We start from the raw sequence: 57248 nt of genomic DNA on the forward strand, positions 1-57248 counted from the left end.
GGTGTTATAAGGAGGGTGCAAAGTCTAAAACTTATTCAATAACCATTAAGAGTAACGACCATCTTTTCCAGAAGAAATTTCAGGAAACACCTTATTTTAAAGAAATGGCCAGACATCGCTATAAAATTGAAGCGAAGAATGCCGAACTAAAACAGAGACATGGCTTTGATGTCGCAAGGGCATCGGGTCTTTTCAACATGGAGTTACAGGCAGCCACAAGCATCTTCGTGGTCAATATGAAACGAATTATGACCTTAATAAATAAAAAATAACCGAGGAATTCGCTCAAATTGATGAGTGGTTCCTCGGTTTTCATTTTATTAAAAGTAAGAGAGTTACTTTTTCAGTGGGCTTGTAATTCCAAGGGTTTTGCTATTGTTTTATACACTTTATACACTTTATACACTTTATACATTAAAATAAAAACATATATAGGGATAATAGGAACCCCATTTTTGAAACATAATATAAGGAAATTTTTTTATTTCCGTGTTTTTCGTATAAAGTGTATAAAACCCTTGATATGACAACGTTTTTAAGTGTATAAAATTTTTGCCCTACTGTATAAAGTGTATAAAATTCTTATTTTCTTTTTCTTCTCTTTTTGTACTCTGGCCAATGGTTGTAATACCCGCGTTCATTCTTTGGCTTTTTCTGCTTTTCGGGTGTCTCCCTACCATTAGCGTAAACTATACTCGCAAACGGCGGTAGATCTTCTTTAGGATAAAAACCTTTATGGATCTGTTGCCCTGCAGGGATAACCTTCTGGCCAACTGCGAAACCTTCAGGCAAGTTGCTTTTGATTTCTCGATGTAAGCCCATTTCTGACCTATTTTCTTTAATACCATAGTATTCTAGGAAACCTTTCCAAACGTGATATACAAAACTATTAGGGATAAACTCACTTGTCAATTCATCAGTAAAAAACTTAGAAACAAAATCAATAACGGGGTTCATGTCCTTATGGTGTTCTTCAAGTATTTCAATAGACTTCGTAGGGTTAATGTCAGCGATTGGTGTTTCAATGGCCAACTTAACCAGGTACTCCAGAACTTCTTTGCGGTTAATGTAATCGTCTTTGATAGCCTTATTCGGTTTATCTTTGAATACTTTGGTAAAAGGTAAAATTCTAAATCGCCTATCAATAGCTGATTTATCCCCGTTCATTCTTGGTAAACCATTAGAAGATTGTACTACCGTCATATTAAGGCGTATGCTGTAAGGGCGTTTCCCTTTGTCCTCTATGGTCATTATGTCGCCTGTTGCTAAGCTAAACATATCTGAAGTGTCTCTAATTACTGCGTCCTTTTGGACATCATCACCGATTACAAGCGACTTCCCTAATAATATAGAGGTTGAAAATTGGCTTTTTGTTAAACCAGTGATTTTCAAACTGGCCACATTTTCCATACCAACTAAGTTTATAAGTAACTGCTGAAAAGTTCCTTTTCCTGTTCCACCTTCACCGAAAAGCCAAAAGATTTTTTGCAATGACTGCCCTGTGACGCTTGCTTTTATAATCTGGATAGCAAGGTTATAAAGCTCCTTGTCACCGTCAAACAACTCTAAAAGCCAAGCTGTCGGCTTCCAGCCGTTAATTATAGGCTCTTCTGCTCCAGGGCTATAACCTGTTTTTATCTTTCTTGTTGCTGTAATCTCTGGTGTAGTTTCTTCAAAAATGCCTGTCTTAGCATTGTATAGCTGTTTCCCAATTACAGTATAATTGCCTTGGATTTCCCTCATTTGGCTCTGTCTAGCTATTTTATAAAGTGTGTCAAATGCCTGTTTTTCCGTTGCGTTTGGATAAATGACAGAAATAAGATCTTGCAAAAATTCATTATCCTCTAACCAGATACCAAAATCAGGATTATAGAAATATAATGGGGCTTTTTGCCCTTGTGCCTCTGGCTTAATTCTAATAAATCGGACGTACTTTTTTAACATAATAGCAACTCCCAGCGGATTAGTTGGTAAGGCCTTACTGCTCTTTTCCTCGCCTTTCTGCTGGGCTAGTTCTTCATGCTGGGCCTCGGTCAACCTGCCTGCCTTTACATTTTCAAGGTGTTTGCTGTCTGTCATAACTTCTTCATAAGTTTGCTGATAAGCCTTGTCCTTGATTTCTTGACACTCTTTGATAAGTTGCCCCCTAACACCTTTGAAAGTCTTAAAGTGCTTATCCTCACTTTCACGCGCCTCTAAGATTTCACTTTCCAGGCTTTTTAATTTCTCCTTTTCTATGGTTCTACCCTCTCTTTCTGTATTCTGCCCGTGCTATGCTACTGAATGTACGGTCTAGTTCCTTCTCTGGTAGGGGGTTAGCCGTCACGCTATTAGCTATCTTTGTCAGCTCGTAGGCGGTCTCTAGATCACAATCAACCCACTTGTTAAAGAGTAAGCCTACAAATCGTGTCACTGCCACGTTACGCCCTCCCTCGTCTCCAAAGCCATTAAAAAGCGTGTCAATGATTCTCATGGTCATCGATCTCTGGCCACTCGTTCTGGGTGTGATTTTTCCAGTAGTTTCTTGCTTCGCTCTTGGTTCAACCTTGGGGACTGGATAATCTAGGCCATGCTCGACAATTTTCTGATATCCTGATGGTTCTCCAGTGGTTACTGGTAGGCCTTGGAGTTGTGACCAGGTTAGACTGGCCATGTCAAAGGGTAACCCTATCTTGTCAGCAATCTCCTTCACTACCTGCTTATAGGTTGCCTCATTCATCACGTTGTCAGGCTTCACCACAAGGCGAAAACGGGGCTTTTCTATGCTATGGTACAAGATGTAGGAGTAGCCAAACAAGGCGCTAGAAACGGCTTCTATGAAGTCCTCAGACGTTCCCTGTATATCGTCATAATCAAGAAAAATCAAATCCCGATAGATTAGACTGGAGTTGTTTCGCTTGTAACTGCCATTCTTTTCTGGTGTCACTTTCCCACTGATACAGTAAGGCGCTTGTGTACGTTTAAATTCTTCAATGTTTGCCCCTTCAGGGACTACCAAAGGCTTAAAGCGTTCAATGTACTGGAACGGCTCAATCTTATCAAATGGATAGACAAGATTACTCTGAAAACCTTTAGCCTCATAAATTGCCACATTATCGCCCCTTTCTACGTTTTTTCTTCAGCTTTTTAAGCCTTTGCTGCTCCTTTTGCTGGTCTAGGGTAGGCCTGCGCTCTTTGTAAAATTTAATATTGTGATAATGTCCTTTATTATCTGCCGGATGAATACTATACCTTGCCATTTTCCACCCCCATAAACTTCCAGATGTCAGATATTTTATAATAGATTTTCCTAGTGTCTTCTAGTGGGGGCTGGTATCGTCTTAGCCCAGCATCTTCCCACTTTTGAAGTGTCTTATATTTTACGTCTAACTCGTCCATGACTTCCTGGGCTGAGATTAACCCTGTCAATCGTGGTTTGACTGTATCACGCGCTTCCAGGTAATTCTCCACAAGCTCCAGAACGCCATGAGTTAGCTCATATTCGCTTTCTTTGCTGAGACTAAACATATTCATCAGCTCCCTTCAGTAGTTGCTTGTAGCTCTCTAAATCAGCATTTAAAAGGACAGTTAGACGCTTCTGCTCCTCCTGTACTTGGTTATAGAATGCCTTTGCTCCATCCAGTAGCTCCTCTTTGTTAGCTGGGATAAAGTAGCCTCTGAAAGCTCCGTGACGTACCCCGATGATAGGAACACCATAGCGCGTGATCAGGCGACTGATAATGTCCTGTACGGTTCTTTCTGCTAGCTTAGTGAGTAAGCTGATTTCTGCCCCTGTGATGGAGTTTTCAGCCCCCACTTTGATTAGTCTTAATACTCGCTTGTCATTCTCTGTCAGACTCATTCAATTCCTCCCCATACGTTGACCCCTGCAAGCTGGATATAACGGCCATAATCAGGGTTTAAATCCTCGCTAGGTGTTTCTATCGTCTGTTTGTTTCCTCGCTCAATTCGGGCGCTTTTTTGGCGGTCTAGGTGGTTTAGATAGAGTAGTAAACCAATAGCTACCACAATAAAGATAACCGCCTGTATGTTGGTTAAATCTAATTCATTCATGCTATGCCCTCGCTTGATAGTTTTTGATATAGTCCACTTGGTCACTTCGTTCCATCTTCAGGAAGTCGTCCAATTCTTCGGTACTTACTTTTCTGTTTACAAAATCAGCGATAAACTGGAATAGGTTTGGATTTTTTGCCTTGATCTCAGCCATTCGTTTATCAAATTCTGCTTGTGTCATGTTGTCTAAGTCTAGTGTCATTTTATTGCTCCTAATCAATCATCATTCCACGAGTATATAAGGATGAGTCTGTCCATGAATCCAAAACGTTCTTTTTCCCTCGTTTTTTCTTTGCGATATCAACCGCTATGACTTCCCAAACGTAATTTATTAACTGGCTTTGATTCATCGGGTAGGCATTTTCTTTAGTTATTTCAGCTAGGTAAGTGTTTAAGAAAAGAAAACCATCAAAGTTGGAAAGTAGCTTTATAAACTTAGTATCCCCCCAAAAATTTCTGTAATAAGACTCTTCTCGTCCTTCTTGTTCACCTATTACCTCAGCAATCACCCTCTGTTTCATCCTTTCCGTCTGTTCCTTAAGCGTTTGCTGTTGTTCATGGTATTCTGTGCTAGTTAGTTCATTATAAACATCATCCAAGTCATTCATTACCATACTGATTGCTCTTTTAGCTAATGCAGTTCCATCTCCTACAAGAATTTCTTGTATTTCTTCTAAATTTGTTGAAATAGCTTCTAATTGATCTGCTATCATGTTTTTCCTCCGTTGGCCTTTTAATTGTCGTTTACTATCCAGGATATCCTCACGCTCAGAGTCGCCAAATTGAAAGCGTGAGAATTAAGGCGCTTGATCTTTTTGTGTATTGTTCCATTCCTAACCCTCCATCATGTCATAAAGTAGGGCGTAGTGCTTATCTGGGATTCTGTCCAAAGCTTTCAATCCATCGTGTTCCGCTTTTTGTCTGGTTTCCGCCTTGACTGTACTATCAAAGGCGATAGAAAAGGCGTTTAACATAGCCTTGTAGCGGTCTACACTCTTCAAATAGCGCCCACGTTCAGACAATTCTTTATCTTCCAATTCCTCTTTTACCGTACCGTCTAAGAGTGCGAACTTGCTATAAACTCCTTTTTCTAGTGTAAAATCTAGGCGATTGTTTTGTTTCAGCTTGCAGAGGTTGGTTCTGCAACTCTCTAGGTTACGGTAACCTAATACTTTAGTAATTTCTTCTAGGCGCTTACCCTCTAATTCAGGCAATTTTTCAGCTATATTTTTAAATTTTACTACTTGATGTTGTTTTCCCATTGTATACCTCATTTTTTGGGTACGCAAAAAGCGCACTCTATTTCTGTGTTTGACAAATAAGAGTACGCATGATAAGATATTTACGTACCTCATTCGTGGGGGCTGAGTCTGTTACGTTATCGCTTTGGTCGGTTGAGAACGTAGCAGGCTTCTTTTATTTTTGTGACTTTAAAAGTTGAATGCCTTTAACTATCGTGTCAGCTTTAGAAATATTCAAACTGTCAGCAACTTCTTGAATTTCGTTGTATTCGTCTGCTGTCAGTCTAACCTCTAATCGTTTATCACGCTTAGCATTCCCCTTTATAGGTCTTCCTGTTCTTGGGCTCATTATATCACTCCTTTACTTTTGCCCGTGCTTTTTATTATATACTTATGCACGGTATAATGTCAACCCCTAAACCGAAAAAAATTTAAAATCTTCCCAGCGTACCTTATTTTATTTTCAATGTACTAGCGGAAACCGCTGTATTATGCTATAATCTAGGTATAAATCTTTACTAAAACCTCTTTAATAATAGCTTGCCTGCGTTGTTAAATTCGTTTTAGTCTTAGTGTGAAAGGCTTTGCTGATTGGTCTCGGTAAGCCTTTTTTGTTGCTCTCACGCGCTTCTTTGGCGTGGTTTTTTATTTCTGAATACCAGGGACTTAATTTCCTGATAACTCATATTCAAGCCAATCATGGCTATGACCATGTCTTCAAATGCCTGGTATTGCTCCAGTTCCTCACTGGTCAAGCTATCAATGCCATTATAGCCCCCACGCTCTTCCCTTAACTGCTTAGCGTTCCTGTCAGTTACTGCTTTTAGTAGCAGGTTGTTCATGGTGCTATGCGCGTGCTTGGGTGCTTGTTCCCAGTTCTCAATACTGTCATGCAGTGTTTTTCTTTTTGGCTTTTCTAGAGCCCTCTGCATACGAAACTTAGAAAGTTCCTCACGCATTTCAAAGAATGCTTTGACTAGGTTCTTCTTAAACTCCTTGACGGGTTCTGTATTTCGTAAGTAAGTTATCAGTAATGTTGCTTGTTGCTCATTCAAAATATAGTCCCGTACATTTTGCCCACTCTCTGAAGGTGAAATTTTAAATTGCACCTTTCCGAAGCTTTCAAAGTCCTCTCGGTGCTTATTCAGCAAAATCTTCAAATGTCTGTGCTTGATTTCTGCACACTCTGCCACAATACTGCTCAGTGTATACGGCTCTTTCTTGCCGTCCATGTAGACTAGGTTCATTGTGGTTCTACCTCCTGCATGAATCGGGTTAGCTTGCTTGTCAGACGGCTCTTGTCGTCCATATTCTGAGCCTCTGCAATGGCTTTGGCTAGTGTATCGATATAATACCGCTCTGCCTCTGCCAATGTGTCAGGGGCTTTTATAGTGGTCTGTGGTTCTTCCACCAGTTCCCCTTCCATGTAGTAGCCTTGTTTTCTAATATCTTTTAAGACTTGCTTAACCCATTTCTTAAACTCTTTTGCTTTTGGTTTGCGTGACTGGAATAGAATCTCATATAATCCTTGCTCAGTTAAAAACCAGACTTGCTGAACGCCTCCAGGGGTAAGAACTTTCTTCTTGTCCTTTTCGTCTTGGTCTACCATTTCAAGAAACTTGCTCAAACTATTATTTGAGTAGTCTATCATTCTAGCAATCTCTCCAGCTCTAAAAAGTGGGTTGTCAAAATCTCCGTAGATGTCTAACGTCTGCCCGTGAAAAATAATAGTAGTGACAACCTGTAATAGTTGCCCTTGGTCTGTTGTCTCTTCAAGAATACTTACTTGTGTTGTCATGTCTTGCTTAACCTCTCTGTATAACTTGTTTAGTCTTTTTCTGCTTTCCTTGTTGGGCTTATGCTTGCCCTGTGCCCACTTGCCAACTGTTCGGGGGTCTATGCCTATCCGTTGGCCAATAGCTACCAAGTTCAGCCCGTGAGTGGTTCGCATTTCATCGATGGCCCTCGTGTAGTTCCTCTTCATTGCTTGCCTGCCTTTCTATTTATCCAACCTTTAACAAATCATCAATCGTAACTTCTAAAAAGTCAGCTACTTTCTGCAATGTCTCAAAAGTCGGATTTTTTGAACGTTCATAATACAATGCAGTCAATGTGCTTTTTGATAGCCCTGTTTCTCTTGCAACATCTGCCACCTTCAAGCGCTTCTTTGCTAAAATAACACGCATATTATTTTTCAAATGTCTTACCTCCTTCTATTATCTTTAAAAGCTATCTCCAGCAGAATAGATTGAAAAGTGTTGTGCTGGAGATAGGTGTAATTTTTATTCAACTTGTGCTGACGAAAATAATTATAGTGCAATAATTGTTCAATGCCAAGAGATTTATTAAAAATAATTGCACTTTTTTTGCACTCTCTGAAATAAATCGTGATATAATACATTCGAAAGGTGTTGATACAAATGAATAGATTAAAAGAATTGAGACAAGAAAAAAAGCTAACTCAACAAGAGTTAGCGGATGAAATAGGGGTTACAAAACGAACTTACATATATTGGGAAAAAGGTGAACGCCAAATTAAACCAGAAAAAGCTCAAATGTTAGCTGACTTTTTCGGGGTAAGTGTTGGGTATCTGTTGGGGTATATTGATGACTCGGAAATATATGATGATGAAGTGGTAATAGAACCTGAAAAGGGGATGATTTTAGCTTACTCTATGGAACGCTCTAACAAGAAGCTCCAGGAAAAGATGTTTAAAGACTTCATTACATTTTTCCGTGATAACACTATCTTTATCAGTGATAATGAAATTCTAGCTTTATACGCTATGGTGCAGGCTGCCGATCTCAATAATACCACGCCAAGAGGCATACAGTTTACCAATTTGATTTTTTCTGATAATGACGAAGCCAAACAAATAATCGATGATTACTCATTTATTTTCGGTAACGAGTTTGCTAGAAATGATTTAGATGAGCAAATTCGCGGATATATCTCCGAAGAAACCAGAACCAAAGAAAAGACCGAAAAACTCTTGAAAGTCTTGAAATCAGCATATGGAGAACGCGACTACCTGGATTAGTAAGGTTACCATTGGTCAAGGGTAAAGCATATCATATATAGAGAAAATTAAAAAGCGATCAAAAGCATACCACGCGCCACAATATAGAAAACATTTTAAGAAAGGAAACGTATGGAAGATTTAAGTAAAAGATTAGTTAATAAAAGTGTCGAGGCTTTTATTATGGGGCTTGAAATATATAACAAACCTACAATTAAGTATAGAATTGAGGGGTTTAGTTTTTTTATCTGTAACGCCTGGGAATTAATGCTAAAGGCTTATATCATTAATAATGATGGTGAAGAATCAATATATTTTAAGGATAGTAAGGATAGAACGATATCATTAGAAAATGCAGTTGAAACAGTATTTCCAGATAAACATGGATCATTACGAAAAAATCTAATTCGAATTATAGAACTTAGGAATACTAGTACCCACTTCATAACAGAAGATTATGAACATATCTATGCCCCATTATTTCAAGCATGTGTTTCTAATTATATTTTAAAAATGCAAGAGTTTCACAATGAGGATATCACAAAACAAATTGCACAAAATTTCTTGACTTTATCAGTCCGCATCGATCAACTTAATCAAGAAGAAATCAGGGCAAAATATTCCCCCAAAATGGCAGAACGCTTACTTTCTGAACAAGCTAAAATCGAAAGTGAAATATCTACTAGTAATTCCGACTATGCTGTTCCTGTTGAAACACGATTTTATATTACTAAACGAAAACAAGAGGCAGACTTGTTGGTTAAATTTGATAACACTGCTGAAACACCTATAGGTGTACTTAGAGAGGTTAAAGATCCAAATGCTATCTATCCATTAACTACTAGAGAAGTTATAAAAATTGTAAATAGACGTCTGAAATCTAAAGGTATTTTATTAACAAAAATAGTCGCTAAAGAAAAACAAAAAATGCCGTTTACAACAAACGACTTTCAACTTTTTAATACATTTTATGACGTTAAGACAAATGAACGCTATTGCTACCATTATAAAATCGGTAATCGATATAGCTACTCTCCAGTCCTCTGCGATTTTATAATTGAGGAAATCGAACGAAATCCTGAAACGTTCGTAGAAAACTTGAAAAAAAGACAAAAAAAATAAGATAACCCCAGGCATATGTGAATTCTCGTCCATCGACTTACTCCCCTTTGGGAACACAACGTTAATCCTTCGCAAGTTATCTTGTTAATTCTATTATACCACGCGCGTGGGAAATGTAAAGTGTTTTGTTAGCTAACTGGTAAACTAACTTTAGAAAAAAACTCTCAAAAAACACTGTAAAATAAGTGTTTTTACCACTTAACAATTAAGCATATAATTTACCGTCTGACTCTTTAAAATCGAATGTGGGGCAATCTGTGAAGCTCTAGCATGATATAAAACCTTTTTGATAATAGCTTGCCTGCTGATGTATTTTAGAAAGGTTTATCATCATGAAAATAACTGAAGTTATAAAAAAAGACGGTTGTAAAGTCTATCGTGCTAATGTATATCTAGGAGTTGACCAGGTAACAGGAAAGAAAGTAAAAACCAAGGTAACAGGTCGGACGCAAAAGGAAGTTAAGCAGAAAGCTGCTCAAGAAAAAATTGCTTTCCAGAAAGACGGTTGTACTAGACAAAAAGCTAGTACCATAACAAGCTATCAAGAACTAGCCACTCTGTGGTGGGAAAGTTATAAAAATACGGTTAAGCCAAACACTCAAGGCAATGTTAGAAAGCTAATCGATAATCACATATTGCCTACTTTCGGGGATTATAAGCTCGATAAGCTCACTACTCCACTTATTCAGTCAATTATCAACAAACTTGCTGACAAGGCTAATAGAGGGGAAAAAGGGGCTTTTCTACACTATGACATGATACACGCTTTAAACAAACGTATCTTACAGTATGGCGTAACCATGCAAGCGATAGCGTCTAACCCTGCTCGTGATGTTGTTTTACCTCGTAACACTCAGAAAGCAAAGCGTCAAAAGGTAAAGCACTTTGATAATCAAGAACTAAAAAAATTTCTTGGTTATCTCGATAATTTAGATAGCAATAGATATCGTTATTACTATGAGGCAACGCTCTATAAGTTCCTATTGGCTACTGGTTGTCGCATCAATGAAGCTTTAGCCCTTTCCTGGTCTGATATAGATTTAGATAATGCCGTTGTGCATATTACCAAAACACTAAATCGGGATATAGAAATCAATAGCCCAAAATCTAAGGCTAGTTATCGGGATATAGATATAGATCAAGCGACTGTTAGCATGCTGAAACAGTACAAACTACGCCAAGCTAAAGAGGCCTGGAAGATAGGACAACGTGAAAGCGTGGTATTTTCGGATTTCATTCATGAATATCCTTGCAGTTCAAAACTTAAAAGAAGATTGCAAACACATTTTAAGCGTGCTGACGTTCCTAACATTGGCTTTCACGGATTCCGTCACACTCACGCTAGTTTATTGCTTAACTCTGGTATTCCTTACAAAGAACTTCAGCACCGTTTAGGTCATTCTACTTTATCCATGACTATGGACATTTATAGCCACCTCTCAAAAGAGAACGCAAAAAAAGCAGTCTCATTCTACGAAACTGCACTAAAAGCACTATAAGGGGAGCAAAAAGGGGAGCAAATTCCAAAACCAACGTTTCAAGACAAAGCAAAAAGCCAATAACAACGGTGTTTTTGTAAGATTTTATTTGAAAAAAGCCGATTTTGTAGTATAATAGTACGGTGTCAAAAATCACTGAAACACGGATTAGATTAGGAAAGGATAAGAGATATGAAGCAAGTCTTTCTCTCAACTACAACTGAATTTAAAGAGATTGATACGCTCCAGCCGGGCACTTGGATCAATCTCGTCAATCCTACACAAAGCGAATCGATGGAAATCGCCTCAGCCTTTGATATTGATATCGCAGACCTCCGTGCACCGCTCGATGCGGAAGAGATGTCTCGTATCACCATCGAAGATGAGTACACCTTGATTATCGTAGACGTCCCAATCACAGAGGAAAGAAATAACCAGACCTACTATGTGACTATTCCCTTGGGGATTATCATCACAGAAGAAGCTATCATTACCACTTGTTTGGAGCCTCTCCCACTTCTTGATGTCTTTATCAATCGTAGACTTCGGAATTTCTATACCTTCATGCGTTCGCGCTTTATCTTCCAAATCCTCTACCGCAATGCGGAGATTTACCTAACCGCCCTCCGTTCAATCGAACGTAAGAGTGAGCAGATTGAGAGTCAACTTCACAAATCTACTCGAAACGAAGAATTGATCGAACTCATGGAGTTGGAAAAGACCATCGTCTACTTCAAAGCTTCTCTGAAGACAAATGAGCGCGTGATTAAAAAATTGACCAGTGCGACTAGCAATATCAAGAAATACCTCGAAGATGAAGATCTACTTGAAGACACCTTGATTGAAACGCAACAGGCCATCGAGATGGCGGATATCTATGGAAACGTCCTTCACTCTATGACAGAGACCTTTGCCTCTATCATTTCAAACAACCAGAACAATATCATGAAAACCTTGGCCCTCGTGACCATCGTTATGTCTGTGCCGACCATGATTTTCTCAGCCTACGGAATGAACTTTAAGGATAATGAAATTCCTTTAAACGGAGAACCGCACGCTTTCTGGCTCATCGTCTTCATCGCCTTTGCTATGAGTGTTTCCCTCACTCTTTACCTCATCCATAAAAAATGGTTCTAAACAGGAGTTATTATGTCACAGATTGATTTAAAAGAATTAACCAAGAAAAACCAAGAATTTATCCACATTGCAACCCAGCAATTTCTAAAGGATGGAAAAACTGACGCTGAAATCAAGGCCATCCTTGAAGAAGTCATTCCTCATATCCTTGAAGAACAACCAAAAGGTGTGACTGCTCGTTCAATCTACGGAGCACCAACTCACTGGGCTCATAGCTTTAGTGAAAAAGAGCAATACGAAAAAGAACATCCAAAGGAAAATGACGATCCAAAATTGATGATGTTGGATTCAGCCCTTTTCATTACAGGACTATTTGCAGTAGTTAGTGCCTTGATGAGCTTCTTCTCAAACCAACCAGTGGCTTACGGATTGGTAACACTTATCAGTGTAGGGGCCTTCGGTGGAGTTGCCTTCTATCTTCTCTACCACTTCATCTACCGCTACTACGGACCAGATACTGACCGTAGCCAACGCCCTCCATTCTGGAAATCACTTTTGGTTATGCTAGCAACCATGTTTGCTTGGGTTCTCATCCTCTTCTTGAGCAACTTCATTCCGCAAGCCATCAACATCAGCCTCCCTCCACTTGTTTTGTTGGTGATCGGTGGAGCACTTCTTGCCCTACGTTTCTACCTCAAAAAACGTTTCAATATCAAGAGTGCAAGTGCAGGACCAGCTAGATATTAAGATAAACAATGAAAGTAGTGTGTTTTGTAGACAGACTACTTTTTTTGTAGTTCCAAATCATTTATTGATTCGTCAAAATCATAAATAGACATTTTGTCTAAATTTACTTCAATGTAAAGTCTTCCCTTGGAATCCCGAGGTTTTATCCTTGAATCCAAGTTGTTTTTCTGTTATACTAATAAAATAATAAGGAGAAATATATATGACTAAACAGAGAATTAATCAAATTGTTGGTTCAATTGGTGCCTTTATTGGGATTATTGTATTTATAGCCTACATCCCCCAAATTTTTGCCAATTTACAAGGAAATAAAGCTCAACCTTTCCAACCTTTATCAGCAGCAGTCTCTTGCTTAATCTGGGTCATTTATGGATGGACAAAAGAGCCTAAAAAAGATTGGATTCTAATCATTCCAAACTCGGCTGGGGTTATCCTTGGCGGACTGACCTTCCTTACTGCTCTATAAGAATGCAACTACTATAAAAAATGCAACCACATCGAGCGGTTGCTTTTTTGCTTACTTTTGTGATCTAAAAGCCTTTTTCTGATTCTAATTCTTGTTGTTTCCCCTCTTCTTTTGTGATACAATAGCATCAATTTGTTTCTAGGAGGATGAGATATGATTTCTACTATTGGTATTGTTAGTTTGTCTAGTGGCATTATCGGAGAAGACTTTGTCAAACACGAAGTGGACTTGGGTATTCAACGTCTCAAGGATCTAGGACTCAATCCTATCTTTTTACCCCATTCGCTAAAAGGCTTAGATTTTATCAAAGAACATCCTGAAGCACGTGCAGAGGATTTGATTCAGGCCTTTTCTGATGATAGCATCGACATGATCCTATGCGCCATCGGTGGAGACGATACCTATCGTTTATTACCCTATCTTTTTGAAAATGACCAACTAGAAAAAGTTATCAAACAAAAGATTCTTCTTGGCTTCTCGGATACGACCATGAACCATCTCATGTTGCATAAACTAGGAATTAAGACTTTTTACGGCCAATCATTTTTAGCAGACATTTGTGAGTTAGACAAAGAAATGTTGCCATATAGCCTCCACTACTTCAAAGAATTGATTGAAACGGGAAGAATCTCGGAAATCCGCCCTAGTGACGTTTGGTATGAGGAAAGAACTGACTTCAGTCCCAAGGCACTGGGAACTCCTCGTGTCAGCCATGCAAATACTGGTTTTGAGTTGTTACAAGGCACTGCTCAGTTTGAGGGAGAAATCCTTGGCGGTTGCCTCGAATCCCTCTACGATATCTTTGACAACTCTCTACACGCAGATAGCACAGACCTCTGCCAAAAATACAAACTTTTTCCTGACTTATCCGACTGGGAAGGAAAGATTCTATTGCTAGAAACAAGTGAAGAAAAGCCTGAACCTGATGATTTCAAAAAAATGTTGCAGGCTTTAAAGAACACTGGGATATTTGAAGTTATCAGTGGACTCTTGGTCGGAAAACCTATGGATGAAACCTTCTATGACGACTATAAGGAGGCTTTAATGGACACCATTGATAGCAATATCCCGATTGTCTATAATCTAAACGTTGGCCATGCTACACCAAGAGCAATTGTTCCCTTTGGAGTCCACGCGTATGTAGACGCAACGGAGCAAGTCATTCGCTTTGACTATAACAAAGAAAGCTGAGATGAATTTCTCAGCTTTTTCTCATTATCATTACTGGCATTTTCATCACATACTACTGATAGCTAAAATGATCAAGGAAAGGCTGTTGCTTAACATATGAACCAGTAAGGGATAGTAGATATTCTCCTTTTCTTTCACATAAATAATTGAAAAGGCCAGGCCACCACCTAGATAACCGACTGAACCGACCCACTCTGATAAACTTACATTATGCATATGAGTCAGAGCAAAGACAATTCCTACCAGAAGAATGCTTAGCCAACTTGGCAGACTTTTCTGCAAGTGATGCAATAAGAGCTGACGGAAAAAGAGTTCTTCCACCAAAGGTCCAATGATGCAGGCAAAAACTGCTATCAGTAGTGGTTGCTCTTGAAAGGTGCTTTGAATATTCGACTGGTTTAGACCTTGTCCGACCAGCCCGAAAAACTGCCTCAACAACTCTGATATAAATCCAAAGGCAACAGTCATCAGAATGAGAAAGAGCCATCCTGTTAAGACGCCAAAGAAGAATTTTCTTTTAGTTTTTCTAATCTCATTCCATTGTTGGATTAATCGATCCTTGAACAAGAAAGAGCCGTATAGTGCTAATACTACATAGACTAGATAATTTGCAATGGTAGATGGCATCAGGGAAGCCAACCATCTAACGCCATCAAATACAAAGAGAATTGTATATAGGAGCCCAAAAATCAGAATTCCCTTATTTTTGTTAGACATCATTTAATTTTCCTTTCCATTCACAATCATTCTCATGGTCATCAACCAACCCTGCAGCCTGTAGAAAGGACAAAACAGCGACTGGTCCAGTAAACTTAAAGCCTCGTTTTTTGAGATCTTTGGATAATTTCTTAGATAGAGCTGTTTTGGCAGGCGCCTGGCTGTAGTCAGGTACATCATTCACAATCGTCTTCCCACCGACAAAAGACCAAATATAAACATCAAAAGTTCCGAATTCTGCCTGGACTTGTAGAAAAGCCTGGGCGTTGGCTCGCGTCGCAAATATCTTGGCACGATTGCGGATGATGGTTGGATTATCCATCAAAGCTTCCAATTCGGAGTCGCTCATCTCTGCAACACGATAAACTTGGTAACCATGAAAAGCTTGACGAAAGGCTTGGCGTTTATTGAGCACCGTTTCCCAAGACAGACCTGCCTGATAGGTCTCCATACAGAGCAACTCAAAAAGAGCCTGGTCATCATGAAGGGGCTGACCCCACTCTTCATCGTGGTAGGCTACATATAGAGGGTTGTTCATTTTAACCCAGCCACAACGTTTTGGCATAGACTTCTCCTATTTCACCAACATCTTGAGAGCAGACTTGATATAGTTCTCAGCTGTATCTGTCGTTCCTTCAAAGAATTTCTTAATCTTCTTAAGCTCGGTCGCCTTGTAGCCCAAGGCCAACATGGCTTCCATGGCTTCTTCCAATTCTTGGTTGTCGTTGCTAGATGGAGCTGCATTCTTAGCAGGGAGGTCATCACCTGCCACAACCACCTTACCTTCTAAGTCCAGTACCATCTGTTGGGCTGTTTTCTTGCCAATCTTCGGAAACTTGGTCAAGTAAGTGATGTTCTTGCTTTCGATAGCTTGGACAAGGCCTGCATTGTCATCCGCCGCAATAATAGCCAGAGCTGATACAGGGCCAATTCCTGAAACAGAAATCAAGCTGAGAAAGAGTTTTTTCTCGTCTTCCGAACGGAAACCGTAAAGCAGATGAGCATCTTCACGAACAACTTGATGCACATAGATTTGCGCTTCCTGATTGACTTGTCCTGAGTAGGCATAAGGGTTGGCTACGTGTAGGATGTAGCCGATGCCGTTTGCTTCTAGAACGATGTATTTAGCAGTAATTTTGGTAATAATACCTTTTAGATATTCGTACATAATTTTCCCTTCAATTTATACTCAATGAAAATCAAAGAGTAAACTAGGAAGCTAACCGTAGGCATAACTTAAGTTAGACAAGGTAAGGCTGACGCAGTTTAAAGAGATTTTCGAAGAGTATTAGTATTTGCCTAGTTCTCGTAGGCTAGTGTGATTTTCCTGAATGCGACGGAACATCTTTTCCATATCTGACTTGGTAAAGTGGACCAAAACAGGGCGTCCGTGGGGACAGTTGTATGGGTTGTCGCATTTAGAGAGCTGATAGAGAAGCTGTCTAGCTGAGTGGTCATCGATTCGATGATTGGCTTTGATTGACCGCTTGCAGGACATCATGATCGCTAGCTCTGCTCGGTATTTCTTGATTGAAACTTCCTTGGTCAAAAGGAGCATATCACACATCTCGTAGATCCCTGACTCGATTTCCTCCTCTGCCATCCAAATAGGATGTTCTCGAAGGATGAATTGATTTTCACCATATTCTGCTAGAAAGACTCCCACTTCCTCTAAAAGAGGCATTCTTTCCTTGAGACGAAGGGCATCATCTGCTGGAAATTCAAAAATGTAGGGCACTAGGAGCTGCTGTTGACTCTGGTCAACATTGCCAATACTTTCGCGATACTCCTCATACTTAACCCGCTCCTGGGCTGCGTGTTGGTCTATGATGTAAAGCCCATCTCGCCCTTGAGCAAAGAGATAGGTTCCGTGCATTTGCCCGAAAAATTCCAACTCTGGGAAACTCGAAGACTCTTCTCGCTCCAGCTTATCATAAGCCTTATCCAAACTAGCCATATCTAACTCTGGATGATCCAGTTGGTCGTAGCTGACCGATTTTCTCTCTGCAAAATGCAGTTTAGCTGGCTTGGTCAACTGATCCAATGTTTCCTTAGCGAAGAGGCTCAAATCCTGTTTCTCTTCAGTCAAGTCTACTTGACTGTCTGAAACCTCAGCTGGAATAGAGATTGTTGCTTCCGTTTGCTCGTAGTAGAGATTGTTTTCTTTAAGTGGGAGAATGGTTTGCTCCACCTTTTCACGATTACGAACAGTAGATTTGGCCAGATTTTCCAAGGCATCTGGAATCAAGGTCTGTTCCTTGAGACTCTTTGCAATAGCTTCTGAAACCAGCGCCATCAGTTCTCTTTCCTTGGAAATTCGCACCTCTTGCTTGGTTGGATGCACATTGACGTCCGCCAGATATGGATCAATCTGGATGTGAATAACCGCTAGTGGAAAACGCCCCACCATGAGCTTGCTACCGTATCCATCTAAAATGGCACGATTGAGCAGGAAATTCTTGATATAACGCCCATTGATGAAAAGGCTGATATAGTTGCGGTTGGCTCTAGTTAACTCAGGCAGAGACACAAAACCTGAAATTTCGAAATCTAGGTCAGAATTCTCAATTTCAATCATCTTCTTGGCACTCGCCAAACCATAAATCCCTGCGATTGCTTGACGCAATTGACCAGTCCCAGCTGTTCGTGTCATTTCCTTGCCATCACTAATCAAGCTGAAAGAAATCTCAGGATGGGCCAAGCCCAGACGATTGACAATATCGATGATATGAGACAACTCTGCCTGCTGACTCTTCATATACTTGAGGCGGGCAGGCGTGTTGAAGAAGAGATCCTCCACACAAACCTTGGTTCCCACAGGACTGGTCGCTGGAATGACTTCCTCAACTTCTCCTCCACGCGCGACCAGCTTGGTTCCATGACTTGCACCATCCACCGCAGTCAACAGAGTTAAGACACTAACAGACGCTATAGAAGGCAGGGCTTCACCACGAAAACCCAGCGTGCGAATCCGAAAAAGATCTGCCTGATTCTTTATCTTACTAGTGGCATGACGACGGAGGGCCAACTCTACTTCGTCGTGGGCAATCCCGTGACCGTTATCTGTTATTTGGATTTTCCTAAGACCAGCTTCTTCAATCTCAACGATAATCTGGCTTGAGCCAGCATCGATAGCATTTTCAACTAATTCTTTGACAACGCTAGCAGGACGCTCGATCACTTCTCCTGCTGCAATCTGGTTGGCCAAGACTTCTGGCAATTCAATAATATGAGACATCTTTCAGCCCCTTTCTCAACTGTTTTTATCTATTTCTCTGAAAATAATACTCTTCAAAAATCAAATTCAAACCACGTCAGTCTCGCCTTGCCGTACTCGAGTACAGCCTTCGGCTAGCTTCCTCGTTTGCTCTTTGATTTTCATTGAGTATAAGCTAGTGCTATTATACCATATTTCACTCGTTTCCAAAAAAGTCCAAGCAGCAACTTTCTTCCCGATTTTACTAGGTTATTTGCCAAGTTTGTGGTACAATAGGTAGAAACAATATTTTATAAAGGAGAAAAGACACATGCACATTTTTGATGAGCTAAAAGAGCGTGGTTTGATTTTTCAAACGACTGATGAAGAAGCTTTGCGTAAAGCCCTAGAAGAAGGTCAAGTTTCTTATTATACTGGCTACGATCCAACTGCTGACAGCCTTCACCTAGGCCACCTTGTCGCAATCTTGACAAGTCGTCGCTTGCAGTTAGCAGGTCACAAACCTTATGCGCTCGTTGGCGGTGCTACAGGTCTCATCGGAGATCCGTCCTTCAAAGATGCTGAGCGTAGTCTCCAAACAAAAGACACAGTAGATGGCTGGGTCAAGTCTATCCAAGGACAACTTTCTCGCTTTCTTGACTTTGAAAATGGTGAAAATAAAGCTGTCATGGTCAACAACTACGACTGGTTTGGCAGCATCAGCTTCATTGACTTCCTCCGTGATATCGGAAAATACTTCACTGTCAACTACATGATGAGCAAGGAGTCTGTGAAAAAACGGATCGAAACAGGGATTTCTTACACTGAGTTTGCCTACCAAATCATGCAAGGTTACGACTTCTTTGTTCTCAACCAAGAACACAATGTAACTCTCCAAATTGGTGGTTCTGACCAATGGGGAAATATGACAGCTGGTACCGAATTACTTCGTCGTAAGGCTGACAAAACTGGTCACGTTATCACTGTTCCATTGATTACAGATGCAACTGGTAAGAAATTTGGTAAATCAGAAGGAAACGCAGTCTGGCTCAATCCTGAAAAGACTTCTCCATACGAAATGTACCAATTCTGGATGAATGTTATGGATGCAGACGCCGTTCGCTTCTTGAAGATCTTTACCTTCTTGTCACTGGATGAGATTGAAGAGATTCGTAAACAGTTTGAAGCAGCTCCACACGAACGCTTGGCTCAAAAAGTCCTCGCTCGTGAAGTCGTAACACTTGTACACGGAGAAGAAGCTTACAAAGAAGCCCTTAACATCACTGAGCAACTCTTTGCTGGAAATATCAAAAACCTTTCTGTCAAAGAACTCAAACAAGGACTTCGTGGCGTACCAAACTACCAAGTACAAGCAGATGAAAATCACAACATCGTTGAACTTCTCGTATCTTCTGGCGTGGTTAACTCAAAACGCCAAGCCCGTGAAGATGTTCAAAACGGTGCCATCTACGTAAACGGCGACCGCATCCAAGACCTTGACTATGTCTTAGGGGATAACGATAAATTAGAGAACGAACTGACTGTTATCCGTCGTGGGAAGAAAAAATACTTTGTATTGACTTACTAAATTGTTCAACATTTACCTATAAAAAAGGAGTTAACCTCGAGAAAGGTAACTCCTTTTTGTTATTGATAAGTACATCTATCTAGCCTTATACTCTTCGAAAATCAAATTCAAACTACGTCAGCGTCGCCTTACCGTACTCAAGTACAGCTTGCGGCTAGCTTCCTAGTTTGCTTTTTGATTTTCATTGAGTATTAATAGACAGGCTACGCAGGACTATGCGTAAGGTTGTTAGATTATGTAAGATAGAGAGATTTGAAGGACTGAGCCAATTAAACAAGCCAAAGCCAATCAAACTACTATTTACGACAACAGTATCTTGAATATTTTTCTTGATGAGTGTTTGCAAAGATGATGATAGCGAATCCAACTCTTGGAAGAAATCCAAGCGATTATCTAACAATAAGATATCACTCATCTGCTTAGAAATATCTGCACTCTCATTCATCACCACACCGATATCTGATAGGGTTAGAGCCGCTGAGTCATTCAATCCATCTCCAACCATCAAAATAGTGTGACCTGCTTTCTGCAGTTCCTCTACTAACTCAAATTTCCCATCAGGTTTCAAGTCTGTATAGACCTGATCAAAGGGCAAATCTTTGACTAATTCCTCTGTCCTAACCAAGGTGTCCCCTGTTGCCAGAATCAATTTTTTCCCTTGTGCCTTAAGTTTCTCCAAGGCTGCTTTTGCTTCTTTTCTCAAAGGAGTATGGATGCAGAACATTCCAATCAATTCATTCTGATAAGCCAAGAATAAGAGATTGTAGTGACTCTTGTACTCTTCAATTAAAGCATTTTGTTCTGAACTGATATGAATCTGCTCATCCTGCATCAAGACATAATTTCCAATAAGAACTGGTTGACCATCAATATGGGACTTAATTCCCTTGCTTGCGATATATTGGAGTTTCCCATGCATTTCCTCATGTTCAATCCCCTCTATCTCAGCTTGCTTGACGATGGCATTAGCAATAGGATGATAGATGTGCTCCTCAAGACAGGCACTGATTCTGAGAATATCTTCCTCACTATAGTTCCCAAAAGGTAACACCTTTTCAACTATAGGATAACTAGTTGTGATTGTTCCCGTCTTATCAAACAAGAAAGTATCAACTTCCAGGTATTTCTCCAGAACATCCCCATCCTTAATCACCATTTCACGATTCAACCCCTCCTTGATAGCTGTCAAATAAGCTACAGGAGTAGAGATTTTTAAAGCGCAGGAGAAATCGACCAATAGGAAAGAAATAGCCTTAGAAAAAGAACCTGTCAATAGGTAAGTCAGCCCAGCCCCCAAGAAATTATATTTGACGACCTTGTCCGCCATTTTGATGAAATAGCGTTGTTTCGTTTTCTTGTTTTCTTCAGATTTCTTCATCAACTCAATCAGCTGTAAAATCCGGCTGTTCATCTGATTATCGGTTACACGAATGCGTAACTCTCCAGTTTCTAATACTGTATTTGCACAAACCAAATCAGACTCTCTTTTTTCAACTGGAAAACTCTCTCCCGTCAAGGAACTTTCGTTGACCATACCTAAACCTGAGACTACTTGTCCATCAAACAGAATTTCATTTCCTTGAGATAGGACCAAGACATCTCCTATTTGAACATCGGAACTCTTGATACTAACGACCGTATCCCCCTGTACTAGAAATACATCGCTCTCTTTTGCAAGAAGGCTTTGTTCTAAATCTGTTGCAGTTTTTTTCAAGGACCACTGATCTAAATGATTCCCCAAATCAAGCATAAACATGATATTGCTAGCTGTCTTGGATTGGTTCATAAATAAGGACAATAAAATCGCCGAACAGTCCAAGACCTCCATCGTTAGTTCCTTACGCACTAGTGTTTGATAGGCTTCTCTAATATAACCCAAAGCCTGATAACAAGTCCATATATAGCGAATAGGATACGGCACAAAACTACGAAAAAGCACACGCTTAATCGCTGCACCTGAAACAATAGAATAAGCACTCTCTTCTCTACGAATGGGAAGAGCCATCAACTCAGAAACTTTCCCTTTATCAATTCTTTTTAAAAAGGCTTCTGCATTATCTAATACAGGAAAGCCTTCTTTTATACGTAGAGTAAAGTGCTGTTGATCCATGTAAAACTGGATAGACTCAATCCCCTTTTCATCTCTCGCCAAGGAACGAAGATAGTCTTGAATATCCAAGGTGAGTGAAAAAGAAGATGATAGTCGGATATGTTGGTATCCTCTATGTAGCACTTTAAAAGACATATTATTCCCCTATAAGGCTATCTAATTGCTCTTCTTTTTTCTCTTGCTCGTACAAATATTTGGCATCTTGCAAGACATCGTCTCCATGTTGTTTCACAACAGAAACAGATGCATCTAGCCCGTCTTTCAACTTGTAAGCCTTAGCCAAAGCTTTAGAATAACCTTTTTTAGCTTCCTTACTTGCCAAGATTTTCAAACCAAGGGTACCAAATGCGACACCACCCAAAAAGAGTGATGATTTTTTCGCAACTTTTGCAACGGTTAGTACTTCTTTTAACATACTTATTTCCTCCTTATCATTATTATATAGCAATTTAGATATAAAAGCAATTTCATTCCATAAATTGGAGAATTAGTTTTATTTCTACTGAATCTCCCATCTACTTATTCCTAAAGTTGCTTTCATTTGCCTCTTTTGATACACTTAAACTATGAATACAAACCTCAAACCCAAACTCCAGCGCTTTGCTTCTGCTAGTGCCTTTGCCTGCCCTATCTGCCAAGAAAATCTGACCTTGGTAGAGTCTAGTCTCAAGTGTAGCAACCGCCATTCTTTTGACCTAGCAAAATTCGGCTATGTCAATCTATCACCTCAAATCAAGCAATCTGCTAACTACGACAAGGAAAACTTTCAAAACCGACAACAAATCCTAGAAGCTGGCTTTTACCAAGCTATCTTAGAGGCCATCTCTGATTTACTTTCAAACTCAGAAAATGCCAAAACAATTTTAGATATCGGTTGTGGTGAAGGTTTCTATTCTCGCAAACTCCAAGAAAGTCACTCTGACAAAACCTTTTATGCCTTCGATATCTCCAAAGATTCTGTCCAAATCGCTGCCAAGAGCGAACCCAACTGGGCAGTCAATTGGTTCGTTGGTGACTTAGCTCGTCTTCCTATAAAAGACGCCAGCATGGATATCCTGCTTGATATCTTTTCACCTGCCAACTATGGAGAATTTCGTCGCGTTCTATCCAAAGAGGGTATCTTGATAAAGGTTATCCCAACTGAAAATCACCTCAAAGAAATCCGTCAGAAGGTACAAGACCAGCTAACAAAGAAGGACTATTCCAACCAAGATATCAAAAATCATTTCCAAGAACACTTTTCCATCCTATCTAGCCAAACTGCCTCACTGACTAAGACTATCACAGCAGAGCAGCTCCAAGCCCTACTCAGCATGACTCCTCTACTCTTTCACGTTGACCAGAGCAAGATTGACTGGAGCGATTTGACAGAGATTACCATTGAGGCTGAGATTTTGGTTGGGAAAGCATTCTAAACTAGACTTCCCCAAGGCAGACAACTTACCGAAAATCTTCAATATTACGAAAACGCATAAGAACAGGTACTCAAAAACCTTAATCTTATGCGTTTTGTTATGCAAAAATCACTGGAGTTTCTATACACATTAAGTGGAAATCTTTGAAACTAGTTCTTTTAATAACCATTGAATACCATATATTATATTTACCCCAAATAGGATATAGGCCGTATAAATTAAGTATTTCGATTTCTCCCGCCTCAAAGAATAGATCTTGTACAAAATAGATAAATTTAAAATAATAAATAATAGAGACAAAATCTTCCCTCCAAAATCAATCATAAAAGTACACAGTCAAGCATAGTTCTAATCTTTATTTTCGATTTGAAATGACAAATTTATCAATAAATAGCAAGTGATATAAGGCAAGTGATGCCCCATAACAACATCCATGAAAAGAGATTTCTTGATGAGTCAGTGGAAACGAAGTGCTATTGCCCATATAAAGGCATGACCAAATTACAAAAAGAATCCAAAATAAATCAGTCCATTTATATTTTGAAAAATATTTTTTCCACATAAGAATACCTTCTTTCTTTACTATAATACTATTATAATACTGTTTGTAAACGAATACAAGAAATTTGAGGTGACAGCTAAGATGAACCTTATGCTTAAAGGTAGTAAAACCAGCCTTCTTAGTGTCCTCTAGGTCTGATTTTTAAGTCTAGAAATTATTGACAGATTATTTTTTCTTTTGAGACCAGTCAACCTCAAATCCACAACATTCAAAAAAAGCGAATTTCAATTGAAACTCGCTTTTTTGCTAGATATGTAATAACTATAAAATTTCGTATCTTATACTCAATGAAAATCAAAGAGCAAACTAGGAAACTAGCCGCAGGCTGTACTTGAGTACGGCAAGGCGACGTTGACGCGGTTTGAATTTGATTTTCGAAGAGTATTAGTTCAAGTGCCAGATATCTTCATTATACTGAGCGATTGTACGGTCAGATGAGAAGAATCCTGCTTTAGAAATGTTAACGATAACTTTATCCAACCATGCGTCACGGTCTTCGTAGTCAGCAAGCATTTGCTCTTTAACCTTGATGTAGTCTTCCAAGTCAAGAAGAGTCATGAACCAGTCTTTATTGATCAATTCGTTATAAAGACGTTCCAAGCGTTCAATCTTACCAACTGCAAGAACCGCATCGCTCACGATAAAGTCAACCAATGGTTTGATAGCTTCACGAGCGTAGAATTCGCTTGATTTGTAACCTGATTTCGCGTAAAGGTCGATAACAGTTTCTGAATCTTCACCGAAGATATAGATGTTTTCATCGCCAACCAACTCAGCGATTTCCACGTTAGCACCGTCCATAGTACCAAGAGTCAAAGCTCCGTTCAACATGAATTTCATGTTACCAGTACCTGAAGCTTCTTTAGAAGCAAGTGAGATTTGTTCTGAGATATCACATGCTGGGATCAAGAAGCTTGCTGCAGTAACGTTGTAGTTTTCAACCATAACTACTTGCAAGTGTGGAGCTACTGCTGGGTCGTTTGCAATCACTTCTGACAAGCAAAGGATCAAGTGGATGATGTCTTGAGCGATAGTGTAGGCAGGAGCTGCTTTACCACCAAAGAATACTGTGATTGGACGAGCAGGGATGTTACCAGCCTTGATGTCCAAGTATTTGTGGATCACATACAAAGCGTTCATTTGTTGACGTTTGTACTCGTGAAGACGTTTGATTTGGATGTCAAAGATAGAGTTTGGATTGATTTCCACACCTTGGTGCTCTTTCAAGTGACGAGCCAATTTACGTTTGTTGTGAGCCTTGATGCTTTCCAATTTTTCTTTTACAGCTACTTTATCTTCATAAGACAAGAGTTTTTCAAGCTCATCTGCTTCATGGTGCCAACCATCTCCAAGAATCTCATCTAAGTAGTGAGACAATCTTGGGTTAGCATGCATGAGCCAACGACGGAAAGTAATACCGTTTGTTTTGTTGTTGAATTTTTCTGGGTAGATGTCGTAGAAGGCTTTCAACTCTGAGTTCTTCAAGATTTCAGTGTGAAGAGCCGCAACCCCGTTTACGCTGTATCCGTAGTGGATATCCATGTGAGCCATGTGAACACGTCCGCTCTCATCGATGATTTGAACAGCTGGGTCTTTGTATTCTGCTTTAACACGACGGTCCAATTCCTTGATGATTGGTACCAAGTGAGGAACCACTTCTTCCAAGAATTCAAGAGGCCATTTTTCAAGGGCTTCAGCAAGGATTGTGTGGTTTGTGTAAGCAGTCATGCTACGAACGATTGAAATTGCTTCATCAAGTTCGATACCACGTTCAGTCAAAAGACGGATCAATTCAGGAATAACCATTGATGGGTGAGTATCGTTGATTTGTACAACTGCGTAGTCAGCAAGGTCGTGCAAGTTGCTGCCTTTTTCGATCGCTTCATCGATGATCAATTGCGCACCGTTTGAAACCATGAAGTATTGTTGGAAGATACGGAGCAATTCACCTTGTTTATCGCTATCGTCTGGGTAAAGGAAAAGAGTCAAGTTGTGAGCGATATCTGTCTTATCAAAGTTGATACCATCTTGAATGATTGAAGAATCAACTGAATCCAAGTCGAACAAACGCAAACGGTTTTTAGTTGCTGTTTCATAACCAGTAACATCAATATCGTAAAGAGTTGATGTCAAAGTAAAGTGTGCAAATGGTACTTGGTAGCTACGACTTGAGCGAACCAACCAGTTTTGGTCAGTCAACCAAGCATTAGGAATCGTTTCTTGTTGGTTGTTTTTAAGCACTTGTTGGAAAAGACCGAAGTGGTAGTTCAAACCAACACCGTCACCATTCAAACCAAGTGTAGCGATTGAGTCGATAAAGCAGGCTGCCAAACGTCCCAAACCACCATTACCAAGTGATGGTTCCAATTCTACTTCTTCGATTTCGATCAACTCTTTACCTGCAGCTGCAAGTTCTTTTTTAACTTCGTCATAAAGACCAAGGTTAATCAAGTTGTTTGACAAGAGTTTACCAATCAAGAACTCAGCTGAGATGTAGTAAACTTTTTTCTTACCAGTGTTGACTGGTTTTTGGCTACTAGCAAGTTTGCTGTAGTTAAGAAGAGCAAGATAAAGCTCTTCGTTGCTGCATTCTGCGATAGATTTATTGTAACGATTTTGTACAAATTCTTTTAATGGTAACATTTTTGTGTCTCCTGATAATGTCTTATTTCTTTAATTCTACCAAATTTTCATTGATTCGGCGATAAATTGTCGTCAAGTCAAGCAAAGTTTCTTCGACAGCAGGAGTCAATTGTTCCTCTGTCATACGCCATGACCAGTTTCCACCAAGAGTAGATGGGAAGTTCATACGAGCTGAACCATCCAACTCTAGCAAATCTTGCATAGTGGCAATCGTCATGAAACTTACTGATGCGAAAGCTGTACGAAGCATAGCATGCACCACTGTTTCGTACTCTTTACGGTTTGTGTAGCGAGCCATATACTCACGAGTTGGATCATCAATCTCATCACGGTACCAACCAAGAACAGTGTTGTTATCGTGTGTTCCTGTATACATAACTGAGTTTGCTGGTGCCAAGTGTGGGCTGTCGATACTTTCGTGTTCTGGATTGAAAGCAAATTGAAGGACTTTCATTCCTGGGAATCCAGTGCGCTCACGAAGCTCGATGACTTCATCAGTCATGAATCCAAGGTCTTCTGCAATGATGTTCAAGTCACCAAGTTCTTCTTTAACAGCTGCAAAGAGTTTGTAATCAGGTCCTTTCACCCATTTACCAGGTGCCGCTGTTTCAGAACCCGCAGGAATTTCCCAGTAAGACTCAAATCCACGGAAGTGGTCGATACGCACGATGTCGTAAATCTTAAAGCTTTCACGCAAGCGTTCAATCCACCATTTATAACCATCGCGATCCATTGCTTCCCAGTCATAGATTGGATTCCCCCAAAGCTGACCTGTCTCAGAAAACTCATCTGGTGGGCATCCTGCGATGCAAGTTGCTTTTCCGTTTTCATCAGTTTTAAAGAGATGTGGATTTGCCCACATATCGCCTGAATCTTCAGCAACATAGATTGGCATATCTCCCACAATCTCGATGTGGTTTTCGTTAGCATATGCTTTCAATTTCAACCATTGTTGGAAGAAGAGATATTGGGTTACGCGGTGGTAGACCAATTTGTCAGCCAACTCATTACGATAGTGTGCAAGAGCTTCAGCTTGACGAGTGCGAACTGCTGCATCAGGCCATTCTGTCCAAGCGAGATTATCAAAATGCTCTTTGATAGCCATATACTCTGCAAAAAGTTCAAGCCATGATTGGTTCTCTTGAGCAAATTTTTCAAAATCTTTGACATCTCCAACTTCAAGGAAACGTTTAACTGCTTTTTCTAGAAGCGGACGGCGTGCATAGTAAATCTTAGCGTAATCAACTTCAGTTGGGTTACTACCGAAGTCTACTCCCTCAAGATCGCTTGCTTCCAACAAACCTTGCTCTACCAAAATAGCAAGATCGATAAAATGAGTATTTCCAGCAAAGGCTGAGAAAGATTGATAAGGAGAATCTCCGTAGCTGGTTGTGCCTAAAGGAAGGATTTGCCAGTAACGTTGCTTTGTACGAACCAAGAAGTCAACGAAATCATAGGCGCTTTGACCAAATGATCCGATTCCGTAAACTCCTGGAAGCGATGAGATGTGCATCAACACACCACTTTGACGTTTTTTCATAATAGCACCTCAAGTGTTTGTAGTTAAATATTTCATTTTTACTTGGCGCAAACGTTTGCGCCAAGTAAAGTATAACCCATTTCAAAAAGAAATGCAAGCGTTTCAACAAAAAACTTTTCAATTTATTTACTTTATAGCTTTTAAAAAAACTATATTCTTATTTTTTCACCTCTACAAAAACATCTACAAACTATGCAAACGTTTCCCTTAAATTATTCTTGAATTGAAATTTATATGATTTCATCCTTTCCTTCCTATTATATAACCAATTTTAGAGATTAACCAGTTACAAGCTTTTTAAATTTTTTTCAAAAAAACGCTTGCAACCGTTTTCTGTTTGTGCTATACTAAGTTCATAAGAGAAAACGTTTGCGTTTCCTTGAAATCAAAATTTGTTATTCTTTAGGAGGAATACACTATGTCAACTAAATTCATGAAGAGCGCAGCTGTACTTGGTACTGCTACTCTTGCTAGCTTACTTTTAGTAGCTTGTGGAAGCAAAACTGCTGATAAAACTGCTGACTCTGGTTCATCAGAAGCGAAAGAAATCACTTTCTACGTTGAAGATCAATATAAAGCTTTTGCAGAATCAGCTGCCAAAGCTTACGAAAAAGAAGCTGGTGTAAAAGTTACTATTAAAACAGGGGACCAATTAGGTGGACTTGACAATCTTTCACTTGATAACCAATCAGGTAAAGCTGCTGACGTCATGATGGCACCATACGACCGTGTAGGTAGCCTTGGTACTGACGGACAACTTTCAGAAGTTACTTTGAGTGACGGTGCTAAAACAGACGATACTACTAAATCTCTTGTGACTGTTGGTGGTAAAGTTTATGGGGCTCCAGCCGTTATCGAGTCACTTGTTATGTACTATAACAAAGACTTAGTGAAAGAAGCTCCTAAGACATTTGCTGACTTGGAAGAACTTGCTAAAGATAGCAAATATGCCTTCGCTGGTGAAGACGGAAAAACTACTGCTTTCCTAGCTGACTGGACTAACTTCTACTACGCATATGGACTTCTTGCTGGTAATGGTGCCTACGTGTTTGGACAAAACGGTAAAGACCCTAAAGATATTGGTCTTGCTAACGATGGTGCTATTGCAGGTATCAACTACGCTAAAACTTGGTATGACAAATGGCCTAAAGGTATGCAAGATACTGAAGGTGCTGGAAACTTGATCCAAACTCAATTCCAAGAAGGTAAAACAGCTGCTATCATTGATGGACCTTGGAAAGCTCAAGCATTCAAAGATGCTAAAGTAAACTACGGTGTTGCAACTATCCCAACTCTTCCAAACGGTAAAAACTACGCAGCCTTTGGTGGTGGTAAAGCTTGGATCATCCCATCAAGCACTAAGAACCTTGAAGGAGCTCAAAAATTCGTAGACTTCCTTGTTTCAACTGACCAACAAAAAGCATTCTACGATGCAACAAACGAAATCCCAGCTAACACTGAAGCTCGTACTTACGCTGAAGGTAAAAACGATGAGTTGACTACTGCTGTTATCAAACAGTTCAAGAACGCTCAACCAATGCCAAACATCTCTCAAATGTCAACAGTTTGGGACCCAGCTAAAACAATGCTCTTTGACGCTGTAAGCGGTAAGAAAGATGCTAAAACAGCTGCAAATGATGCTGTAACATTGATCAAAGAAACAATCCAACAAAAATTTGGTAACTAATTGATTGATTCAAGGGGGATTTAAAACTTATCCCCCTTGATTTTTAGATATTAACAGAACTCAGCTTGACGTTCACATCTTATGAAAGGAGTACTCATGGAACAACAACCAAGAAAAGCAGCCTTGCTTTCATTGATTCCTGGGTTGGGACAAATCTACAACAAGCAAAAAGCTAAAGGTTTTATCTTCCTTGCTGTAACTTTAGTTTTTGTCCTCTATTTTATAGTACTTGCAGCACCTGAATTGAGCAACTTGATCACGCTCGGTGAAAAACCTGGCCGTGACAACTCTCTCTTCATGTTGATTCGTGGTGCACTCCACTCTATTTTTGTAATTGTTTATCTAGCCTTTTATATTCTCAATATTAAAGACGCTCACACTATTGCAAAACGTATCAATAATGGCATTCCTGTCCCATTGACACTTAAGGATATGATTAAAGGTATCTATGAAAATGGATTCCCATACTTGCTCATTATCCCATCTTACGTTGCCATGACATTTGCCATCATCTTCCCAGTTATTGTAACCTTGATGATCGCCTTTACTAACTATGATTTCCAACATTTACCACCTAATAAATTGTTGGACTGGGTTGGATTGACCAACTTCACAAATATCTGGAGCTTGAGTACCTTCCGTTCAGCCTTTGGTGCCGTTCTTTCTTGGACTATTATCTGGGCTTTGTCTGCATCAACTTTACAGATTGTAATCGGTATCTTCACAGCTATTATTGCTAACCAACCATTCATCAAAGGAAAACGTATCTTTGGTGTTATCTTCCTTCTGCCTTGGGCAGTTCCAGCCTTCATCACTATCTTGACATTCTCAAACATGTTTAACGATAGTGTTGGTGCTATCAATACTCAAGTTTTGCCACTTTTTGCTAAGATTCTTCCATTCCTCGATGGGGCACTCATCCCTTGGAAAACAGACCCTACTTGGACTAAGGTTGCCTTGATTATGATGCAAGGTTGGCTTGGATTCCCTTATATCTATGTCCTTACTCTCGGTATCCTACAGTCTATTCCAAACGACTTGTATGAAGCAGCTTATATCGACGGTGCAAACGCTTGGCAAAAATTCCGCAGCATCACTTTCCCAATGATTTTGGCAGTTGCGGCACCTACTTTGATTAGCCAATACACCTTCAACTTCAACAACTTCTCTATCATGTACCTCTTCAATGGTGGTGGTCCTGGTAGTGTCGGTGGTGGAGCTGGTTCAACCGATATCTTGATCTCATGGATTTACCGTTTGACAACCGGTACAGCTCCACAATACTCTATGGCAGCTGCCGTTACCTTGATTATTTCAATCATCGTCATCTCTATTTCTATGATTGCCTTCAAGAAACTACACGCATTTGATATGGAGGACGTCTAAGATGAATAACTCAATCAAACTAAAACGTAGACTGACTCAAACCCTCACTTACCTCTACTTGATCGGACTTTCAATCGTCATTATCTATCCTCTTTTAATCACGATTATGTCTGCCTTCAAGGCTGGTAACGTTGTGGCCTTTAAACTCGACAGCAATGTCAACTTTAGTCTTGATAACTTCAAAGGACTCTTTACAGAAACCTTGTACGGTACATGGTATCTTAATACTTTGATCATCGCTTTGATCACTATGGTCGTTCAGACAAGTATTATCGTGCTTGCTGGTTATGCCTACAGCCGTTACAATTTCTTGGCTCGTAAACAAAGTTTGGTCTTCTTCTTGATTATCCAAATGGTGCCAACAATGGCCGCTTTGACTGCCTTCTTCGTTATGGCCCTCATGTTAAATGCCCTTAACCATAGCTGGTTCCTCATCTTCCTATATGTAGGTGGTGGTATCCCTATGAACGCTTGGTTGATGAAAGGTTACTTTGACACCGTGCCAATGTCTCTCGATGAATCTGCAAAACTGGATGGTGCAGGACACTTCCGCCGCTTCTGGCAAATCGTTCTCCCTCTCGTTCGCCCAATGGTTGCAGTACAAGCACTCTGGGCCTTCATGGGACCTTTCGGAGACTACATCCTCTCTAGTTTCTTGCTTCGTGAGAAAGAATACTTTACAGTTGCCGTTGGTCTCCAAACCTTCGTCAACAATGCGAAGAACTTGAAGATTGCCTACTTCTCAGCAGGTGCTATCCTCATCGCTCTTCCAATCTGTACACTCTTCTTCTTCTTACAAAAGAACTTCGTTTCAGGACTTACAAGCGGTGGCGACAAGGGGTGATATACCCCCGCCACCCTTTTTCATTTTTAATACTCTTCTAAAATCAAATTCAAACCGCGTCAACGTCGCCTTGCCGTACTCAAGTACAGCCTTTGGCTAGTTTCCTAGTTTGCTCTTTGATTTTCATTGAGTATAAACTAATGCTTATATAGTCTGGTGAGAAACAAGAGATTATTGAGAATACCCTCATTGTTAGTTGACAAATTTTATTAATAGTCTACTTTCAACAAGGATTCGTATCCCCTGCTTGAAATAAAACACATTTCTCTATATAATACTCGTATAGAAAAATGCCTATAGAAAGAGATTTATGTTACCATATCCATTTTCTTATTTTAATAGTATATGGGGATTTCGTAAGCCCCTCTCTCAACGTTTTGGTCTCAACTGGTTTCAACTGATTTTTACCAGTATTTTCTTGATTAGCTTGTCTATGGTGCCTATTGCCATCCAGAACAGCTCTCAGGAAACCTATCCTTTAGAAACCTTCATCGATGATGTCTACGCTCCTCTGACGGATAGTGTGGTTCAGGATTTGGCTACCAATGCTAAGATTGTAGATGGTAAGTTGAGCTATACGGGTTCAACTCCTCAGCAAGCTTCTGTTCAAATCGGAGACGCTTCTAGTTCAGACTTTCCTGAGGAATTACTTCTTAACTTTGAACCTGAGCAGCTCGTCATCAGTAAGCAAGGAAAAGAATTGACTAGCATTCGCTATCATGCGATCACGACTGAGAGTTTCCAAAGTAAGGAAAGCTTAACACAAGACATTTCTAAAGACTGGTATCAACAGAATCGTGTCTATGTTAGTCTCTTTCTTGTGTTAGGTTCTAGCTTCCTCTTCGGACTTAATTTTTTCATCGTTGCTCTAGGCTCTAGCCTCTTGCTCTACTTTACGAAAAAATCACGTCTCTTTTCATTTAAAACCTATAAAGAGTGCTATCATTTCATTTTGAACTGTTTAGGATTACCAACCTTACTTGCCATGATTCTCGGTCTCCTAGGCCAAAATATGGCAACTTTAATTACTGTTCAAAACATTTTATTTGTTCTATACCTGGTCACTATCTTTTACAAAACGCATTTCCGTGATCCAGACTACCATAAGTAGGAGATTATTATGCCTGTTACGATTAAAGACGTGGCCAAGGCTGCAGGGGTCTCACCCTCAACCGTAACCCGTGTTATTCAAAATAAATCAACCATTAGCGATGAGACTAAAAAACGAGTCCGAAAGACAATGAAAGAGCTCAATTATCATCCTAACCTCAATGCCCGAAGCTTGGTTAGTAGTTATACGCAGGTCATTGGTTTAGTTCTTCCAGACGACTCCGATGCCTTCTATCAAAATCCTTTCTTTCCTTCTGTCCTACGTGGTATCGCACAAGTTGCTTCAGAAAATCACTATGCCATCCAGATTGCAACTGGAAAAGATGAAAAAGAACGCTTAAATGCAATTTCACAGATGGTCTATGGAAAGCGTGTAGACGGTCTTATCTTCTTGTATGCCCAAGAAAATGACCCCTTGGTAAAATTAGTCTCAGAAGAGCAATTTCCTTTCCTCATCCTTGGAAAATCCTTGTCCCCTTTTATTCCGCTTGTTGACAACGATAATATTCAAGCTGGTTTTGATGCAACCGAATACTTCATTAAGAAAGGATGTAATCGAATCGCTTTCATCGGTGGAGCCAAGAAGCTCTACGTTACGCAGGATCGTCTAACAGGTTACGAACAAGCCCTTCAAGAACACAAACTTCCTCTCGATAGTCAACGTACCTTCTTTGCAGATGAATTTCTTGAAGAAAAGGGATATAAATTTAGTAAACGTCTCTTCAAACATGATCCTCAAACTGATGCCATCATTACAACAGATAGTCTCTTAGCTGAAGGTGTTTGTAACTACCTCAACGAGCACAATCTCAATATCCCTGTACTCAGCTTTGATTCTGTTAATCCAAGATTAAACCTAGCGGCCTATGTGGATATCAATAGCCTCTCTCTAGGACGTACTTCATTTGAAACCATCCTGCAAATCATCAGTGATACCAAAGAAAATCGTCAAATCTGCTATCGTCAAGTGATTGCCCACAAAATCGTTGAAAAATAAAAAAGCCCAACTCTGACAATGTGTTCAAGAGTTGGGTTTTTCGTTCTATTCATTGTTATAAATAACTATTAGTAAACTAGAGCAAGGTATCACTAATGGAATTTGAAGATGTCCTGAAATCTTTAGTTTTCGACTTCAACAAATCGGCCTAGGATATGAACGTTTTCTGAAACAGAAACAAAGGCTGTTGGATCAACTTGCTTCATGATCAATTTAAAATCATTGAACTCTGCACGAGTGATAACCGTAATCAAAACAGCCTTACGTTCGTGGTTATAGGTTCCTTCAGCATCATGAATCATGGTTGCTCCACGATGCAATTTATTATGGATCTTCTCAATGACGGCATCTGGATTGCTAGTAACAATCATGGCCTGCATGCGTTTTTGCTTGGTGAAAACTGCATCTGTCACACGACTTGAGACAAAGATGGTAATCATGGAATAAAGGGCATATTTCCAACCAAAGGTCACTCCTGCAATCAACATGATGGTACCATTGACCAAGAAAGAGATGCTTCCGACGTTACGACCAGTCTTCTTACGAATGGTTAGGCTGACAATATCTGTTCCACCACTGGAGATGTTATGACGTAGTGCAAATCCGATCCCCAGTCCCATGACAACACCCCCAAAAAGGGCATTAATGATTGGATCCTCTGTTAAGACCACCACAGGCACAAACTGGATAAAGAGCGAGCTCATGGATACCGTGATAAAGGTAAAAATCGTGAACTTATGTCCAATTTGGTACCAGGCCAAAATCATGAGAGGAATATTGATGGCATAAAATGCTACTGAAATCGGGAAATGAAAACCAAACCAGTGGTTACTAAGGGCAGAAATGATCTGGGCCAAACCTGTCGCACCACTTGAATAAACGTGCCCTGGTTGGAAAAAGAAATTGACGGCTACTGCTGATAGAAAACCATATACCAGAGAAGCTGAGATTTTTTCATCGTATTTTTCTCGAGAAATACTTTGTAAAACACGCAAAATCTTTACTCGATAAGCAAAGCGGCGAAGATAATGGTACCACTTTTTAGTTAGTTTCGTTTGTTTCATCTTGTTCTACTTGTAGATTAAGTTCCTCTAGTTGTTTAAGAGCTACTGTTGATGGTGCTTGCGTCATTGGGTCAGTTGCCTTATTGTTCTTAGGAAAGGCGATGACTTCGCGGATATTTTCCTCTCCAGCGAGCAACATGACAAAACGGTCAAGACCGATAGCCAAACCACCGTGTGGTGGGAAACCATAGTCCATAGCCTCCAAAAGGAAACCAAACTGGTCATTTGCTTCTTCAGATGAGAAACCAAGAGCTTTGAACATGCGTTCTTGGAGTTCTTTTTGGTTGATACGAAGACTACCACCACCAAGTTCATAACCATTCAAGACGATATCATAGGCAATGGCACGAACCTTAGCCAAATCACCTTCAAGCTCATGAGCAGTTTCTGCTTGAGGAAGGGTAAATGGATGGTGGGCACTCATGTAACGACCTTCTTCTTCAGACCATTCAAACATTGGCCAGTCAACAACCCAGAGGAAGTTGAATTTGTCGTTATCAATCAAGCCTAGTTCTTTCGCAATACGTCCACGAAGGGCACCAAGAGTTGCATTAGCTACTTCAAGCGTATCTGCTACAAAGAGAACCAAGTCCTTATCTTCAAGACCAAGCGCGGCGGTCAAATCTGCCTGAATACCAGTCAAGAATTTAGCAACTGGTCCATTTAATTCACCGTCAACAACCTTGACCCAAGCAAGACCTTTAGCACCGTACTGCTTAGCTACTTCTGTCATCTTGTCAATGTCTTTACGTGAATAGTTGTCCGCAGCTCCTTTGACCACAATGGCTTTTACAGCAGGTGCTTCTGAAAAGACTTTGAAATCTACACCTTTGACCACTTCTGTCAAGTCCTGAAGCAACATGTCAAAACGCGTATCTGGCTTATCAGAACCGTAAAGAGCCATAGCATCATCATACTTCATTCGAGGGAATGGCAGTGTTACTTCGATGCCTTTTGTTTCCTTCATCACGCGCGCAATCAAGCCTTCTGTGATGTCTTGGATTTCTTGCTCAGTCAAGAATGAAGTTTCCAAGTCGACCTGGGTAAACTCAGGTTGGCGGTCACCACGCAAGTCTTCGTCACGGAAACATTTGACGATTTGATAGTAACGGTCAAATCCAGCATTCATCAACAACTGTTTTGTAATCTGCGGACTTTGAGGAAGAGCATAGAAATGACCCTTATTAACACGAGATGGTACCAAATAATCACGCGCCCCTTCTGGCGTTGATTTAGAAAGGAATGGTGTCTCCACATCGATAAATTCCAACTCATCCAAGTAGTTACGGATAGAATGGGTTACCTTGGCACGAAGTTTAAGATTTTCCAACATTTCTGGACGACGAAGGTCAAGGTAACGGTAACGTAGACGCGTATCATCGTTTGCTTCAATGCCATCCTTGATTTCAAATGGTGTTGTTTTGGCTGTATTAAGTACAGTAAGAGCTGTTACATTCAGTTCAACTGCTCCAGTCGCCAACTTATCATTGGCCTGCTCACGTGCAGCAACTTGACCAGTCACCTCGATGACAAATTCACTACGAAGGCTTTCAGCTGTTGCCATCACCTCTGCAGATACTTTTTCTGGGTTGATAACCAACTGCATGATTCCTTCACGGTCACGAAGATCGATAAAGATCAAACCACCAAGGTCACGACGACGGCCAACCCAACCTTTCAAGGTAATTTCTTGTCCGATGTGTTCCTCACGAACACGACCAGCATACATACTACGTTTCATGTTTTATCTCCTCTTTTATTCTGTTACTATTTTACCATAAAAGCGCAGGCTCTTCATGAAAATCATCAGAAAAGTTGAGAAGAATCCTGCTATAAATGAAAAAATCCAGCAAAGTCATTCGCTGGATCTTATTTTACTTGGTATTTCTTTATTTTTTACGCTTTTCAGCAATCTCTGCAGCCTTTTTAGGGAGAACAATCTCCGTTGCATAGGCTGTCGCAAATCGCATAATACCTGCGATAGGAGCAAAGATAACTGCTAGATGGTTATAAAAGAAATCCCCTTTAAAAGCATAGGCAAGCGCTCCAATAATAAAGAAGAGTACAACTGCCTGAATCACTGCTAATAATATCACTCGTTTCATGACTTCCTCCTGAGTCTATTATAGCATCATTATCATCACAAATGAAATTAAATTGTTCAAGGCATGTAATCCCATACTATAAGCCAGACCACCCTTACTAACATAAGCCAATCCCAAGCTAAAGCCAAGTGAAGCATAAACTAGGAATTGTTGAGGAGTGCCAGGGAAATGAACAAGAGCAAAAATGATACTACTTACAAGTAGGAAGAGAGCTGTCTGCTTGACATTATCCTGTTGAGGGAAGACATAGCGGGCCAACATCCCTCTAAAGGTCAACTCTTCTGTCAGGGGTGCAAAGACAACAATCATGAAGAAAGAGAAGAGAGGTTGATTATGAGTCAATTGTTCTGCCGTCTGTTGACTGACAGATGGATCATTTGGTAAGAAAGTTTGTACAACAATGATAAGGACCCATACCAAGGCAGGCAACCAGATGTATTTGTTAAGGCCCGTTTTTTCTATCGTAACAGTTCCTGTCTTATACCACTTGTATGTTAAGAAGGTAAAAGCTCCTGCTAATAGAATATAAAGCGGAAGAACACCGACTATAGGTGCACCTGAACCAAGAGCAATCAGAGGTAAAGCCTGAATAAAACCGTAGATAAACAAAAATGATAAGAAAGCTAGAACAAACCAGCCAATGTTTTTAAGTGTTTTCATAAGATTCTCCTATTTTCCTTTATAACTATTTTTCAATACAAAGAGACATGCTAGGCCTAGAACAAGGACCCATGACAATAAAAGACCAAGATTTCCCAGAGACAATTCTCCTCCACCTTCTTTTAATAGACCTACAAAAGGACCGATAAAAGAATAGTCCAACAGTTTTTGAACCGTATCATTTTGAGAAGCAATCGTGGGTAAAAAAGAGACAATTAACATAGGAAAGATACTATAGACTTGCGCTTTAGATTGAGTATCTGATACTGCACCGATTAGAAGGTTGAGAAAAATAATACAAATAGTTGCTAGAAGCAAATAGATAGCATAGGCAAATAAATAACCAGATACGTTTACTTTAAGATAGATGGGAAGCACAATCATAGCAAGTAACATTATCAGAATAGGGAGAACAAGCATACTGAAAGTATATTCTGTTGCTGTCACACCACTTAGAATAAGTGATTTGAGATTTCGTTTTTCCTTATCTTCTGCCATCATAATCGATACCATATAACCACTTCCCATGCTCAAGACCATCGTCAAGCTAGAAGATAGTAAAAATAGGCTCACTTCTCCATTCTTATTTAAAAATTCATTTAATAAAACAGCAATACCAAAAGGCATCAATAAAGTTGCTAACAAAGTTGAATTGCTAATAAGAACTTGTAATCTTAACCATAGTAGGGCATTTAATTTTCTAAACATCTAACTTTTCTCCTGTTAATCTGATAAAGATCTCTTCTAAAGTTGGTTCACAAGAGTGAACGACCATCAAATCTGTCGTGTCTAAATGTGGCAATTCTTCAAACAGAACTATTTGTTCTCTTCCATCTTTATAACCTACACGTACTTTCTTATCCACATGGTATTTTTGAATAATCTCTTGTGGACTTCCATACTCTATTAAATTTCCCTTATTTAAAAGAGATAAGCGATCACAAAGCAAAGTTGCTTCATTCATATCATGCGTGGTCAGAAAGATAGTTGTCCCAGCTTGCTTTAATTCTTGAAGTAGGGTATGAATCATCTTAGATGTTGTAGGGTCTAGCCCACTGGTTGGCTCATCTAGAAAAAGAATCTTAGGAGCATTAAGAAGGGCACGGGCCAAGAACATTCTTTGTTTCATTCCTGTAGACAGTTTTTCTGCGATAATATCTCTAGCATCTGCCAATCCAACCTGTTTGAGCACCTGATTTACTATATCTGACTTGAGGCCATATAACTTAGCGTAAATGAGAAGATTTTTATAAAGACTCATCTTTTCATAAAAACCACTGCCATCACTAACAATACCGATTTGTTCCAAATCATTTGAGGTTAAATCTTGAGAATTCTTGCCTAACAAAATTGTGTTACCTTGATCTGCAGTTAACTGGCCTGTTAAGACATTGATCATGGTTGTTTTACCTGATCCAGAAGGCCCAAGAAAACCAAAGATTTCACCTTCCTTAATCTCAAAAGAAATCTGATGAAGAGCTTTTTTGCTCCCAAAACTTTTGCTTACATTTTCAACACGAATCATAGAAACTCCTTTATTTAAAATAACGTTTTGTTTTTCTTAATTGTGCGATAGTTATATAAAGATGAATGACGACTAAAAGAACTAAGGCAACCACTTGTATTTCTCGTAAAATAACTGATAATACTATCAATAAAATATAGAGTGCGGGCAGTAAAATTTGATCCAGCCTAAACAGAGTTAAAAAGGCACTCTCCATCTCTGCCTGCTTTTCTCCCTCATCATAACTGTTAAGATAGGTTAAAATATCTTTTGGAGTGTAATAAGCAGACAGTTTATAGTGTCGAACGATAAAAATAGTTCGCAACAAGTAATTGGCAACAATAATGTATAAGCATAATAGAATAAGAGTAGGAAGAATTAGCAAGGTATTCTTAAATATCGGAGAAATCAGTATAATCCCACTGGTCATCATTGCTATCATCAAAACATTGGAAGAAACTGAACCATAATCTAAGTAACGATAAGCTCTTACATAGGTTTGGTTACTATCTTCTTCCTCTGTCGCCCTTTGATAAAGAGTATAAATTTCGCGACTTTTACCAAGATAATACATGGCTAAAACGAAGGAAAGTCCTCCAATAACAAGAGCGATTCCATAAATAGTAGGTAAGACTTGTTCCATTTGAATCTGTTCAACTATCCCTCTAAGAGTGTAGGCAAAGGCTACTACAAAAGCACTTAACATACACATTACTACTCTCAACCATCTACGATTATTATTCATTTTCTGACCTCTATCTAAACTAGCCAATAACCTTAAGTAGTTTCAGTGATCTTTCCTATTTAAAATAACGTTTCACCATAGGTAACTGCATCACATTGATATAAATATGGATTGCTCCTACAAGCAAGAAAGCTAGTAGCTGAATTTCTCCTGTAAGTAAGGAAAAGAGAACAATTAGAATGTAGAGACCTGGCAAGACATACTGATTTAATTGGAATAAAATCTGAAAACTCTGTTCCAAATTAGCCTTGCGCTCCCCTTCATCGTAAGAATTGATATAGTTCAAAACATCCTTTGGTGTAGAGAAAAGAGCCAAATCAAACTGACGCACAATCGCAATTGTTTTAGAAAGAGATTTTTGAGCGAGTAAGAATACCACAAAGAGTAAGAAAGAAAGGGAAAATGTTTGATGGCTTGTATTCAATATAATCACTTCATTTAATGAGATGAAAAGAGATAATAAAGTCGCTACGCTTGTGATATTAAAGGCAATGCTTCCAAACTCAAGATTCCGATACATTTGCACATAATAGCTTTCATTCAGATCATCATCCATTTCCTCTTGATACAAGGAATGAAACTTTCTGCTTTTCTTTAGGAAATTGAAAGTCAAAAGAACGCTAATGAAACCTAACAGTAAACAAATAGCTGATATCCATGGTATCAAGACTTTTACATCTAAAATGATTCCGTGGGATTCGGCACGTGCCTTAAACATCCCTATAAACATACCCAAGAAAGCTCCCAAGACAACTACTGCTAAAAATAATAATCCACGTTTCTTTTTCATTTTCATCCTCCCTCTAAACTAATCCAGCCAACCACTGACCAAAGGCTCTACCTGCTTCAAAAATAGCTGTCAATCCCTCTGCTCCAAGTGACACCAAAAGCAAACAAATAACAAGTAACATAATAGCTTGATTTCTTGCTTTTTTCGCTCCATCTCCCAAGGGCTCTTTACCTAGCCAACCTGCTAGATAAGCATAGAGAGTCACGGTTATAATCCCAATCTCCGTCGAAGAGAGAAACAAGAAGACTGTCACCAAACGAACGATATTGGCTTGAATGTTAAAATAATTTCCTAGACCTGCACAGACACCTGCAAGTTCTTTGTTCTCAGTATCTACTTGAAAACCTGCTAAAAATTCTTTCATAATTTTTCTCCTTTTACGATCTCTTTAAACTTTATCTTTCTCTCTACCCATCTAAAGACTAATAGTAACACTAAATTTATCCAGAAGAGATACTTACTTTCAATGATCGTAAACCAACCAAATAGGGTTCCAATCATAGCCAAAAGATTAACGATAAACACAACGATACATAAATAATAAATCACTTTATACTTGTTCATCACTCATCCTCCTCTAAGCGAAAAACTGACTCGACTGGCTCATTGAAGATCTGAGCAATCTTCAGGGCGATGACGATGGATGGAGTGTACTCATCCCGTTCCAGCAAACTGATGGTTTGCCTAGACACGCCAGCTAGTTTGGCCAGTTCGGTTTGATTGAGACCATCGCGAGCTCTAAGCTCTTTTAGACGATTTTTAAGTTGCATGTTACACACCTACTCTCCGTCAAATTGAATCGTTTGGATGTCCTCAATGCGTTGTAGTTTGAATTTTTCTTTTCCCTTTTTATCTACACGACGTAGCTTGACCCATTCGTCATCAACATCCACTACTTCCCAATTATCTGTCCCAAACAATTGTCCAACGATGACTGGCGTTCTCCCAATCAATTCTTTTAATAATCTTGACATTTCTGTATTTCCTTTCTCTTTTCGCTCAAACTTTTTGATTTTATTCCCTAGTTTCTTGACCTTTTGGGTATGGTCGAGATAAAAGATTATCATAAGAGGTACAAATCCTAATGCCCACATAATCGTTCCTTTCTGCTATACTTTTCTTAACTTGATTTCATTGTAACACATCTTTTCATTTTTGACAAGTATCTTTGTCAAAAAGTTTAGTATTTTTGTCATTTTGCAAAAGAAAAAGGTCAGGAGTAAGATCCTGACCAGTTTATCTGTTATTAATACTCTTCGAAAATCAAATTCAAACCACGTTAGCTTCACCTTGCCGTACTCAAGTACAGCCTGCGGCTAGCTTCCTAGTTTGCTCTTTGATTTTCATTGAGTATAAAATCCTAATTTTTCAAAGATTTCTGAGAAGTTTTGGCTGATTGCTTCAAGTGAAACTTGAACTTCTTCGCGAGTTTGGTTGTTCTTGACTGTCACTTGTCCGCTTTCGACTTCGCTCTCTCCAAGAGTGATAAGAGTCTTAGCAGCAAAAACATCGGCTGACTTGAATTGCGCTTTGAGTTTACGGTTGAGGTAATCACGCTCTGCTTTGAAACCTTGTAGGCGAAGAGCTTGTACCAACTCCAAGGCTTTAAGATTTGCTCCTTCACCGAGAACGGCGATATAGACATCTAGGGCGTTTTCGATAGGGAGAGACACACCTTGCTTTTCAAGGATGAGAAGCAGACGCTCTACACCAAGTCCAAAACCAAATCCAGCAGTCTCAGGACCACCAAAATAGGCAACCAAGCCATCGTAGCGACCACCTGCACAGACTGTCAAGGCATTGCCCTCAATCTCAGTGATGAATTCAAAAATCGTGTGGTTGTAGTAGTCCAAACCACGAACCATATTGGTATCGATGATGTAATCTACTCCAAGATTTTCCAGCATCTGACGGACAGCAGCAAAGTGGGTTTGGCTTTCTTCATCAAGGAAATCCAAGATAGACGGCGCATTCTCTACTGCCACCTTGTCTTCCTTTTCCTTAGAGTCCAAAACACGGAGAGGATTTTCCTCCAAGCGACGTTGGCTATCCTTAGACAAGGTCTCCTTAAGTGGTGTCAAATAGTCAATCAAGGCTTGACGGTAGGCCGCACGACTTTCAGGATTTCCAAGAGTGTTAAGATGTAGTTTCACACCTTGAACACCGATTGCTTTCAAGAAGTGGGCTGCCATAGCGATTGTTTCCACATCTGTCGCTGGATTGCTAGAACCAAAGCACTCCACACCGATCTGGTGGAATTGACGCAAGCGACCTGCTTGTGGGCGCTCATAGCGGAACATTGGCCCCATGTAGTAGAACTTGCTTGGTTTTTGAACTTCTGGTGCGAAGAGTTTATTTTCCACATAAGAACGAACAACTGGTGCTGTTCCCTCTGGACGGAGAGTGATATGGCGGTCACCCTTGTCGTAAAAGTCATACATTTCCTTGGTTACGATATCAGTTGTGTCTCCAACCGAACGACTGATGACTTCGTAGTGCTCAAAAATAGGCGTGCGTACTTCTGCATAGTTGTAGCGTTTAAAGATTTCACGCGCAAAGCCTTCAACGTACTGCCACTTGGCAGACTCAGCAGGTAAAATATCCTGCGTTCCTTTTGGTTTTTGTAATTTCATAGGGAATCCTCTTTATAACTTAATAGTCCTATTTTACCATAAATGAGGGGATTGGGACAGTGTGAAAAGAAGACTAACACCTAAATTTCATTTTTGAGATTAAGACTAGCTAGGAGAATCGCAAGCAAGGAAAGCCCAACAAACAGAGCCCATGTTAACTGTATATCCCATACTGCCACCAGTGAAAAACAGGCTGTCCCCACTGGTATAGATAGAGTAAACAACAAACCTAAAAAATTACTGGTACGAGAGAGAACCTCTGGAGCAAGATTTTTCATGAGCAGAGCACTAATCTTTGGAGAAATTTTCCCAGAAACATACATGGTAAAAAAGACGAAAATCATCCCGAGCAAGACTTGGTTTAACAAATTAGATAGACCAACTAGACTGGCTCCTAATGTGACCCACATCATCAATCTAGGCAAAGATTGCTTCCCAAAATAGTCATTTCCCGTAAGACTACTGATGATAACTGCTAATAAGGTAATCAATTGTAAGATAAACAAGGCATCCTTGTAGGAAAAATTCAGTAAGGAATGATTTAAAAGGAAGATGTTATAGATACCACCTAAGGCACCACCCAAAGCATTGATAAGCAAGATAGCAAAGAGCATAAAACCAAAGTTTTTCTGTCCACTTTTAAGAAAAACGAGACGTAAGTTTCGGTAAATCGTTAAAAATTGATCTTTGATAGAAAGTTTCTCATTTTTCAGTGATTTACTATCAAAAAGTGGAGTTGATAAGCTTAATTCAGCCCTTCCTAAAAAGAGAATGAGAGCTGACACTAGGAAAAATATGGCATTGATTCCCGCTACAAGCGAAAAGTTCTGTGTTGACACCCCTAATAGCCAAACTCCAAAAGCTTGGCCACCAATAGCAGAAATATAGGTAATAAACTGGGAAAATGAGTAAGCCTCCATCAAATCTTGCTCCGCGACCTTTTCTTTAACGAGAGGCATTCGCAAGCCACCTGCAAAATCACTGGCTACATCACTAATGACATTGATGAGACAAAGGGTCGAAAAGGCAAAGAAACTAGCTTGCTGAACAACTAGGGCTGCTAGAAAAAATAAAACCGCCTGAAATAAACCGACATAGGTCATCCATTTGACCTTGTCCTTGGTATAATCTGCCCGAATTCCCACAAAAACTGTAAAAAGAGTTGGAAGCATCATCACAACATTCGCCATGGCAACGGCAACAGAAGCCTCTGGCAAAGTCGAGGCATAGACCACAAATACTAAATTAAAAATGGAAGCTCCAAAAGCATTGAAAAATCGTGATAAACTCAAAACTCTGTAAGCTTGATTTCTTAGTAATAGTTTCATATAGATTCCTCTCTTTCTCACATACTACTTTTATGGTAGCTCTAGTATAGCATCAAGAATCCCTCGAGAATGATTTTTTGAATATATGCAACAGATTAAACGAATAACGAAAACGCTAGAATTTTCTACTACTAATAAGTATCTTCACAGTCCTATCGTTTCAAGTTATTTTATCTAGTTGCAGATATTCAACACTCCATGGCACTTCTATAATAGTCTGCAGATTTGCTACAACCGATCATCTCGAAAATACGGATAGCGTCCTCCATCTTTCTCTGTCCTTCCTCCGCTCTTCCTTGCTTACTATCAAGCAAACCTTCTGCCCATAGGTAGACTATTCGAAAATAGGTTTCATTTTCTTCAAAGAAGTTCTTTTCAATTTGTTTTTTGAAATAGAGGGCATTGGTAAAATCATCAATTTCAATACAGGCCATAAAAGCATTGAGGAGCAAGGTATGCATTATATTTCGATTTTTCCCAACTCCTTGCAAGAAATCTGACTTCCGCAACATTTCCCGAGTATACTTTGTCAAAAGCTGGACTGATAAAAGAGGAGAGCAGGAAGAAAAGAACAACAGTTCATAGAGCCCCCAAATTTCAACAGAAAATAGATAATCATGTAGGACTCTTTCTTCCTCAGAGGTCAATGTAACTGTCTCATCAATGGCTTTCATATAGGATTTTATCAAAATAGCATTGAGAATGTGTTGCTGTCTATCCTTTGAAAAAGGAAGTTGTTGATATTCTCTCTGGTAGATAGTGCGCAAAGATGTTAAATCTTGAGGGTCGATAGCCTCAACTATTCTGTTTCTAAATTCAGAATAGGCATCCTGTTGAAAACCTCTCGCCAAAAATAACAATTCTTCCATACTCGCATGAATATTCTCCAAAGCTGTGATTAACTTTGGAGCAGATATTTCACTCTGACCATTTTCAAAACGCGACAATAAGGATGCTGAAAAGCGTCCACCTGTTGCTTTTCTCAAGGAAATTTTTCTTGATTCTCGTAGCTCTTTAAAGACTTTTCCTAAATTCTTCATACTCTTACCACTCGTCTTTTATTTTTTCCTATTTTACCACATTTCCTAATAAATACTAGTTCCAAACCAGCATTTACAATCTGCCACAGGCATGATACAATGAATAACATCAGATATACGAAGGAGAATTTATGAAAAAGAATATCTTGACGCCCCTTGTGGCTGCCCTTGTCTACTTTCTCTGCATCGGAGTAGGGGTTCTACTAGGAAACCTTGTCGATCACACTGGAAATATGTTTTATGCCCCTGCCTTTTCTGCTCTTGTGGGCGGTAGCGTCTATATGCTACTTTTAACAAAAGTACCTCGTTTTGGAGCGATTACTACGATTGGACTTGTTATCTCTCTCTTTTTCCTCGGGAGTAAGCATGGTGCTGGTGCCTTTCTGCCAGGAATCATCTGCGGTCTTGCAGCAGATGGCATTGCTCATCTTGGCCACTACAAAGATAAGGTCAAGAACCTTCTTTCCTTCCTAGTTTTTGCTTTTGGTACTACTGGTCCCATCCTACTCATGTGGTTGACACCTCAAGCTTACATAGCAACCCTAGTTGCTCGTGGAAAATCTCAGAACTATATCGATCGCATTATGGTTGCACCGAATCCTGCTAATATCCTCCTCTTCATCACAAGTGTTCTCATCGGCGCTTTACTTGGTGCCCTTATTGGACAAAAACTTAGTAAGAAATTAACACATAAACAGTAACAAAAAAAAAGCTCCTTGTCTCAAATAAATATTAGAGACAAGGGGCTTTTTTAATAAAATATTTAAAATTCACTGTAAATGAATTCTTGGATGTTTGAAAAATCTGTGACAAGAGAATAAATCACGATGCTTAAAATAACCGTGTAGAAAAACAAGGTCCACAATAGTAAACGTTGTGTGTCAGTTAGTTTCATTTGCAAATTTGTAAAGTTCTTTTTCAACTTCCATCCATCCTTTCACCCCAACGTGCATCACGTCAAATAAAAAGTAATCTTCATACTCTTTATTTCCATAGTTTAACACCGTAGCACCGTGGTTTTTGGCAATATTTTCTATTTTTTTGTAAGTTTCTTCACGCATTTCTCGTGAGACACCTGTGTAATCATTCCACTTCCCGTTTACTGGGAAAATAATGACTTCAACTTCAATTCCCAATTCCTTAGCAACTGTCAAGAAGAGTTCCATATCTGAATACTCTGGTGACTCCAGGTAGCTCAAATCTTTATTAGAATCTTTTAATGAAGCATAGCGATCTTTCAAATAAGTATTGTAGTAGTTGTTATCCACAGCATAATCATTATTGTCTGTTTTCTTTTTAACTTCTGCTACAAATTGATCTGTCAGCTGCTCCCAATTATAGTCAGGTGTTTTATCCCCTAATGAAGGATAATCTGATTTGGCATGATTTTCATAGAATTTTCGTTTAAGCTTGAAGGAATAAACCGCATTGTCAAGTTCCAATAATTTTTTATCAATGATTGTCCCTTTTCCTTCTATAAAATAGCTTTTATACTTTTTATAGATATCGTTCTGTTGTTTATTCCCTTTGGTAATCTCAATAATGCGATTAATCAGTTTTTCTTTGGTTTCCTTACTGATTTTCTCATTATCTAGCATGTGAAAAATGTGTTCCTGAGAAGCCTTGTTTAAGAAGGCATCTTGATGGGTTCCATCCTTTTCAAACCATTGAACAGACTCTACAATGGCTACTTTTCGCTTACTCATAGCTCCTTCAATCGAGCCCAGGGTTGTAGCTTGAATGATATTTTGAGAATAACTGGTTCCTATCTGCATGATATTAAAATCATTGTAGTTAAAAATTTTATTGGGATGGTAATCCTCATTTATCGTCGCAACTAACTCTGAGGAACCCAGTAGAACTAGTGTGTTGGGAGTGATATTATTTGTTAGAATGTCTCTACTTTTATACTTTTCATAAGAAGTGCTGTAGCGAATACTATTGTCCTTGACTTTATAATAATCATCAACCTTCTTGACATATGTCACATTTAAAAGGGCAAGTGTCGCAATTACGAGCACAAGCGATAGTAAAAATGCTTTTAACTTAATCATCTTGTTTTGTCCAATCTCCTTGATTTAGCAGATTTCTTTAAATTTCTTTATCTACTTAAAATTGTCCTGACTATCTTATAAGGTTCTCCTGAAAAGATAAAGAAACCAACCATAACTAAATTCATGGTCACAAACCAACTCATTAGTTTGTACCAAGTTTTATTCTTATGTTTCTTATAAAAAGTGCTTTTCTTTTGATAAATTTCAAATCCAGACATCAGAACGCCATGGTAAAATCCATAAGCGATATAGCTGACACTAATTCCATGCCAAAATCCCATGACCAGCATATTGACCATATAGGCATAGGCTGCATTGTGTAATCTATTCTTAAACCATTTCTTTCTGATAACCTGCATCAAAACTCTTGAAAATACGAAATCTCTCAACCAAGTTGACAAGGTAATGTGCCATCTAGTCCAGAAATCCTTGATATCAACACTCAAGAAAGGTTTATTGAAATTCATCGGTGTCTGAATGCCCAAAATATTACTGCTCCCAACAGCCATCAAACTATAACCTGCAAAGTCAAAGAACAGATAGAATGTATACAAGCACATATATTTGAGTGAGTAGACAACTGTACCAGTATTGCTTAGAGCAAGTAGCATCTGGTAAACATAGGTTGATAGAACCACCTTGTAGAGAAGGCCTAGAACAACGCGATAAATACCATCACCTGCTAACTCTAGGTAGTCTTTTCTAGGCATGACTTCATTGATCTCTTTTAGAAATCTTCTGCTACGATCGATTGGTCCCGAACTAACTGTAGGGAAAAAGAGTAGAAACTGAAGATAATCTTTTACACTGATTTTTTCTTTGATTAAACCATCCGATATTTCCAGCATGATTTGGATAGTTTTAAAGGACATATAAGAAATCCCAATAAAAGCCAACAAATGTAGCTGGGTTAAGGCAAAGACTTTATTGACTACTAAAGGTAAAATGGATAATATAACCAGTGGCTTCAACCGTTTTGAATCCATTCTTTGTGCTATGAAAACCAGAAAATACTGGTAAATGATGAATGCCAGTAAATAAACAACCATGGCTTTACTCTTACCATAGATGGCTCCTGCAAATAAAATTGACAGACTTAAAATATAATAATCCTTACGCTTGCCAAAGTAGTTTAAAATAAAGCCAATCAGTAAAACTACAAACAATAGAAGGAAAAACTCATTCCCCTCAAAATAATTCATACTAGCCGAACTCCTTTATCATTTCATAATTCTCTACAGATAGATTACTACCTTTGTCATATCGAAATATGCTTTCTCATTATACCATACTTCCAAAAGTTTATTCCACTTGAATAACAAATATCATTTATAAATAGATCCAGCCATCTCTCATAACGCAGACAAACTCTATCAGTAATTAAAAAATTGCCCCTATAAAGGGTTGGCTACCATATAATGAAAACTCTTAGAAATGCTGAAACATGCTATTTTTAAGAGTTTTTTTTATTTTCTCTAGTAAAATCATAACCACCCGTCAAACGGGTGGTTTGTACCAGGGCTATAAGCCCAAATTACCAGCCAGCGCCTAAAGACGCTGGCTTTCACGTTGTTCAAGCCTCATTGCTCTTGACTCGTCACTTGCCTCTTAAAGAGGCTTTAGTATTACTTACCACTATCCCTAAAGGGATCCTCATATTCTTTTACACTCAATTTATCTAGTGCTATATCATGTTTTTCCTGTTCTTGGATATATTTCTTAATTGTGGCTTCATTGAGTCCAACCGTACTCACATAATAACCTTCTGCCCAAAAATGCCGATTCCCAAACTTGTACTTGAGATTGGCGTGTTTGTCAAACATCATGAGTGCACTTTTGCATTTTAAATAACCCATGAAACTTGAAACACTTATCCTTGGTGGAATACTTACTAACATATGTACATGATCAGGCATTAAGTGTCCTTCGATAATCTCAACACCTTTATAACTACATAATCGGTGGAATATTTCTCCCAAACTACTTCGATATTGATTATAAATGATTTTTCGTCTATACTTAGGGGTGAACACAATGTGATATTTACACATCCACTTTGTGTGTGATAAACTATGTGCCTTTTGTGCCATATTTTTCTCCTTTCGCTTTACAATTGGCTTGAACACCTTTATTGTATCGCGTTTGGAGTTTTTTTGGTATAACCTTCGACGCGCACCCGCATAGCGGGTGGTTTATTTGTCTCGCACCTAACGGAGCGAGACGGACTGAAAGTCACATAAGAAAAAGATTGAAGAAAATTATCCACAACGGACTTTTTCTTCAATCTGAGAGCCACACGGCTCTTTTATTTATGGCTTAATTTCTTGGTCAAAAAGTCTCCCAAGAACTGAATTGTAAAGATAATCAAGATAATGATAAGCGTCGCAAGGACTGTCACATCATGATTGAAACGGTTAAATCCATAGGCGATAGCTACGTTACCGATACCACCTGCTCCGACCGCTCCCGCCATAGCTGTTTCACCGACAAGGGAAATCAAGGTTACAGTTGTCACACGGATCAAGTCTGGTAGACCTTCCGATAGGTAAACACCTACGATGTCCCAGAAAGTAGCTCCGCTAGCTTGAGCTGCCTCGATGACACCGCCATCTAGCTCTGCCAATACCACCTGTACCTGACGAGCAAAGAAGGCAAAGACTGCAAAAGATAGGGGTACAATAGCCGCATTTGGTCCGATACTTGTCCCTACGATTAGATGAGAGAAGGGTGACAAGACAGCCAAGAGAATGATGAATGGCACCGCACGGAAGATAGAGGTAATCTTGTCCAAAATCCAGAAAACAACTTTATTTTCCAAGACACCACCTGGAGCTGTCAAGACAAGGAAAAGCCCTGCAACCAGCCCTAGGAAACCTCCGATGATGAAGGAAAGAACCGTCATATAAAGGGTCAAGTAGATTGCCGTTCCCCAGCCAGCCTGACCAGACCAACCCATCTTGTAGACGTTTGGTAAGTATGCTTTAATCAATTCTGCCATCTTACTGTCCTCCCTTCAATACTTTTAGTTGTACACCAGCCTGACGGATGGCGTCTTGAGCGCTTGCCAAGGCTTCTTTTTCCCCTGACAATACAACCACAAGTTCACCCACAGGAGTGCCGTCCAAAATTTCAATGTTCCCATAGAGAATATTGGCTGTTACTTGGTAGTGCTTGTACAATTCATTCAGAAGTGGTTCATCTGTAGAAGCGCCTGCATACTTGAGTTGTACCAAAATGCTGTTTTCAGATAAGTGCTCTACAATTTCTTGTTTCTCAATCTTGACCATAGCTTCATCGATACCTGTCGCAGTCGAAATAAAGTCCTGAGTCAATGGCTGCTTAGGATCTGAGAAGATTTCAAGAACGCTGCCCTCTTCAATCAAGCGACCATCCTGCATCACTGCCACACGGTTAGCAATGTCTTTGACAATCTGCATCTCGTGTGTAATCAAGACAATGGTCAAACCTAGTTTACGGTTCAATTCTTGCAAGAGTGACAAGATTTGTTTCGTTGTCTTTGGATCAAGAGCTGAAGTTGACTCGTCTGAAATCAAGATTTTTGGATCATTGGCCAAGGCACGCGCAATAGCCACACGTTGTTTTTGACCTCCAGATAATTGTGAAGGATAGTTTTCGGCACGGTCAGCCAAGCCCACCAAGTCGAGCAATTTAGCTACTTTAGCCTTCTTTTCTTCCTTGCTGAGCCCAGAGTGTTTGAGGGCAAAGGCTACATTTTCCTCTGCTGTTTTCTGGCTCATCAGGTTAAAGTGTTGGAAAATCATCCCGATATCTTGACGTTTATGTCGTAATTGCTCAGCAGTTAAGGTAACCTTACCATCAAAAATTACATCATTATCTACAGTAATTCGACCTGCAGATGGTTTTTGCAAGAGGTTAATAACACGAACTAGGGTTGATTTCCCTGCTCCAGAATATCCAACGATTCCGTAGATATCCCCTTCTTGGATGTGAATAGTCACATCCTTGACCGCTGTGATGGTTCTTTTCTTTTGGTGAAAAGTCACATCGATCTGATCTAACTTGATAATATCTCTACTCATAGCTTCTAATCAGCTCCTCTACTAATTCAATATGGGTGTAATAATCGGCGATTCGTACATTCTCATCTCCACCATGGTCTCGGCTATTAGCATTTCCTAGACCAAAGGCAACCATAGGTACTTCTAAAGCATCAAAGACCGTATGCATAGGTCCTGTCCCAGCTGTAGTCGGCAAGACAGATACGCCCTGTGGATAGAATTTCTTGGCTAACTCAATAACATTGAGAATAGATGGTGCACTCATATCACTTCGATAACTCATCTCACCCAAGGTATAGTATAATTCTACCTTATCAAAGCCGTTTTTGTCTAGTTGTTTCCGGATTTTATCCAAAACATCATGTGGGTCCAAGCCAGGAACCAAACGAACTTCTAGCTTGGCACTAGCCTCTGCTGGTAGAATCGTTTTAACTCCTTGCCCCTGATAACCAGACTGAATCCCTTCGATATTGAGTGCTGGTTCAAAGAAGAAACGCTTTAGAAAGGCTGTACGTTCCTCTTGTAAAAGTGGCAATTCCAAGCCATAAATCTGGCTAATTTCCTCTGGATTGCGTTGGGCATAGGTTTCAACCAAGGCTAACTCTCGTTCGTTAGGCTCTTGAACCTCATCGTACAAGCCCTCAACTAAAATACGTCCATCTGCAGCTCGCAAACTGGTCAAAGCTTGAATCAGATACCAAGGAGCTGACTCTACAATACCGCCATAGCTAGAGTGGATATCCACATCGGCACTCTTGACCTTGGCATCAAAAGTCACAATTCCTTTGTTCCCACCAGAGATTTCTAGCTGTTCCAAGGCATTTTTGGTTCCTTGTTCCCAGACCAATAAATCTGCACCACGAAGCTTGTCCGCATGTTTTTCCAGATACTTGTCTAGGTCTGTCGAAGCCGATTCCTCCGCTCCCTCCATGATAAAACTGATATTGACAGGCAGATCATCATGGTGCTGCATATACTTTCTCAAAGCACTCAAACGAGCTGTGATATGTCCCTTATCATCATCAACCCCACGCCCATACATGAAGCCATTGCGGACCGAAAGCGTAAAGGGATCCTCTGTCCACACTTGATCGCCATCCGCAGGTACTGTGTCATAGTGGTTGTAGAAAATGATAGTCTTGGCATTTGGGCGTGAACTTTTAAAATGCGCCATGACAAAGGGTGCCGTATAACTCTCATCAATCTCGACTTCTGCACCTACACGCTTGAAGATCTCGCCTAGATAACGAGCCACTTCTTTAAGGCCGACTTGTTGGGCAAAGACTGATTTTTTCGAAATCAAGGTCCGCAACACTTCAAAGTAATGTTGCGCTACATGATCCTTTTCAAACTTTTCAATTTGTTCTTCTTGGCTAGGGAAAACCATTTTCTCTCTACCTTTCTACTAGGACTTGTACCTTTGGAATCAATACAAGTGGATGTTCCTTTTCTTTAGTCTCTATATAAAAGCAAGAGGTGGAAAAAATCTCTCCCACCTCCCTGTGTTTATTACCAAACTGGTTGATCCAAGCCGTCTGAAGTTTCTTCGATGACTTTTTTCACTTCGTCAGTGTGGTAAGCTGCGATAATTTTCTTGATTGCATCAGCTTTAGGTGATGATTCCCAATCTTTTTTCGCAACGATGATGTTGTACCATTGTTTTGAGTTTTCGTCAGCTTGCTCTTTAAAGAGTGCTTTCTTGTAGTCCAATTTTGCTTCTGTAACAAAAGTGTTGTTTACAACTGCTGCATCAACTGAAGTCAATGAACGAGCTGTTTGGCTAGCGTCCAACTCAGTGATTTTCAAGTTCTTTGGATTTTCTTTGATGTTTGCGATTGTAGCAAGTTCAGTTCCTGAAACATCCAATTTAATCAAACCTGCTGATTGAAGAAGGTAAAGGGCACGGCTTTCGTTAGTAGCATCGTTTGGAATAGCAATTTCACCGTTGTTTGGGATTTCTTCCACTTTAGTGTACTTGTTTTCTTCCCCGTTTTTACCTGAGTAAAGGCGGATTGGTGAGATATAAGTATCTGCAATCGCTACAAGGTCTTTACCGTTTTCTTTGTTCCAGTTGTTCAAGAAGTTGTAGTGTTGGAAAGCGTTCAAGTCTACTTCACCATCAGCAGTTGCTTTATTTGGTTGTGAGTAGTCTGTAAACTCTGTGAATTCCAATTTAATTCCGTCTTTTTCAACCAATTCTTGGACTTTGTCCCAGCGTGCTTCTTCTGAACCGCTACGGTTAACAGTCGCAATTTTAACTGTAGTTGTGTTGTCTGCTTTCTTGTCTGAATTTCCGCAAGCTGCAAGTGCAAGGCCTGCTACTGTAGCGATAGCTGCTACGCCTAACCATTTTTTAATTTTCATGATTCGTTCTCCTTTAAAAATAATACTGTAATAGTATCTCACACTTTATTTGATTTCGCAAATTGTTATTAGATAGGCAGACATATAGTTTGAAACTATATGCCTAAAAGTTGCAAAATCATCCACCTACGAGAGAATGGATGATTTACAAACTTATTTGATGTCAGCTTCTGCTGGGAGGTAAGAACCACCAAAGAACTGTTGAGATAATTTTTCAAGAGTTCCGTCTTTGTATAGTTCTTGGATGCGTTTGTCAACAAATGATTTCAATTCATCTTGACCTTTTGCAAGAAGTGGGTAAACGTAAGGTTGTTGGTCGCTTGGAAGTTCGATGACTTTCAAGTTATCTAAACCTTGGTTTTTGATAACTGTTTCTACACCGATTTTATCAAAAATCTTGTAGTCAAATTGTCCATCGCTCAAACGTCCCATGATTTGTTGGAAGTCAGCTTTTGTGTAGTTAAGGACAGTTGGGTTATCTGCGTGTTGTTTGTTGTATTCTTCCAATTGTTTAGCTGATGTTGTTCCTTGAACGACTTCAGTAGATTTTCCACCGATATCATCAAGTGATTTGATGCTATTGTCATCTTTCTTAACTACGAGAACGTTAGGGTTTTTAGCAGTTGGTGCTGCGTAAAGATATTTTTCTGCACGTTCTTTTGTATAGCTAATGTTGTTAACAGCCATTTGGTAACGATCTGCGTCAAGGCCTGCAAAGATACCTGACCATTCTGTCTTTTCAAACTTGACATCATACTTGTCAGAGTCTTTAAAGATAGCGCGAACAACCTCAATCTCAAAACCAGTCAACTCACCGTTTTCTTCATAGTTAAATGGTTTTGGTGACGCGTTAGTTGCTACAACGATTTCTTTTTTACCAGATGTTGCTTCACCAGATGCAGCATCTTTCTTTTCACCACCTGAGCAAGCTGCCAATACACCTGCGGCTACAAGCCCTAGGGCAGCAAGTGATGAATATTTAACGATTTTTTTCATGATATTTCCTCCAAAATAGAATACAATCTTATCTTAACAGAAAAAAAGGAATTACGCTATTATATGATTTCTATATTTGTGATAGGTTTTCTTTATGGCTGATTAAAAGACCAAACGTAGGACTGCTATCAAGACCACTCCAAAGAGAACAGTCCCTACCAGATTGCGGTAACGAAAGGCTACAAAGGCCGTTGGAAAGATTGCTAAAAAATCTAACCACTTTATCTGCGGAAGGCTTCCAACTTTTCCTGCCACCACACTTGAAAGAATCAAGGCAAAGATAATAGAAACTGGTAGAAATTTCAAAAAGCGCTCTACGATAGGCGGCAAACCCTTGTACTTGGCTAGGATAAAAGGAATCATTCTTGGAATCCAAGTCACCAAGCCAGAAAAGACAATTGCTAATAAAATATACTTACTGACCATCCAAGACCACCCCCATGGTACAACCTAGCAAGGTCGCAAACAGAACAGCTAATGACTGAGACACCACCGTCAAGAGCAAAAAGAAAGATACAGCTACAACTGCTAAAATTATGAAGAGATTGCGCAAAGGAATCCGTTTTTGCATAATCTGAAACTGGGAAGAAAAAATCCCAATAAACATCCCCACTAGGGCAAAATCTAAGCCAAAAATTTCTGGATTTGGTAGAAGTCCTCCTAGAGCAGTTCCGACAACAGTTCCGACAAACCAAGCTACATAGCTGTTAAGGTTGTTCCCGTGCATCCACATAGGATTGACCTTATCCGTATGCACCAACTCGCCCATCAAAACGCCATAGGTCTCATCGGTCAAAAGACTGGACATGCCGATATTGTGCCAGAGACTTGTATGACGGAAATAAGTCGACGCATGTAAGCTCAACAAAAAGAGACGCAAATTGATTAGAAAAACCGTCATAGCAATAGCTGCCACAGGAGCTTGAACTGCAATCAAGGCTATCATGGCAAACTGGGCACTCCCAGCATAGACAAAGAGACTCATCAAACCCATTTCTACTGGTGTCACATAGGGAGAACCGATAATGCCACAAGCAAGACCGATGCTAACATAGCCCAGAGCTGTCGGCACCGCAGCCTGCACACCCTCCCAAAATCCTTTTTCTTTCATAGACTTCCTCACTAATCATTCCTTCAGCAACTGCTTTCCAAACAGTCACAACAAAAATTATTATAACATATTCGTAAAATAGAAAAAAGTCTGCTGACTGACAAGAACAGAAAAAGACTGGGAGGCCAGTCTCATGATGCAACTTATAAACTATTTTAGATTTAATACCCAAACACCAATAAACTAAGAACGATTAAAAATGTATTCCACAAGATATGAAGAGCCATTGGCCAATAAACTGAACGAGTATAACGAAATAGCATACAGAACAAGAGACCTGCTCCCGCATAAACGATGAAATCTGTTAACACCCAGCCATACTGTAAAACATGGATAAGACTAAAGAGTGTGGAGGAAACGACGACATCAACATAATACTTTTTAAATTTGGACCATGCCGTCATCAGAAGTCCACGAAAAACCAACTCTTCAACGATAGGAGCAATGAGACTGCCATAGAGAATGCGCATTATAAAGTAACTAATTCCTGTCAAATTAGCTGCTTCTTTCATCATTTCGTTCCCATTTTGCGTGCTAGGAAAAATCAGAGTCGTTATATTTACCCACACAAACATCAGTATAAAGAAAAGAAAGAAGGCACCTAGATAAGACCAACGGAACTGG

General features: G+C 39.6%; 62 protein-coding genes and 1 pseudogene (1 of these 63 running past the window's edge). 16 read left to right on the plus strand and 47 right to left on the minus strand.

The window, feature by feature from the left end:
- On the plus strand, positions 1-272 hold a 272-nt coding region (locus QM374_RS01880; protein ID WP_414310691.1), incomplete at its 5' end, for a transposase.
- Between the two features lie 310 nt (positions 273-582).
- Here the strand turns inward: QM374_RS01880 and QM374_RS01885 are convergent.
- The 12 genes from QM374_RS01885 to QM374_RS01940 all read right to left on the minus strand — a co-directional run bounded on the left by QM374_RS01885 (position 583) and on the right by QM374_RS01940 (position 7492).
- A complete protein-coding gene (locus QM374_RS01885) occupies positions 583-2079 on the minus strand; it encodes a phage/plasmid primase, P4 family (protein WP_414310692.1) in 1497 nt (498 codons plus the stop codon).
- A gap of 163 nt (positions 2080-2242) precedes the next feature.
- The gene (locus QM374_RS01890) at positions 2243-3091 is read right to left on the minus strand and encodes a primase alpha helix C-terminal domain-containing protein (protein ID WP_414310693.1); all 849 of its coding nucleotides are present in this window, start codon (positions 3089-3091) and stop codon (positions 2243-2245) included.
- A gap of 134 nt (positions 3092-3225) precedes the next feature.
- Positions 3226-3507 (minus strand): hypothetical protein, encoded by a 282-nt coding sequence (locus tag QM374_RS01895; protein WP_049526489.1) that lies wholly within the window; start codon positions 3505-3507, stop codon positions 3226-3228.
- A complete protein-coding gene (locus QM374_RS01900; RefSeq protein ID WP_042902834.1) occupies positions 3500-3841 on the minus strand; it encodes a DNA-binding phage protein in 342 nt (113 codons plus the stop codon). Before QM374_RS01900 ends, QM374_RS01895 begins: the two co-directional genes overlap by 8 nt.
- Complete coding sequence (locus QM374_RS01905) at positions 3838-4053, minus strand: hypothetical protein (RefSeq protein WP_414310694.1); 216 nt, start codon at positions 4051-4053, stop codon at positions 3838-3840. Before QM374_RS01905 ends, QM374_RS01900 begins: the two co-directional genes overlap by 4 nt.
- Before the next feature lies 1 nt (position 4054).
- Positions 4055-4255: a hypothetical protein gene (locus QM374_RS01910; RefSeq protein ID WP_414310695.1), complete on the minus strand. Its 201-nt coding sequence runs from the start codon at positions 4253-4255 to the stop codon at positions 4055-4057.
- Between the two features lie 10 nt (positions 4256-4265).
- Positions 4266-4766, minus strand: coding sequence for a hypothetical protein (locus tag QM374_RS01915; protein WP_414310696.1), 501 nt, complete (start codon positions 4764-4766; stop codon positions 4266-4268).
- A gap of 120 nt (positions 4767-4886) precedes the next feature.
- A complete protein-coding gene (locus tag QM374_RS01920; RefSeq protein WP_414310697.1) occupies positions 4887-5315 on the minus strand; it encodes a hypothetical protein in 429 nt (142 codons plus the stop codon).
- Between the two features lie 154 nt (positions 5316-5469).
- Positions 5470-5643, minus strand: coding sequence for a hypothetical protein (locus QM374_RS01925; RefSeq protein WP_000075008.1), 174 nt, complete (start codon positions 5641-5643; stop codon positions 5470-5472).
- Positions 5644-5914: 271 nt separating this feature from the next.
- Complete coding sequence (locus QM374_RS01930; protein WP_414310698.1) at positions 5915-6541, minus strand: Rha family transcriptional regulator; 627 nt, start codon at positions 6539-6541, stop codon at positions 5915-5917.
- Positions 6538-7278 (minus strand): BRO family protein, encoded by a 741-nt coding sequence (locus QM374_RS01935; protein ID WP_414310699.1) that lies wholly within the window; start codon positions 7276-7278, stop codon positions 6538-6540. Before QM374_RS01935 ends, QM374_RS01930 begins: the two co-directional genes overlap by 4 nt.
- Before the next feature lie 19 nt (positions 7279-7297).
- The gene (locus QM374_RS01940; protein ID WP_000794674.1) at positions 7298-7492 is read right to left on the minus strand and encodes a helix-turn-helix domain-containing protein; all 195 of its coding nucleotides are present in this window, start codon (positions 7490-7492) and stop codon (positions 7298-7300) included.
- A gap of 222 nt (positions 7493-7714) precedes the next feature.
- On the opposite strand from QM374_RS01940, the gene QM374_RS01945 reads away from it, so the two are divergent.
- From QM374_RS01945 to QM374_RS01975, 7 genes are all read left to right on the plus strand, one after another.
- On the plus strand, positions 7715-8335 hold the full coding sequence (locus QM374_RS01945) for a helix-turn-helix domain-containing protein (protein WP_414310700.1): 621 nt from the start codon (positions 7715-7717) through the stop codon (positions 8333-8335).
- A 111-nt stretch (positions 8336-8446) separates the two neighbouring features.
- A complete protein-coding gene (locus tag QM374_RS01950) occupies positions 8447-9436 on the plus strand; it encodes a DUF3644 domain-containing protein (protein ID WP_414310701.1) in 990 nt (329 codons plus the stop codon).
- 332 nt (positions 9437-9768) lie between these two features.
- Entirely contained in the window at positions 9769-10935 is a 1167-nt protein-coding gene (locus QM374_RS01955) for a tyrosine-type recombinase/integrase (RefSeq protein WP_414310702.1), read from the plus strand.
- A gap of 171 nt (positions 10936-11106) precedes the next feature.
- A complete protein-coding gene (locus QM374_RS01960) occupies positions 11107-12051 on the plus strand; it encodes a magnesium transporter CorA family protein (RefSeq protein ID WP_223140287.1) in 945 nt (314 codons plus the stop codon).
- 12 nt (positions 12052-12063) lie between these two features.
- On the plus strand, positions 12064-12738 hold the full coding sequence (locus QM374_RS01965; RefSeq protein ID WP_303943381.1) for a DUF1129 domain-containing protein: 675 nt from the start codon (positions 12064-12066) through the stop codon (positions 12736-12738).
- A gap of 202 nt (positions 12739-12940) precedes the next feature.
- On the plus strand, positions 12941-13204 hold the full coding sequence (locus tag QM374_RS01970; RefSeq protein WP_004250486.1) for a SemiSWEET family transporter: 264 nt from the start codon (positions 12941-12943) through the stop codon (positions 13202-13204).
- A gap of 153 nt (positions 13205-13357) precedes the next feature.
- Positions 13358-14395 (plus strand): S66 family peptidase, encoded by a 1038-nt coding sequence (locus QM374_RS01975; RefSeq protein ID WP_414310703.1) that lies wholly within the window; start codon positions 13358-13360, stop codon positions 14393-14395.
- A gap of 45 nt (positions 14396-14440) precedes the next feature.
- On the opposite strand, the gene QM374_RS01980 is transcribed toward QM374_RS01975, so the two are convergent.
- The 4 genes from QM374_RS01980 to mutL form a co-directional block, all read right to left on the minus strand.
- Entirely contained in the window at positions 14441-15115 is a 675-nt protein-coding gene (locus QM374_RS01980) for a lysostaphin resistance A-like protein (protein ID WP_414310704.1), read from the minus strand.
- Positions 15105-15677 carry a DNA-3-methyladenine glycosylase I gene (locus tag QM374_RS01985; protein WP_414310705.1) on the minus strand — a complete coding sequence of 191 codons (573 nt, stop codon included), beginning with the start codon at positions 15675-15677 and terminating at the stop codon, positions 15105-15107. Before QM374_RS01985 ends, QM374_RS01980 begins: the two co-directional genes overlap by 11 nt.
- Positions 15678-15686: 9 nt before the next feature.
- Positions 15687-16280: a Holliday junction branch migration protein RuvA gene (ruvA, locus tag QM374_RS01990; RefSeq protein ID WP_414310706.1), complete on the minus strand. Its 594-nt coding sequence runs from the start codon at positions 16278-16280 to the stop codon at positions 15687-15689.
- Between the two features lie 120 nt (positions 16281-16400).
- A complete protein-coding gene (mutL, locus tag QM374_RS01995; RefSeq protein WP_414310707.1) occupies positions 16401-18350 on the minus strand; it encodes a DNA mismatch repair endonuclease MutL in 1950 nt (649 codons plus the stop codon).
- A 289-nt stretch (positions 18351-18639) separates the two neighbouring features.
- Between mutL and tyrS the strand changes: the two genes are divergently transcribed.
- Entirely contained in the window at positions 18640-19896 is a 1257-nt protein-coding gene (tyrS, locus tag QM374_RS02000; RefSeq protein WP_075232332.1) for a tyrosine--tRNA ligase, read from the plus strand.
- A gap of 181 nt (positions 19897-20077) precedes the next feature.
- Here the strand turns inward: tyrS and QM374_RS02005 are convergent, their stop codons facing one another.
- Both QM374_RS02005 and QM374_RS02010 read right to left on the minus strand, forming a co-directional pair.
- Positions 20078-22141: a heavy metal translocating P-type ATPase gene (locus tag QM374_RS02005; protein WP_414310708.1), complete on the minus strand. Its 2064-nt coding sequence runs from the start codon at positions 22139-22141 to the stop codon at positions 20078-20080.
- A gap of 1 nt (position 22142) precedes the next feature.
- Positions 22143-22421, minus strand: coding sequence for a DUF6110 family protein (locus tag QM374_RS02010; protein WP_000910910.1), 279 nt, complete (start codon positions 22419-22421; stop codon positions 22143-22145).
- Positions 22422-22572: 151 nt separating this feature from the next.
- Between QM374_RS02010 and QM374_RS02015 the strand changes: the two genes are divergently transcribed.
- Positions 22573-23421: a putative RNA methyltransferase gene (locus QM374_RS02015; protein ID WP_414310709.1), complete on the plus strand. Its 849-nt coding sequence runs from the start codon at positions 22573-22575 to the stop codon at positions 23419-23421.
- A 355-nt stretch (positions 23422-23776) separates the two neighbouring features.
- On the opposite strand, the gene QM374_RS02020 is transcribed toward QM374_RS02015, so the two are convergent.
- The 3 genes from QM374_RS02020 to malQ form a co-directional block, all read right to left on the minus strand.
- Positions 23777-23983, minus strand: a complete 207-nt coding sequence (locus QM374_RS02020; protein ID WP_414310710.1) for a hypothetical protein — start codon at positions 23981-23983, stop codon at positions 23777-23779.
- A gap of 384 nt (positions 23984-24367) precedes the next feature.
- The gene (glgP, locus tag QM374_RS02025) at positions 24368-26626 is read right to left on the minus strand and encodes a glycogen/starch/alpha-glucan family phosphorylase (protein WP_414310711.1); all 2259 of its coding nucleotides are present in this window, start codon (positions 26624-26626) and stop codon (positions 24368-24370) included.
- A 22-nt stretch (positions 26627-26648) separates the two neighbouring features.
- Positions 26649-28166, minus strand: a complete 1518-nt coding sequence (gene malQ, locus QM374_RS02030) for a 4-alpha-glucanotransferase (protein WP_414310712.1) — start codon at positions 28164-28166, stop codon at positions 26649-26651.
- Between the two features lie 418 nt (positions 28167-28584).
- Between malQ and QM374_RS02035 the strand changes: the two genes are divergently transcribed.
- From QM374_RS02035 to QM374_RS02055, 5 genes are all read left to right on the plus strand, one after another.
- Positions 28585-29853: an extracellular solute-binding protein gene (locus QM374_RS02035; RefSeq protein WP_075232327.1), complete on the plus strand. Its 1269-nt coding sequence runs from the start codon at positions 28585-28587 to the stop codon at positions 29851-29853.
- Between the two features lie 96 nt (positions 29854-29949).
- The gene (locus QM374_RS02040; protein WP_414310713.1) at positions 29950-31239 is read left to right on the plus strand and encodes an ABC transporter permease subunit; all 1290 of its coding nucleotides are present in this window, start codon (positions 29950-29952) and stop codon (positions 31237-31239) included.
- A 1-nt stretch (position 31240) separates the two neighbouring features.
- Positions 31241-32083: a sugar ABC transporter permease gene (locus QM374_RS02045; protein ID WP_045613887.1), complete on the plus strand. Its 843-nt coding sequence runs from the start codon at positions 31241-31243 to the stop codon at positions 32081-32083.
- 310 nt (positions 32084-32393) lie between these two features.
- Positions 32394-33194, plus strand: a complete 801-nt coding sequence (locus QM374_RS02050) for a DUF1189 domain-containing protein (protein ID WP_375555414.1) — start codon at positions 32394-32396, stop codon at positions 33192-33194.
- A gap of 9 nt (positions 33195-33203) precedes the next feature.
- A complete protein-coding gene (locus QM374_RS02055; RefSeq protein ID WP_414310714.1) occupies positions 33204-34190 on the plus strand; it encodes a LacI family DNA-binding transcriptional regulator in 987 nt (328 codons plus the stop codon).
- A 122-nt stretch (positions 34191-34312) separates the two neighbouring features.
- On the opposite strand, the gene QM374_RS02060 is transcribed toward QM374_RS02055, so the two are convergent.
- The 15 genes and pseudogenes from QM374_RS02060 to QM374_RS02130 all read right to left on the minus strand — a co-directional run bounded on the left by QM374_RS02060 (position 34313) and on the right by QM374_RS02130 (position 46059).
- Entirely contained in the window at positions 34313-35254 is a 942-nt protein-coding gene (locus QM374_RS02060) for a YitT family protein (RefSeq protein ID WP_000814911.1), read from the minus strand.
- Positions 35232-36995 carry an aspartate--tRNA ligase gene (aspS, locus tag QM374_RS02065; protein ID WP_414310715.1) on the minus strand — a complete coding sequence of 588 codons (1764 nt, stop codon included), beginning with the start codon at positions 36993-36995 and terminating at the stop codon, positions 35232-35234. The genes QM374_RS02060 and aspS overlap by 23 nt, the downstream gene beginning before the upstream one ends.
- Positions 36996-37143: 148 nt before the next feature.
- Positions 37144-37359, minus strand: coding sequence for a hypothetical protein (locus QM374_RS02070; protein ID WP_060955102.1), 216 nt, complete (start codon positions 37357-37359; stop codon positions 37144-37146).
- 18 nt (positions 37360-37377) lie between these two features.
- A complete protein-coding gene (locus tag QM374_RS02075; RefSeq protein ID WP_414276414.1) occupies positions 37378-38019 on the minus strand; it encodes a lysostaphin resistance A-like protein in 642 nt (213 codons plus the stop codon).
- A 9-nt stretch (positions 38020-38028) separates the two neighbouring features.
- Positions 38029-38727 (minus strand): ABC transporter permease, encoded by a 699-nt coding sequence (locus QM374_RS02080; RefSeq protein ID WP_414310716.1) that lies wholly within the window; start codon positions 38725-38727, stop codon positions 38029-38031.
- Positions 38720-39544 (minus strand): ABC transporter ATP-binding protein, encoded by an 825-nt coding sequence (locus QM374_RS02085; RefSeq protein WP_414310717.1) that lies wholly within the window; start codon positions 39542-39544, stop codon positions 38720-38722. The genes QM374_RS02080 and QM374_RS02085 overlap by 8 nt, the downstream gene beginning before the upstream one ends.
- A 10-nt stretch (positions 39545-39554) precedes the next feature.
- The gene (locus QM374_RS02090) at positions 39555-40268 is read right to left on the minus strand and encodes a DUF3169 family protein (RefSeq protein WP_414310718.1); all 714 of its coding nucleotides are present in this window, start codon (positions 40266-40268) and stop codon (positions 39555-39557) included.
- A 55-nt stretch (positions 40269-40323) separates the two neighbouring features.
- Positions 40324-41058, minus strand: a complete 735-nt coding sequence (locus QM374_RS02095) for a DUF3169 family protein (RefSeq protein ID WP_414310719.1) — start codon at positions 41056-41058, stop codon at positions 40324-40326.
- Between the two features lie 13 nt (positions 41059-41071).
- Complete coding sequence (locus QM374_RS02100) at positions 41072-41422, minus strand: PspC domain-containing protein (protein WP_414310720.1); 351 nt, start codon at positions 41420-41422, stop codon at positions 41072-41074.
- Positions 41419-41622: a hypothetical protein gene (locus QM374_RS02105; protein WP_414310721.1), complete on the minus strand. Its 204-nt coding sequence runs from the start codon at positions 41620-41622 to the stop codon at positions 41419-41421. Before QM374_RS02105 ends, QM374_RS02100 begins: the two co-directional genes overlap by 4 nt.
- Positions 41622-41828, minus strand: a complete 207-nt coding sequence (locus QM374_RS02110; protein WP_001176235.1) for a helix-turn-helix transcriptional regulator — start codon at positions 41826-41828, stop codon at positions 41622-41624. The genes QM374_RS02105 and QM374_RS02110 overlap by 1 nt, the downstream gene beginning before the upstream one ends.
- Positions 41829-41837: 9 nt before the next feature.
- A pseudogene (locus QM374_RS02115) lies at positions 41838-42305 on the minus strand (hypothetical protein).
- A 96-nt stretch (positions 42306-42401) separates the two neighbouring features.
- On the minus strand, positions 42402-43691 hold the full coding sequence (gene hisS / locus QM374_RS02120) for a histidine--tRNA ligase (RefSeq protein WP_414310722.1): 1290 nt from the start codon (positions 43689-43691) through the stop codon (positions 42402-42404).
- An 80-nt stretch (positions 43692-43771) separates the two neighbouring features.
- Complete coding sequence (locus tag QM374_RS02125) at positions 43772-45019, minus strand: transporter (RefSeq protein ID WP_414310723.1); 1248 nt, start codon at positions 45017-45019, stop codon at positions 43772-43774.
- 188 nt (positions 45020-45207) lie between these two features.
- Entirely contained in the window at positions 45208-46059 is an 852-nt protein-coding gene (locus QM374_RS02130; protein WP_414310724.1) for an Rgg/GadR/MutR family transcriptional regulator, read from the minus strand.
- 131 nt (positions 46060-46190) lie between these two features.
- Here QM374_RS02130 and QM374_RS02135 point away from each other — a divergent pair, with 131 nt between their 5' ends.
- Complete coding sequence (locus QM374_RS02135) at positions 46191-46760, plus strand: MptD family putative ECF transporter S component (protein ID WP_414310725.1); 570 nt, start codon at positions 46191-46193, stop codon at positions 46758-46760.
- Positions 46761-46940: 180 nt separating this feature from the next.
- On the opposite strand, the gene dltD is transcribed toward QM374_RS02135, so the two are convergent.
- The 11 genes from dltD to QM374_RS02190 form a co-directional block, all read right to left on the minus strand.
- A complete protein-coding gene (dltD, locus tag QM374_RS02140) occupies positions 46941-48113 on the minus strand; it encodes a D-alanyl-lipoteichoic acid biosynthesis protein DltD (protein ID WP_414310726.1) in 1173 nt (390 codons plus the stop codon).
- A gap of 47 nt (positions 48114-48160) precedes the next feature.
- Positions 48161-49315 (minus strand): D-alanyl-lipoteichoic acid biosynthesis protein DltB, encoded by a 1155-nt coding sequence (gene dltB / locus QM374_RS02145; protein WP_414310727.1) that lies wholly within the window; start codon positions 49313-49315, stop codon positions 48161-48163.
- Positions 49316-49738: 423 nt separating this feature from the next.
- The gene (gene tnpA / locus QM374_RS02150) at positions 49739-50203 is read right to left on the minus strand and encodes an IS200/IS605 family transposase (RefSeq protein ID WP_414310728.1); all 465 of its coding nucleotides are present in this window, start codon (positions 50201-50203) and stop codon (positions 49739-49741) included.
- A 215-nt stretch (positions 50204-50418) separates the two neighbouring features.
- Entirely contained in the window at positions 50419-51111 is a 693-nt protein-coding gene (locus tag QM374_RS02155; protein WP_004250431.1) for a methionine ABC transporter permease, read from the minus strand.
- Position 51112: 1 nt separating this feature from the next.
- Positions 51113-52174 (minus strand): methionine ABC transporter ATP-binding protein, encoded by a 1062-nt coding sequence (locus QM374_RS02160; protein ID WP_223339651.1) that lies wholly within the window; start codon positions 52172-52174, stop codon positions 51113-51115.
- Complete coding sequence (locus tag QM374_RS02165) at positions 52167-53540, minus strand: M20 family metallopeptidase (protein ID WP_414310729.1); 1374 nt, start codon at positions 53538-53540, stop codon at positions 52167-52169. Before QM374_RS02165 ends, QM374_RS02160 begins: the two co-directional genes overlap by 8 nt.
- Positions 53541-53662: 122 nt before the next feature.
- Positions 53663-54517, minus strand: a complete 855-nt coding sequence (locus QM374_RS02170; RefSeq protein WP_000694516.1) for a MetQ/NlpA family ABC transporter substrate-binding protein — start codon at positions 54515-54517, stop codon at positions 53663-53665.
- Positions 54518-54670: 153 nt separating this feature from the next.
- Positions 54671-55513: an amino acid ABC transporter substrate-binding protein gene (locus tag QM374_RS02175; protein WP_045762539.1), complete on the minus strand. Its 843-nt coding sequence runs from the start codon at positions 55511-55513 to the stop codon at positions 54671-54673.
- A 102-nt stretch (positions 55514-55615) separates the two neighbouring features.
- The gene (locus QM374_RS02180; protein ID WP_414310730.1) at positions 55616-55939 is read right to left on the minus strand and encodes an AzlD domain-containing protein; all 324 of its coding nucleotides are present in this window, start codon (positions 55937-55939) and stop codon (positions 55616-55618) included.
- Positions 55929-56624, minus strand: coding sequence for an AzlC family ABC transporter permease (locus tag QM374_RS02185; RefSeq protein ID WP_414310731.1), 696 nt, complete (start codon positions 56622-56624; stop codon positions 55929-55931). The genes QM374_RS02180 and QM374_RS02185 overlap by 11 nt, the downstream gene beginning before the upstream one ends.
- Before the next feature lie 161 nt (positions 56625-56785).
- Positions 56786-57248, minus strand: the 3' portion of a protein-coding gene (locus QM374_RS02190) for a CPBP family intramembrane glutamic endopeptidase (protein ID WP_153224597.1). It continues 212 nt past the right edge of the window; 463 of the gene's 675 nt are visible here — the last part of the coding sequence; its start codon lies beyond the right edge, outside the window; its stop codon occupies positions 56786-56788.

The organism is Streptococcus infantis, assembly GCF_047465525.1.
Taxonomy (GTDB): Bacteria; Bacillota; Bacilli; order Lactobacillales; family Streptococcaceae; genus Streptococcus; species Streptococcus infantis_R.

Excerpts from the sequence above, each read along its gene's own strand:
- QM374_RS01885 (WP_414310692.1), bottom strand. The coding sequence starts at position 2,079 with ATGACAGACAGCAAACACCTTGAAAATGTAAAGGCAGGCAGGTTGACC.
- QM374_RS01895 (WP_049526489.1), bottom strand. The coding sequence starts at position 3,507 with ATGTTTAGTCTCAGCAAAGAAAGCGAATATGAGCTAACTCATGGCGTT.
- QM374_RS01900 (WP_042902834.1), bottom strand. The coding sequence starts at position 3,841 with ATGAGTCTGACAGAGAATGACAAGCGAGTATTAAGACTAATCAAAGTG.
- QM374_RS01905 (WP_414310694.1), bottom strand. The coding sequence starts at position 4,053 with ATGAATGAATTAGATTTAACCAACATACAGGCGGTTATCTTTATTGTG.
- QM374_RS01910 (WP_414310695.1), bottom strand. The coding sequence starts at position 4,255 with ATGACACTAGACTTAGACAACATGACACAAGCAGAATTTGATAAACGA.
- QM374_RS01915 (WP_414310696.1), bottom strand. The coding sequence starts at position 4,766 with ATGATAGCAGATCAATTAGAAGCTATTTCAACAAATTTAGAAGAAATA.
- QM374_RS01920 (WP_414310697.1), bottom strand. The coding sequence starts at position 5,315 with ATGGGAAAACAACATCAAGTAGTAAAATTTAAAAATATAGCTGAAAAA.
- QM374_RS01925 (WP_000075008.1), bottom strand. The coding sequence starts at position 5,643 with ATGAGCCCAAGAACAGGAAGACCTATAAAGGGGAATGCTAAGCGTGAT.
- QM374_RS01930 (WP_414310698.1), bottom strand. The coding sequence starts at position 6,541 with ATGAACCTAGTCTACATGGACGGCAAGAAAGAGCCGTATACACTGAGC.
- QM374_RS01935 (WP_414310699.1), bottom strand. The coding sequence starts at position 7,278 with ATGAAGAGGAACTACACGAGGGCCATCGATGAAATGCGAACCACTCAC.
- QM374_RS01945 (WP_414310700.1), top strand. The coding sequence starts at position 7,715 with ATGAATAGATTAAAAGAATTGAGACAAGAAAAAAAGCTAACTCAACAA.
- QM374_RS01950 (WP_414310701.1), top strand. The coding sequence starts at position 8,447 with ATGGAAGATTTAAGTAAAAGATTAGTTAATAAAAGTGTCGAGGCTTTT.
- QM374_RS01955 (WP_414310702.1), top strand. The coding sequence starts at position 9,769 with ATGAAAATAACTGAAGTTATAAAAAAAGACGGTTGTAAAGTCTATCGT.
- QM374_RS01960 (WP_223140287.1), top strand. The coding sequence starts at position 11,107 with ATGAAGCAAGTCTTTCTCTCAACTACAACTGAATTTAAAGAGATTGAT.
- QM374_RS01965 (WP_303943381.1), top strand. The coding sequence starts at position 12,064 with ATGTCACAGATTGATTTAAAAGAATTAACCAAGAAAAACCAAGAATTT.
- QM374_RS01970 (WP_004250486.1), top strand. The coding sequence starts at position 12,941 with ATGACTAAACAGAGAATTAATCAAATTGTTGGTTCAATTGGTGCCTTT.
- QM374_RS01975 (WP_414310703.1), top strand. The coding sequence starts at position 13,358 with ATGATTTCTACTATTGGTATTGTTAGTTTGTCTAGTGGCATTATCGGA.
- QM374_RS01980 (WP_414310704.1), bottom strand. The coding sequence starts at position 15,115 with ATGATGTCTAACAAAAATAAGGGAATTCTGATTTTTGGGCTCCTATAT.
- QM374_RS01985 (WP_414310705.1), bottom strand. The coding sequence starts at position 15,677 with ATGCCAAAACGTTGTGGCTGGGTTAAAATGAACAACCCTCTATATGTA.
- ruvA (WP_414310706.1), bottom strand. The coding sequence starts at position 16,280 with ATGTACGAATATCTAAAAGGTATTATTACCAAAATTACTGCTAAATAC.
- mutL (WP_414310707.1), bottom strand. The coding sequence starts at position 18,350 with ATGTCTCATATTATTGAATTGCCAGAAGTCTTGGCCAACCAGATTGCA.
- tyrS (WP_075232332.1), top strand. The coding sequence starts at position 18,640 with ATGCACATTTTTGATGAGCTAAAAGAGCGTGGTTTGATTTTTCAAACG.
- QM374_RS02005 (WP_414310708.1), bottom strand. The coding sequence starts at position 22,141 with ATGTCTTTTAAAGTGCTACATAGAGGATACCAACATATCCGACTATCA.
- QM374_RS02010 (WP_000910910.1), bottom strand. The coding sequence starts at position 22,421 with ATGTTAAAAGAAGTACTAACCGTTGCAAAAGTTGCGAAAAAATCATCA.
- QM374_RS02015 (WP_414310709.1), top strand. The coding sequence starts at position 22,573 with ATGAATACAAACCTCAAACCCAAACTCCAGCGCTTTGCTTCTGCTAGT.
- QM374_RS02020 (WP_414310710.1), bottom strand. The coding sequence starts at position 23,983 with ATGTGGAAAAAATATTTTTCAAAATATAAATGGACTGATTTATTTTGG.
- glgP (WP_414310711.1), bottom strand. The coding sequence starts at position 26,626 with ATGTTACCATTAAAAGAATTTGTACAAAATCGTTACAATAAATCTATC.
- malQ (WP_414310712.1), bottom strand. The coding sequence starts at position 28,166 with ATGAAAAAACGTCAAAGTGGTGTGTTGATGCACATCTCATCGCTTCCA.
- QM374_RS02035 (WP_075232327.1), top strand. The coding sequence starts at position 28,585 with ATGTCAACTAAATTCATGAAGAGCGCAGCTGTACTTGGTACTGCTACT.
- QM374_RS02040 (WP_414310713.1), top strand. The coding sequence starts at position 29,950 with ATGGAACAACAACCAAGAAAAGCAGCCTTGCTTTCATTGATTCCTGGG.
- QM374_RS02045 (WP_045613887.1), top strand. The coding sequence starts at position 31,241 with ATGAATAACTCAATCAAACTAAAACGTAGACTGACTCAAACCCTCACT.
- QM374_RS02050 (WP_375555414.1), top strand. The coding sequence starts at position 32,394 with ATGTTACCATATCCATTTTCTTATTTTAATAGTATATGGGGATTTCGT.
- QM374_RS02055 (WP_414310714.1), top strand. The coding sequence starts at position 33,204 with ATGCCTGTTACGATTAAAGACGTGGCCAAGGCTGCAGGGGTCTCACCC.
- QM374_RS02060 (WP_000814911.1), bottom strand. The coding sequence starts at position 35,254 with ATGAAACAAACGAAACTAACTAAAAAGTGGTACCATTATCTTCGCCGC.
- aspS (WP_414310715.1), bottom strand. The coding sequence starts at position 36,995 with ATGAAACGTAGTATGTATGCTGGTCGTGTTCGTGAGGAACACATCGGA.
- QM374_RS02070 (WP_060955102.1), bottom strand. The coding sequence starts at position 37,359 with ATGAAACGAGTGATATTATTAGCAGTGATTCAGGCAGTTGTACTCTTC.
- QM374_RS02075 (WP_414276414.1), bottom strand. The coding sequence starts at position 38,019 with ATGAAAACACTTAAAAACATTGGCTGGTTTGTTCTAGCTTTCTTATCA.
- QM374_RS02080 (WP_414310716.1), bottom strand. The coding sequence starts at position 38,727 with ATGTTTAGAAAATTAAATGCCCTACTATGGTTAAGATTACAAGTTCTT.
- QM374_RS02085 (WP_414310717.1), bottom strand. The coding sequence starts at position 39,544 with ATGATTCGTGTTGAAAATGTAAGCAAAAGTTTTGGGAGCAAAAAAGCT.
- QM374_RS02090 (WP_414310718.1), bottom strand. The coding sequence starts at position 40,268 with ATGAATAATAATCGTAGATGGTTGAGAGTAGTAATGTGTATGTTAAGT.
- QM374_RS02095 (WP_414310719.1), bottom strand. The coding sequence starts at position 41,058 with ATGAAAAAGAAACGTGGATTATTATTTTTAGCAGTAGTTGTCTTGGGA.
- QM374_RS02100 (WP_414310720.1), bottom strand. The coding sequence starts at position 41,422 with ATGAAAGAATTTTTAGCAGGTTTTCAAGTAGATACTGAGAACAAAGAA.
- QM374_RS02105 (WP_414310721.1), bottom strand. The coding sequence starts at position 41,622 with ATGAACAAGTATAAAGTGATTTATTATTTATGTATCGTTGTGTTTATC.
- QM374_RS02110 (WP_001176235.1), bottom strand. The coding sequence starts at position 41,828 with ATGCAACTTAAAAATCGTCTAAAAGAGCTTAGAGCTCGCGATGGTCTC.
- hisS (WP_414310722.1), bottom strand. The coding sequence starts at position 43,691 with ATGAAATTACAAAAACCAAAAGGAACGCAGGATATTTTACCTGCTGAG.
- QM374_RS02125 (WP_414310723.1), bottom strand. The coding sequence starts at position 45,019 with ATGAAACTATTACTAAGAAATCAAGCTTACAGAGTTTTGAGTTTATCA.
- QM374_RS02130 (WP_414310724.1), bottom strand. The coding sequence starts at position 46,059 with ATGAAGAATTTAGGAAAAGTCTTTAAAGAGCTACGAGAATCAAGAAAA.
- QM374_RS02135 (WP_414310725.1), top strand. The coding sequence starts at position 46,191 with ATGAAAAAGAATATCTTGACGCCCCTTGTGGCTGCCCTTGTCTACTTT.
- dltD (WP_414310726.1), bottom strand. The coding sequence starts at position 48,113 with ATGATTAAGTTAAAAGCATTTTTACTATCGCTTGTGCTCGTAATTGCG.
- dltB (WP_414310727.1), bottom strand. The coding sequence starts at position 49,315 with ATGAATTATTTTGAGGGGAATGAGTTTTTCCTTCTATTGTTTGTAGTT.
- tnpA (WP_414310728.1), bottom strand. The coding sequence starts at position 50,203 with ATGGCACAAAAGGCACATAGTTTATCACACACAAAGTGGATGTGTAAA.
- QM374_RS02155 (WP_004250431.1), bottom strand. The coding sequence starts at position 51,111 with ATGGCAGAATTGATTAAAGCATACTTACCAAACGTCTACAAGATGGGT.
- QM374_RS02160 (WP_223339651.1), bottom strand. The coding sequence starts at position 52,174 with ATGAGTAGAGATATTATCAAGTTAGATCAGATCGATGTGACTTTTCAC.
- QM374_RS02165 (WP_414310729.1), bottom strand. The coding sequence starts at position 53,540 with ATGGTTTTCCCTAGCCAAGAAGAACAAATTGAAAAGTTTGAAAAGGAT.
- QM374_RS02170 (WP_000694516.1), bottom strand. The coding sequence starts at position 54,517 with ATGAAAATTAAAAAATGGTTAGGCGTAGCAGCTATCGCTACAGTAGCA.
- QM374_RS02175 (WP_045762539.1), bottom strand. The coding sequence starts at position 55,513 with ATGAAAAAAATCGTTAAATATTCATCACTTGCTGCCCTAGGGCTTGTA.
- QM374_RS02180 (WP_414310730.1), bottom strand. The coding sequence starts at position 55,939 with ATGGTCAGTAAGTATATTTTATTAGCAATTGTCTTTTCTGGCTTGGTG.
- QM374_RS02185 (WP_414310731.1), bottom strand. The coding sequence starts at position 56,624 with ATGAAAGAAAAAGGATTTTGGGAGGGTGTGCAGGCTGCGGTGCCGACA.